Source organism: Microcoleus sp. D2_18a_B4 (assembly GCF_036702475.1).
Lineage (GTDB): Bacteria > Cyanobacteriota > Cyanobacteriia > Cyanobacteriales > Microcoleaceae > Microcoleus.
Genome location: NZ_JAUBTL010000024.1, coordinates 1 through 52,667 on the forward strand (window position 1 = coordinate 1; position 52,667 = coordinate 52,667).

At 46.7% G+C, this 52,667-nt stretch carries 30 protein-coding genes and 1 pseudogene; 11 read left to right on the forward strand and 20 right to left on the reverse strand.

Annotated elements, in window-relative coordinates; all coding sequences use genetic code 11:
* Positions 1-573 precede the first annotated feature (573 nt).
* Positions 574-717 carry a hypothetical protein gene (locus QUB04_RS15625; RefSeq protein WP_333285614.1) on the forward strand — a complete coding sequence of 48 codons (144 nt, stop codon included), beginning with the start codon at positions 574-576 and terminating at the stop codon, positions 715-717.
* Between the two features lie 24 nt (positions 718-741).
* On the opposite strand, the gene QUB04_RS15630 is transcribed toward QUB04_RS15625, so the two are convergent.
* The 3 genes from QUB04_RS15630 to QUB04_RS15640 are packed head-to-tail and all read right to left on the reverse strand — an operon-like array spanning position 742 to position 11,651.
* The gene (locus tag QUB04_RS15630; protein WP_333285616.1) at positions 742-1,875 is read right to left on the reverse strand and encodes a hybrid sensor histidine kinase/response regulator; all 1,134 of its coding nucleotides are present in this window, start codon (positions 1,873-1,875) and stop codon (positions 742-744) included.
* A gap of 56 nt (positions 1,876-1,931) precedes the next feature.
* Entirely contained in the window at positions 1,932-3,008 is a 1,077-nt protein-coding gene (locus QUB04_RS15635) for a response regulator (RefSeq protein WP_333203212.1), read from the reverse strand.
* Between the two features lie 3 nt (positions 3,009-3,011).
* Entirely contained in the window at positions 3,012-11,651 is an 8,640-nt protein-coding gene (locus QUB04_RS15640) for a PAS domain S-box protein (RefSeq protein WP_333285619.1), read from the reverse strand.
* Positions 11,652-11,936: 285 nt separating this feature from the next.
* Here QUB04_RS15640 and QUB04_RS15645 point away from each other — a divergent pair, with 285 nt between their 5' ends.
* Together QUB04_RS15645 and QUB04_RS15650 are read left to right on the forward strand one after the other, a co-directional pair.
* Positions 11,937-12,113, forward strand: coding sequence for a hypothetical protein (locus QUB04_RS15645; protein ID WP_333285621.1), 177 nt, complete (start codon positions 11,937-11,939; stop codon positions 12,111-12,113).
* A gap of 34 nt (positions 12,114-12,147) precedes the next feature.
* Positions 12,148-12,289: pseudogene (locus QUB04_RS15650) on the forward strand (IS701 family transposase); the annotation flags it as partial.
* A gap of 256 nt (positions 12,290-12,545) precedes the next feature.
* Here QUB04_RS15650 and QUB04_RS15655 read toward each other — a convergent pair.
* Complete coding sequence (locus QUB04_RS15655; RefSeq protein WP_333285623.1) at positions 12,546-12,698, reverse strand: hypothetical protein; 153 nt, start codon at positions 12,696-12,698, stop codon at positions 12,546-12,548.
* Positions 12,699-12,877: 179 nt separating this feature from the next.
* On the opposite strand from QUB04_RS15655, the gene QUB04_RS15660 reads away from it, so the two are divergent.
* Both QUB04_RS15660 and QUB04_RS15665 read left to right on the forward strand, forming a co-directional pair.
* Complete coding sequence (locus QUB04_RS15660) at positions 12,878-14,806, forward strand: ATP-binding protein (protein WP_333285625.1); 1,929 nt, start codon at positions 12,878-12,880, stop codon at positions 14,804-14,806.
* Between the two features lie 368 nt (positions 14,807-15,174).
* Positions 15,175-15,705 carry a hypothetical protein gene (locus QUB04_RS15665; RefSeq protein ID WP_333285627.1) on the forward strand — a complete coding sequence of 177 codons (531 nt, stop codon included), beginning with the start codon at positions 15,175-15,177 and terminating at the stop codon, positions 15,703-15,705.
* A 253-nt stretch (positions 15,706-15,958) separates the two neighbouring features.
* On the opposite strand, the gene ilvD is transcribed toward QUB04_RS15665, so the two are convergent.
* Entirely contained in the window at positions 15,959-17,644 is a 1,686-nt protein-coding gene (ilvD, locus tag QUB04_RS15670; RefSeq protein ID WP_333285629.1) for a dihydroxy-acid dehydratase, read from the reverse strand.
* Between the two features lie 240 nt (positions 17,645-17,884).
* A complete protein-coding gene (locus QUB04_RS15675; RefSeq protein ID WP_333285631.1) occupies positions 17,885-19,210 on the reverse strand; it encodes a transposase in 1,326 nt (441 codons plus the stop codon).
* 392 nt (positions 19,211-19,602) lie between these two features.
* Here QUB04_RS15675 and QUB04_RS15680 point away from each other — a divergent pair, with 392 nt between their 5' ends.
* On the forward strand, positions 19,603-20,445 hold the full coding sequence (locus tag QUB04_RS15680; protein WP_333285719.1) for a pentapeptide repeat-containing protein: 843 nt from the start codon (positions 19,603-19,605) through the stop codon (positions 20,443-20,445).
* Positions 20,446-20,602: 157 nt separating this feature from the next.
* Positions 20,603-21,466, forward strand: coding sequence for a sulfite exporter TauE/SafE family protein (locus QUB04_RS15685; RefSeq protein WP_333285633.1), 864 nt, complete (start codon positions 20,603-20,605; stop codon positions 21,464-21,466).
* 156 nt (positions 21,467-21,622) lie between these two features.
* Here QUB04_RS15685 and QUB04_RS15690 read toward each other — a convergent pair whose 3' ends face one another.
* Positions 21,623-22,420: a hypothetical protein gene (locus QUB04_RS15690; protein ID WP_333285635.1), complete on the reverse strand. Its 798-nt coding sequence runs from the start codon at positions 22,418-22,420 to the stop codon at positions 21,623-21,625.
* A gap of 321 nt (positions 22,421-22,741) precedes the next feature.
* On the opposite strand from QUB04_RS15690, the gene QUB04_RS15695 reads away from it, so the two are divergent.
* Positions 22,742-23,068, forward strand: coding sequence for a hypothetical protein (locus tag QUB04_RS15695; RefSeq protein ID WP_333285637.1), 327 nt, complete (start codon positions 22,742-22,744; stop codon positions 23,066-23,068).
* A 59-nt stretch (positions 23,069-23,127) separates the two neighbouring features.
* Entirely contained in the window at positions 23,128-23,667 is a 540-nt protein-coding gene (locus tag QUB04_RS15700) for a GIY-YIG nuclease family protein (RefSeq protein WP_333285639.1), read from the forward strand.
* 451 nt (positions 23,668-24,118) lie between these two features.
* Here the strand turns inward: QUB04_RS15700 and QUB04_RS15705 are convergent, their stop codons facing one another.
* From QUB04_RS15705 to QUB04_RS15725, 6 genes are all read right to left on the reverse strand, one after another.
* The gene (locus QUB04_RS15705) at positions 24,119-25,441 is read right to left on the reverse strand and encodes a response regulator (protein ID WP_333285722.1); all 1,323 of its coding nucleotides are present in this window, start codon (positions 25,439-25,441) and stop codon (positions 24,119-24,121) included.
* A gap of 201 nt (positions 25,442-25,642) precedes the next feature.
* Entirely contained in the window at positions 25,643-29,779 is a 4,137-nt protein-coding gene (locus QUB04_RS15710; protein WP_333285641.1) for an ATP-binding protein, read from the reverse strand.
* Between the two features lie 75 nt (positions 29,780-29,854).
* A complete protein-coding gene (locus tag QUB04_RS15715) occupies positions 29,855-30,340 on the reverse strand; it encodes a DUF6887 family protein (RefSeq protein ID WP_333138291.1) in 486 nt (161 codons plus the stop codon).
* Positions 30,327-30,434 carry a DUF6888 family protein gene (locus QUB04_RS32540; RefSeq protein WP_445301062.1) on the reverse strand — a complete coding sequence of 36 codons (108 nt, stop codon included), beginning with the start codon at positions 30,432-30,434 and terminating at the stop codon, positions 30,327-30,329. The genes QUB04_RS15715 and QUB04_RS32540 overlap by 14 nt, the downstream gene beginning before the upstream one ends.
* A gap of 309 nt (positions 30,435-30,743) precedes the next feature.
* On the reverse strand, positions 30,744-31,148 hold the full coding sequence (locus QUB04_RS15720) for a hypothetical protein (RefSeq protein WP_333285643.1): 405 nt from the start codon (positions 31,146-31,148) through the stop codon (positions 30,744-30,746).
* 34 nt (positions 31,149-31,182) lie between these two features.
* The gene (locus QUB04_RS15725; protein ID WP_333285645.1) at positions 31,183-36,273 is read right to left on the reverse strand and encodes a PAS domain S-box protein; all 5,091 of its coding nucleotides are present in this window, start codon (positions 36,271-36,273) and stop codon (positions 31,183-31,185) included.
* A 229-nt stretch (positions 36,274-36,502) separates the two neighbouring features.
* On the opposite strand from QUB04_RS15725, the gene QUB04_RS15730 reads away from it, so the two are divergent.
* The gene (locus tag QUB04_RS15730) at positions 36,503-40,315 is read left to right on the forward strand and encodes a glycoside hydrolase family 2 TIM barrel-domain containing protein (protein WP_333285647.1); all 3,813 of its coding nucleotides are present in this window, start codon (positions 36,503-36,505) and stop codon (positions 40,313-40,315) included.
* Positions 40,316-40,502: 187 nt separating this feature from the next.
* Here QUB04_RS15730 and QUB04_RS15735 read toward each other — a convergent pair whose 3' ends face one another.
* The 7 genes from QUB04_RS15735 to QUB04_RS15765 all read right to left on the reverse strand — a co-directional run bounded on the left by QUB04_RS15735 (position 40,503) and on the right by QUB04_RS15765 (position 48,769).
* Positions 40,503-40,748 (reverse strand): HNH endonuclease, encoded by a 246-nt coding sequence (locus QUB04_RS15735; RefSeq protein ID WP_333138299.1) that lies wholly within the window; start codon positions 40,746-40,748, stop codon positions 40,503-40,505.
* 9 nt (positions 40,749-40,757) lie between these two features.
* Positions 40,758-41,114, reverse strand: a complete 357-nt coding sequence (locus QUB04_RS15740; RefSeq protein ID WP_333138301.1) for a KGK domain-containing protein — start codon at positions 41,112-41,114, stop codon at positions 40,758-40,760.
* Positions 41,115-41,267: 153 nt separating this feature from the next.
* On the reverse strand, positions 41,268-43,724 hold the full coding sequence (locus QUB04_RS15745) for a dynamin-like GTPase family protein (RefSeq protein ID WP_333285649.1): 2,457 nt from the start codon (positions 43,722-43,724) through the stop codon (positions 41,268-41,270).
* A gap of 140 nt (positions 43,725-43,864) precedes the next feature.
* Positions 43,865-44,824 (reverse strand): Rpn family recombination-promoting nuclease/putative transposase, encoded by a 960-nt coding sequence (locus QUB04_RS15750; RefSeq protein ID WP_445301063.1) that lies wholly within the window; start codon positions 44,822-44,824, stop codon positions 43,865-43,867.
* Positions 44,825-45,033: 209 nt separating this feature from the next.
* The gene (locus QUB04_RS15755) at positions 45,034-46,221 is read right to left on the reverse strand and encodes a J domain-containing protein (protein WP_333285653.1); all 1,188 of its coding nucleotides are present in this window, start codon (positions 46,219-46,221) and stop codon (positions 45,034-45,036) included.
* Between the two features lie 124 nt (positions 46,222-46,345).
* The gene (gene dnaK, locus QUB04_RS15760) at positions 46,346-48,490 is read right to left on the reverse strand and encodes a molecular chaperone DnaK (protein ID WP_333285655.1); all 2,145 of its coding nucleotides are present in this window, start codon (positions 48,488-48,490) and stop codon (positions 46,346-46,348) included.
* A gap of 108 nt (positions 48,491-48,598) precedes the next feature.
* Positions 48,599-48,769: a hypothetical protein gene (locus QUB04_RS15765; protein ID WP_333285657.1), complete on the reverse strand. Its 171-nt coding sequence runs from the start codon at positions 48,767-48,769 to the stop codon at positions 48,599-48,601.
* 405 nt (positions 48,770-49,174) lie between these two features.
* Between QUB04_RS15765 and QUB04_RS15770 the strand changes: the two genes are divergently transcribed.
* A complete protein-coding gene (locus tag QUB04_RS15770; protein WP_333285659.1) occupies positions 49,175-52,600 on the forward strand; it encodes a helicase-related protein in 3,426 nt (1,141 codons plus the stop codon).
* Positions 52,601-52,667: the final 67 nt, after the last annotated feature.

A 52,667-nucleotide genomic window follows, 5' to 3' on the forward strand; every position in this document is an offset into this window, starting at 1 on the left:
AACTGGCGTTTATTTTCTGGTGTCATGACCCTCCCAACGTAGGCTTCGGAAAGCCTTAACCTGCACGTTCGTTACTCGGGGTAGAAGTTTCTACTTCTGTCCAGATTTGGGTAGGTTTTTACGAACGGTTTTAGTGGTAGCGGGTGCAGATAAAGTGCGATCGCCCTCTTGCTGCAATTGTAGCTTGCACCAGAACTAAGTAAGTCGCTGGGAAAATTCGCCCGTATGTAACAAAAGATTAAGTAGGGTGATTCGAGTTAAATTTAATAGGTTGTGTAAGGTTGTGTACGGTTTTTTCTTTACCTTCCACCCCATGAATTACCGCAGAAGCAAGCTCTAATTCCGAGTCAAATATTTGTCCTGCTCGTTCATCTTTTTTGATGTGTTGCCATTCCCAGGCAAAGCAAATTTATTCCTTCTCATATCAATTCCGGCTGCGCCGGAATGATATCAAATCCGGTTGATCGACCGCGATTTTCGTAGGGGCGGGTTCACCAACAATACTTGCCAAGAATTGACAATCTCAAAAACCCGCCCCGACCGGGATATTATGGTTAATCAATCGGACATGATATGATATCAAATCCGCCCTTCATCGTCGGGCGTAAAGTCGAATCCCGATGCCAACAAATAATTCGCGCAATTTTCATTTTTTTGACTCACCGTCAACAGTCAACCGTCAACAGTCAACCGTCAACAGTCAACAGTCAACAATGATTCCGGTTGCACCGGAATCGATTGCTATTTGCCGACAATCGGCAGAGTGAGATGTACCGTTGTTTCCTTTTTATAGATGCTGGTAATTGAGAACTCTCCTCCTGCCAGTTCGACAATTTTCTGGACAATTTTTAAGCCGATACCGGTACCCTGCTGCTCATACTTCTTGCGCTCAAACTGCATGAAGGCACCAATTTTAGCAATTTGCTCCTCTGTCATGCCCTGCCCCGAGTCATGTACAGATAAATGTAGCATCTCCCCTAGGACTTGACTACTAACTTTAATGGTTGTCTCTGGTAAGGAGAATTTCAGTGCATTATCAATTAATTCATAGAGCAGCGTTGATAGATATCGCTCTGATAGAACGATCTCCGCTTCCTCAAGCGTTAACAACAGATCGTTGCTACGGTTGACCTTCAGAGCCTGGTATTTCAACTCGGCTTCAATGGCGGAAGCTGAAAATTGAGCTTGGCCAGATTCGATCTTATGCTGTTGACTTGCGGATAGTTCTAATCCTAAATAAATCAGGAATTTTTTCGCTAATGTTTCTAGGCGACGGGCAGAGTCATGCGCCCAGCCTAATATCTCACGGATTTGGGCGATATCCATGTTTTCGATATCGTCCTTGAGCAACCCGATCGTGCCTAAGATGCCATTGAGGGGCGTATTCAGTTCGTGGGATAGAGTAGAAGCTAAGTTGCCACGCAGCTCATTGAGGGTGCTTTCCAAGACACTGATGGTATTTTCTTGGATGTGGTATAAGTTCTGGATATTATCATACTGTTGCTTGATTCTGAGCATTGAATGCACGCGAGCACGCAGTTCAATAGCATTTACAGGTTTACTGATGAAGTCGTCGGCTCCGGCAGTTAGACAATAGGCAAGGTCGGATTTTGAGTTTAATGCTGTCACCATAATGATGGGAACGGCTTGCCATTTTGACATGGCTTTGATTTGCCGACAAATCTCGATGCCGTCTATTCCCGGCATCATCACATCCAGCAAAATAAGATCGGGATCAAATATGTCGAGGGATGCGATCGCTTCTTGCCCGCTGGCAGCATAATGCAATTGATAATCCTGCTCTGATAACAGGGTTTCAATCACATCAAAGTTATCCGGCTCATCATCAACAACTAAGATAGAAAATTGAGACATAATTGCCACCCTTTCAATAATGTAAGATTTTTATAATTTCATCTGATCCTCGTCAGCTATGCTGCCAAAGTGATTTCAAAAATGGCACCTTGTGGTTGGTTGTTTTTGACACAAATTTCGCCCCGATGTGCCTCAACGACCATTTTGCAGAAAGCTAAACCCAACCCTATTTGAGAGACATCCGACATCAGATTTCCAATCTCGTATTTCTCAAAAATTTTGTGCCTCAATGTATCAGAAACACCGGGTCCAGAGTCTATAACCTGGATTTTTGCCTTGCCCGATGTGAGGAATTCTACATTCACTATGATTTGACTATTGGGTGGGGAAAACTTAATGGCATTCGAGAGGAGATTATCCAGCATTCGATGTATCATGGTGGCATCAACCGAGACTTTTTTACTGTTTTTTTCTGGTAATTGAGCGACCAGCGACTGATTTTTTTGAGCAGCGATCGCTTCAAAATTTGATAGAGCAGACTTTACGAGATCGCACAGATAAACCTCTGTGTAATTGAGACGACTTTTACCGGATTCTAGTAAAGCAATTTGCAATAAATCATCAATTAATAGCTGTATTGCTTGTGCTGACGAGTAAATTATATCCAGTTGCCTTTGTTGTTGTTCTCTAGGATACTCTACGCTTTTTAGGATTTCCAAGCCAAGCAAGATACCAGCCAGGGGATTGCGTAAATCGTGGACTACCATTTTAACCATATCTTCCCGCAATTTGAGTAAGCTTTGCAGGTCGTCATACTGGTGCTTAATTCGCAGCATACAGTGAACTCTGGCACGTAGTTCAATAGCATTTACAGGTTTACTAATGAAATCGTCAGCGCCGGCAGTGAGACAATGGGCAAGGTCGGATTTTGAGTTTAATGCTGTCACCATAATGATGGGAACGGCTTGCCATTTTGGCATGGCTTTGATTTGCCGACAAACTTCGATGCCATCTATTCCTGGCATCATCACATCCAGCAAAATAAGATCCGGATCAAATATGTTGAGGGATGCGATCGCTTCTTGGCCGGTGGCCGCGTAATGCAATTGATAATCCTGCTCGTTCAAGAGAGTTTCAATCACATCAAAATTATTGGGATCGTCGTCAACGATCAAAACAGATGGTACATTCATGAATTATCTTGCCAGGGAAGTTAAAAGGTGTTGAATAGTGCTTGCCAATTGCTTCAGCTTAACGGGTTTGGTGAGGTAATCATTGGCTCCGGCGGCAAGACAACGATCGCGATCGGCAGTCATGGCTAAGGCAGTTAAGGCAACGATCGGCACATCGACTAACCTAGGATCGAGGCGAATCTGCTGCATAGCTTCTAGGCCATCCATACCAGGCATTTGAATGTCCATCAAAATTAGATTGGGGTTTTCCGACTTGGCCAGGGCGATCGCCTCCACTCCATTCTTAGCCAAGAGAATGCGATAGCCTTTAGCTCTCAGGTAGCTCGACACCGTACTGATATTGGCTTCGTTGTCTTCCGCCACCAAGATTAAGGGAGAGCCTTCCTGCTGTTCGGTCTGACTGGGTTCGATGCGGGCTTCGGTCTGAGATTCCAGGTCAACAGAGGATGGCGCACCAGTAGGGGCAGTGCCCCCGTGCCTGCCCTCGAATTCGATCGTGAAGCAACTTCCTACACCCACAGTGCTGGTGAGCAACACCTGCCCGCCGTGGAGTTCGACAATGCGTTTCACCAAGGCAAGCCCCAAGCCAGTGCCTGCATATTGACGATTCAGGGCGCCATCGATTTGGATAAAGGGCTGAAACAGTTTGTTAATATGTTTTGGGGCAATACCAATACCTGTATCGATGACGGCAATTCGCAGAGTCTCTTTGACCCAAAAATGGGGTGGGGAATCGGCAGAATCTGGGTCTGCCCGGCGCGGCCCGGCGCTCACTTCTAGGGTGATGCGTCCTCCGTTAGGAGTGAATTTTACCGCGTTATTGAGCAGGTTGATCAATACTTGGCGCATCCGCCGCTCATCAATCAATATGTCGGGCAGATTGAGTGGCACTTTAATCTCTAGCTGGATGCGTTTTTGTAGGGCTTGTTGTTTGATAAATGCCAGACTGGATTGACAGAGATGATTGATGGAAACTGGGGTGCAATCGAGATCCATTTGACCCGATTCAATTTTGGCGACATCCAAAATGTCGTTGATTAACTCTAGCAAGTGAGAGCTACTGCGATCGATGGTTTGTAAAGCTTTGATTTGTTGTTCATTGACGATGCCAAAGACTTGCTCTTGTAGCCCCTCGCTCATGCCCAGAATGGCGTTGAGGGGGGTGCGGAGTTCGTGGCTCATGTTGGCGAGGAATTCGTCTTTGAGGCGGGTAGCACGGGCCAGTTCTTGGTTAGAGACTGCCAGTTGTTCGTTGCGCTCGGTGAGTTGCTGCTGGGCTTGTTGCCGTTCGGTGAGTTCTTCCTGCAACTGCTCAAATAGGCTAGCTTGTTGAACCGCGATCGCCAACTGGTTAGCAATTTGTTGCAGGAGTTGCGCTTCAGACTCTTGCCATACTCGTTTTTCTCGGCAAGCATGGACGACTAAAGCCCCCCAGAGCTTGTTGGTTGGGCCAGGGGCAACCCCTCTATGGCTTTCGCTGCTTCGGACTTCTTGCAGGATAGGTGCAACCATTTTGGACTTGACTTGACCAACGCTTGCATATTCCACCAAGCAATTAGTCCCCATATCGGTCATTATATCCGGGACGATACGGGGCTTGCCCTGGGAATAGTGGTTGAGGATTTCTTGAGACCACAGTTGGTCGTCCCAGTGAAGGTTTTTGAGCGCGGGAAACTCGGTCAACACAGATTCTTCAACTATTTGACTTCTGCCATTGCCAAATAGCCGGATTACGATGATTCGATCGCCTTGCAAGATTTCTTTGACTTGCTGTGTCACAGTCGCCAAAATTTCCTTAATATCCAACGATTCGCGAATTTGCTGGGCGATCGCTCCCAAAGTTCGCTGCCGTTGCAGTTGTAAAGCGATCGCCTTTTCTGTTTGCTTGCGGATAGCCAGTTCTGATTGTACCTGTTCGTAGAGGTAAGATTGCTGAATGGCGATCGCTAATTGGTTAGCAATTTGTTTAAGTAAATTGATTTCCCACTCTTGCCATTGGCGCGGACGATCGCATTGATGAACAATCAGCAACCCCCAGAGGGTTTGATTCTGAATAATTGGAACTACGAGTTTGGCTCTGACCTGGATTTCTGCGAGGAATTCAACCAAGCAGGGTAAGATTGACTCGTTTTCATCTTGGCTATCGCTGAGGGCATAAACTCTTCCTTGGATATAGCGATCGTAGTTCTCTTCGGGGAAAACCTCTTCAGGGAAGAGGATATCTAGGAGCTTAGACGTATTTGGCGAAACTGATTCAGCAATGGCAGCCCCCGTCCCTTCAGGAAAAACCCGATAAACCAGCGTTCTGTCTGATTGCAAGAGCTGATGGATTTCCTCAACAGTGCTATTGAGAATCTCGTCCAGATTCAGAGACGATCGCATCCGTTTAGTAATCGCTCCGAGCAAACGTTCCTGTTTTGCTTGTTGTTGCAATCTCAGTTCGGCTTCTTTGCGATGGGTGATATCCTGAAACGTGCCTACCAGACCAATAATATTACCTGAGCAGTCTCGCAGGGGAGCCTTGTGGGTTTCGAGAAATATTGGTTTACCATTGGGTAGGGTTAGCGTTTCTTCGATCCCTAATATAGCTTCACCCGTTTCGATTAACCGCCGATCCATCGCACAATACTCGTTCGCCTCGACTTCTTTCTGGCAAATATCTAAATCTCTTTTACCTATACTTTCGGTCGTAGATGGCAAGCCTAGAGTTTTGGCAAACTGCTGATTGCATCCTAAAAAAACCGACTCTCGATTCTTCCAAAACACCGAAAGCGGGATGGTATCGAGTACCGTTTGCAGAAACTGCTGAGATTCTTGCAAAGCCTTCTGGGCCTGTTTGCGATCGGTGATGTCTACTAATACACAAATAGTTTGATCCTCTGAGCCTGGAAGAAGTGCGGCTCCCATCAGGACAGAAATCCGGCTGCCATCCTTACGGTAGTATTCCTTTTCCAAGGACTCGATCGCGCCATCCTGCATCAGGCGCTCCATCGCTACAACATCAGCGGGGAGATATTCGGGCGGGGTCATGGCATCCCAATGAATCATCCCAGCATTTAGTTCCTCCCTAGTGTAGCCAATCATCTGTAAGAAGCGATCGTTGGCATCGGTAATCTTCCCCTGAAAATCGGCAAACATCATGCCGCTCACACTGGACTCAAACACCCGGCGGAAGCGCATTTCGCTGCTTTCCCGGGCGAGTTCAGCTTGTTTGCGATCGCTGATATCCGATAAAATTCCCTGGATGCTAATCAATTCCCCTTCAGCATTTATAACGGGTGTGGGACTGCTTCTCACCCAGACATAATTGCCATCTCGGTGGCGAACTCGGAACTCATAATCACTTGACTTTTTACCACGTTTGAGATTCTCCCGATAATATGTAACCAGCAAAGAGCGATCGTCTGGATGCACCAGATGTAGAAACGACTCACCAATCCATGCACGCTCATCCCAGCCAAACATGGTCGTGAATTGCGGTGACACATAAGTGAGTATGCCATCGGGTTCACATGACCAGATCAAATCATTAGCCCCTTCTACCAGCCGCCGGAATTTAGCTTCACTCTCTGCTAATTGGGCTTCGATCTGTTTGCGATCGCTGATATCGCGGCATACACAAATCAATAATCCATCCTCTGTGAGGGTGAGGGATAGCCCTTCGGCAAAGGTAGAGCCATCTTTGCGGGTGGCGATCGCCTCTCCCTCCCAAGCGCGCTCGCGCCCCAGCACCGGCAAGACTTCCCGCTCAAACCGTTCTAACTCGTGTTGGGAATACAAAAGTTTCCAGGTTTTGCCCAGCAGTTCTTGGGGATGTTCGTAGCCAAACAGTGTTAGATGGGCTTGATTCACATAGAGGTAGGTCTCTCCTTGCATAATCGCAATGCCGTCGATCGCCGCCTCAATTGCCGCCAGTTGTCTTTTTAGGGTTTCTTGGGTTTGTTTGATATCGCTAATATCTGCAAAATAGCCAATAATCTCAATTGGCTGGCCTTCTTCATCTCGCAGCAGACGCAGCTCATCCCGTAGCCAAACGTAGTGACCAGCGCGATGCAAAAATCGATATTCATGCTGATGAGTGTTGTGTTCAAAGAGAGCGGATATATGTGCAAAAACCCTAGGGGCATCTTCTGGGTGAATATGGTTAGCCCAGAAGCCAGATTCCGATAAAAATTCTTCTGGTGTGTAGCCCAAAATGGCTTCGATATTTTTGCTCATGAAGGTTGCGTCATAGTCGCCATAGGGCTTACAGCTATAGATCATGGCGGGACTGGATGCTAGAAGAAATTCGAGGCGTTCTTTCAACAGGCGATTTTCTCGCTCTGTCTGTTGACGCTCAGTAATGTCTTGGATCAGGCCAAGCACATAGAGATGTTCATCATCCATCGATAGGATAGAGGTGGAAATGGAGATAGTGCGCCGCTTTCCATCTTGACGCTGGATTTCCCTTTCCAGAGCGATTAAGTTGCCCCTTTGTCGCATCTTTTTCAGGTCGGCAATCGTCTGTTTTTGAGATTCTTGATTATCCAGGTAAAAGCTGTGATACCACCCCAGACGGTTAATTTCTTCTAAGGTGTAACCCGTAATCGCTTGCATTTGCTGATTCCAGACTGTGAAGCACAGAAAGGGAAACTCCTCAACTTCATAGAAAACGCACAGCCCTTCTGTCATGTTTTCTACAATTTGTTGACGGAAAGTATTTTCCTGCCGAAGCGTTGCTTCGGCCAACTTGCGATCGGTAATGTCGAAGCGAATGGCTAGATACTGAAAAGGTCGCCCGCCTTCGTCCAAAAAGGGGACAATGGTGCTGGCAACCCAGTACAGGCTACCGTTTTTTGCCTGGTTGCAAATTTCACCGCGCCAAACATTACCGCTAGCAATGGTCTGCCACAGGTCTTGGAAAAACGCAGGGGGATGATAGCCAGAGTTGACTAGGCGATGGGTTTTGCCCATGAGTTCATCGCGGGAGTAGCCAGAGATCGCACAGAAGCGATCGTTGACGTAGGATATCACCCCGATCGCATCGGTGATGACCACAATGGCAGACTGATCCAAGGCCTGCTTAAAGGCTGATAATTCTTGAATTAACTGCTGTCGTTCGAGTTCAGCTTGTTTGCGATCGCTAATATCAAAGTTGAGGCCAATCATGCTCTGGGGATTGCCTTGGGCATCTCGCACGACGACAGCATAGGCTTTAATAAAGTGGAGGCTGCCATCGGGATGCAACACTCGAAACTCAGTATCAAATTCTGCCTCTCCTAAGACGGCTTGCTGGAGCAATGTTTCGGTGGCGGTGCGGTCTTCGGGATGTAGCAGGTTTGCCCAAAGGTCGTAAACCACAAGGGAATCAGATTGTTTTGTGAGACCGTACAGTTCGTACATCCGCTCATCCCACAAGACGGTGTTCTGTACAAGATCGAAGTCCCAACAGCCGAGCGCCCCTGATTTGAGCGCCAAACCGAGGCGATCCGATACTTTCTGTAGTTCTGCTTCTGCACGTTTGCGATCGCTAATATCTTTGGCGATGCCTAAAAAGCCGATAATTTGCTGATTGACATCCTTGAGGGCGCTGATGGATAGCGACACAGGAAATCGAGAGCCATCTTTGCGGATATAGCTCCACTCTTCTTCGCTGAGAAGACCTTGGCGTGCTTTGGCAACAAAAACCTCAAAGCCGGGGGGAATATTTTGCCCTAGTTCGGCAGAGAGTGATGGTGCGCGGTCAATAACCTCATTTGCATCGTGGATGAGTTCGGGCGTACCTTTGCCGACCACTTCTGCTGCACTGTAACCGAGCATCCTTTCGGCTCCAGCATTAAAGGTCTGGATGATGCCTGTTGGGTCAGTGGAGATGATGGAGTAATCAGCACCATCGAGGATGGCGCGTTGCAGGCTGTTGACTTGCCAAAGCTCTTGGGTGCGTTCTTCGACTTTTGCTTCTAGCTGTTGGTTTAGTTGGTACAGTTGTTGTTCGGCTTGTTTGCGATCCGTAACGTCTCGAATCATAAACAAGGCTTCATCTTCGCCGCTCTTGACAACTCTGACCTCTTCATATTGCAGGCGCGGGCCAACGTGCACCTGCTGTTCATAAACTTGCAGTTCTCCTGTGCTTAAGGCTTGCTCTAGGTGGTATAGATGTCGGGTCGCAATTTCTCCTGAAATAAGATCCACCATCGCCACACCAGGCCTATCGAAATCTGTACCGAGAAAGTCGAGCTGACGATTGGCTGTCACCCTCCCCCGATAAATACCATCGGCACCCATGCGAAACATGAAGTCTGGAACTGCTGCTAATATGGCTCGGCTCTGGGCTTCGCTCTGGATCAGGGCGGTTTCGGCAAGTTTGCGATCGCTAATGTCTGTAATAGCGCCTACATAGCCGACTACTTGCCCGTCTGCATCCAGTTCGGCAACGGACTGCCCATATACCCACGCCACAGCACCGTCGAGACGTTGAAAGCGATATTCGAGCCGGAAATGGCGATTTTCTTGGACAGATTTTTGCCATTCGACCGCGATCGAGTCGCGATCTTCGGGGTGCAGCCCTTGTCGCCATCCTTCCCCGATGGCGGCCTTTGGGCTGAGTCCGCTGATCTGACACCAGCGATCGTTAACATAGATGCAGTTGCCCACTGGATCGGTGCGGAAAATCCCCACTGGTGCGACTTCCACTAGGGTGGCGTAGCGTTCTTCGCTCTCTTGCAAAAAGGCTTCTGTTCGTTTGCGATCGCTAATGTCGGTAATGGTGCCTATAGAGCCGCTCCGATGTCCATTGGCATCGAGTTCGGCGACGCACTGCCCATAAACCCACGTTACTTCACCGTCGGGACGTTGAAAGCGATATTCGAGTTCAAAAGAGTCGTTACCTTGGATGAATTGCTCCCATTGGGCAATGACCCAATCGCGATCGTCGGGGTGCAGTCCTTCTTGCCATCCCTGTCCGATATTGGCTCCTGGTGTGAGTCCGCTGATCTGAAAGTAGCGATCGTTGACATAGGTGCATAGTCCCTCCGCATCGGTGCGAAAAATCCCCACCGGAGCGGCTGCCGCAAGGGCGGCGTAGCGTTGTTCGCTCTCGATCAGGGTGGCTTCGATCCGCTGTCGCTTTACCAGTTCCTTCTGCAATTTTTGGTGGATCGTGGCTTGTCCAATGGCGATCGCCAGATGCACTGATAAGGCTTGTACCAGTTCGACTTCTTCCGGTTGCCAGTCGCGGGCGTGCTGGCTTTCGCTGGCATTGAGCAAGCCCCATAACTCATCGCCACAGAGTAGCGGCACCAAAAGTTTGGCTTTTGTCTGGAGGCGGCTCAGCATCTGCCGATGACAGTCTGATATTTTGGCTGTGGAGATATCTGGTACGACGCGAACATATCCCTGACGATAAATCTCAGGATTGTCTTGGTTAAAGCAGGTCTCATTGACCCGTTCGCCCAACAGAGACAGGGACGAGTCGGTGGATTCTGCCACGACAATGATTTCTCGATCGGCTTCAAACCGCCAAATATTGACGCGAGCGCAGCCCAGCACTTGCCGCACCTGCTGCACAGTCGTATCCAAAATCGTTTGCAGGCTTAGGGACGAGCGAATTTGGGAGGCCAAGTCTGCGAGTAATTTCTCTCGTTTTACCTTGGTGTTGAGAGCGGCTGTCCGAGTTTCCACCTGTTGCTCGAGCTCAAGGTTGCGATTTGCCAGCAGGACCACCTTTTCCGCCTCTAGGCGCACCACCTTCTCTTCCCACTTCTGGACCAGCTTGTATAGCTCCAGCGGGTTGAGGGCTTGCAGCAAACTGGTCTGGGTGACAATACCCAGTAACTCCCCTTGTTCCCCTGTCACCGCCAACCGACGGATCGATCGCTGCTCCATGATCTGCTGCACAGTCAAGAGCGACTCTTCTGGCTTGACCTTAAAAATCGGTGTACTCATCACCGCTTCAGCCCGACAGGTTTCCATATTCAAGCCCAAGGCCTGAAATTGCACAATATCCCGCTCGGTGAGAATCCCCACTGGCATTTGTAGCGGTTCAGTAGAGATTCCGCCTGGGTGTACAATCATCACGGAACTGACGCGATGCTCTGCCATAAGTTGGGCGATCGCCAGTAGGGAAGAATCTGGCGCAGTACAAATCACTTCGCGGGTCATCACTTCTGCTACCATACGCAACCGCAGCAGGTCGAGCGGTCGAGATATTTGGCGCAGACTTTCGTGAGTCACTAGGCCCACTAGGCGATCGAGCTCGTCCAGGATGGGCAAATGGCGAATGTGGTGCTGCTGGAGCAGATTAATCGCAAAAAATAAATCGGTGAAGGCGGACTCGCGGAGGGTGACGACGCCGTGTGCCATCACCTCCCGGAGCGCTAAATTCTCCAAGGAACGCTGCTGGGCACTCAGCCGCACCACGTCTCGCTCGGTCAGTAAGCCGACCAATTGCTCGTTTTCCACTACCAACACGCAGCTCGATCGCGCCTCTATGTGGAGGTGTTCGAGTTGACCATCCGCCGTTCTAGCGGTGTTGCAGAGCGATCGCACGCCGCTCATTTGGGCGATCGCATCCATCACCGTCGTATCGGGCGAAACCACCAAGGGCTCCCGGATGATGGCAGTCCTGAGTTCTATTGGAGTGAGAGCCGTAGTACGACTGAACATGGGTTTATAGGGTTTTATTGCTGATTATTTTGTTAAACTCTTCGCCTTAAACACGTGAGCTGATAGCGTAGCGTGGGGCGAGCCCTACTACGGAGAAGAGTTACTTAGCTGCACGACATTATTTAAATATTATATTTACTTACAGTTCGCTTTTATCGGAAATGACTTAGGGAAATTCTGTAACTCTCAGGTAACGCTCTTTCATCACTTTCTTGAGATCATAAAAAGAGAAAGTGTCGTAAACCCTTTAGTGGACTAAGTGAAAACTCGGAGGGGAGCATCTCAATGAAAGCAGCAAAGCTCGAAATTGGAATTAGGAGTCAGGAGTCAGGAGTCAGGAGGAAAGAAGAAGAAGGAAGAAGGAAGGAGGAAGAAGGAAGGAGCCATAATAAGTGTTTTTACAAATATGAGATGCTCCCACTCGGAGAACACGCCGTAACGATAAAATTTGTTGACAATTGACGATTACTGTGAATTATACTGAGCATACAGAATACTATTCCCCGAAGTGAGAATTTGTGAGGCGTTTAATTACTTTCCTATGGGGATTTTCTGATATTAAGCGTAAAATACTACCAGCAATATCTCGTGTGGTGGGATTAAGCAATGAACAAAAACTCTTGCATTTTCTAAGCGAATTACTTGACAAGTATAACGATTGAGAGAGGCTAGGTTAAACCTTATTCTACCAGAACTACCCGAACGATATTTTTTTATAATTATTGTTGAAAAACTAGCTGATTAAAATAAATGGAATACAAGCGATTATCTCAAACCCTGTCACAAATCAAATAGAGTTTAAGTAAGTCGGCGTGAAGAAAACGAACTCTGTTAAAAAAATAAGTGAATACAGAGAATGTTTCTACTGAGGCAATTCAATATATGGGCGCTATATTAACAGAAACCCGGTTTTTTGACACCAGTGCCTCCTGGAAGCGGGAGCATCTCATATTTGCAAAAACACTTCTTTCTTCTTCCTTCTGACTCTTTTCTCCTGGCTCCTGACTCCTGACTCCTAATTCCAATTTCGAGCTTTGCTGCTTTCATTGAGATGATCCCCTGGAATCTCCGAAAGTAGAAACGAGAAACCGGGTTTCTTAGGCAAGGTAAGAGCGTCCTAATTTACAAAAATTATTACATTAAATATCAATGCGGTACTCTCAAATCAGCCGCGAGTTAAGTTAGACTGAATTGTCAGTGCGTGAATTATTCACAGGTTAGCATCTATGCAGATCAAACATCTAAATCAGCCTTCACAAGAACTCTCTACCTCTTGCGAGCATAACATCAAAGACACCCAGCCACCAAAGCCCAATTATTTCGCTGACATAGCCCGTTCCTTCCGCAACCTCAGTATTCACGACAAAATCTGCCGTGGGTACGCACTGGCTCTTTGTGTTGCGATTGGGGGAACGGCTGTCGGGATGTTGGTGGGCACTTATTACTATCGAATAACTAATAATCAAGTACACATCGAGCGAGAAAGTCAGCTTTTAAATAAGTTGCAGGTGGCTTTACTGCGGACGCAAAATAGCCAAGAATGGCTGATTTACGGGCTAGATAATCCCCAAAAATTTGACCGTAAATACCAACAGTTACAAAACAATATTTCCACTTTAAAACTGTTGTTTTCCGAATTTAAAAAGCGTAACAATTTAGAACAAATTGAAGGGATAGAAAAAATTAGAAAAACTGGCGATTCGCTACTAGCAAATTATATTTCTCCCCTAGAAATAGTAAACAAAAAAATTAGTAAGTTGCCAAACAACCCCGCTCAACAAAGTATTAAACGTAAGTTGCTGTTGAATTTCGAGCGAGATAAAATTGGGTTGCAACTAGATAGGGCGGTTAATGATATAGCAGCAATTATCGATCGCGCCCAAGTGCAAGAAGATGCAGGGCGGAAGGAACTGCTGCGAGCGCAGGCGCTGCGGGTGCAAATAATTTTGGGTAGCATGGGACTGTCGATCGTCGTTGCAGCAGTGCTGGCGGGCTTCACCAGTCGGGCGATCGCCAAACCCCTCGCCGCTGTAACTAAAATCGCTCAGCAAGTGACTGAAGAATCTAATTTTCAGTTGCAAGTACCAGTTACCAGCACCGATGAAGTGGGAGTATTAGCAGCTTCGCTGAATCAACTGATTCAGAAAGTAAATCAGTTGCTAGAAGAATTGAAATCTGAACAACAAAGCAAGATACTTCAAAATGAGAAAATGGCAACTTTAGGGCGGATGTTAGCCGGCGTTGCTCACGAAGTTAACAACCCTATCAATTTTATCTATGCCAATATCGATCCTGCCAGAAATTATGTTGAAGATATTTTAGATTTGCTCAAAACTTACGAAACCGAAATTTCCAACCCCCCTGCCGCTGTGCTGGCGAAAGGCGAAGAAATAGACATCGATTTTCTCAAAGAAGATTTGATCAAAATATTGGACTCAATGCAAGTAGGCGCTGAAAGAGCCAAAGCTATTATCTTAAGTTTGAAAGATTTTTCTCGCCTCGATGAGGCAGCCCCTCATCCCGTCGATTTGCACGCCTGCATAGACAGCAGTTTGCTGATTCTCAACAGCCGCATCAAACAAGGCATTGAAGTGGTGCGACATTACGGCAATATTCCGACTGTGGAAGGCTATATGGGTTTGCTTTACCAGGTATTTGTGAATCTTCTCAACAATGCACTAGATGCTGTGGAAGAGAAAGCAAAAATTGAGAAATCCAGCTCTGAGAAGGCGAAAAAACGATCGGCTTCGGAGTCACTCCAGGAAGCACCGAGTTTTTCGCCGAGGATTGTGATTGCTACAGAATACTTGGACGACGACTCAGTGGTAGTGCGAATTTCTGATAACGGTACGGGAATCGCACCAGAGAGCCAAGAAAAAATGTTTGAAACATTCTTTACTACTAAACCGAGAGGTGTAGGTACTGGTTTGGGATTGGCAATTGGTCGCGAAATTATCGTTAAAAAACATGGGGGGACAATTAACTTTTGGTCGGAGGTGGGAAAGGGGACGGAATTTTCGATCGCCCTGCCGATTAAGCATGAGGATTTAATGCAAAATACGCTCTTACAACCTCCAGTTGCTCGTGAATATAATTCCCAAGGCAACGAGAACGTGCCAACCAATCCCAAAAAAAGAGGAACTGTAAAAACTTAAAAATTATATCATTTCCGGTTACACCGGAATGATGTTGACTGTTGACGCCGTGAACAGTCAACCGTCAACAGTGAACAGTGAACTCGAATTTACTATTCCGATGCTAACGGATTTGATATTATTCGTTTTTATCCCTGTTTCAAAAAAGAATGCAACTGCAAGCAAGCTCCGCAATCTGAGGTCAGAATTCATTCCCCATCTAAAATCTAAAATCTAAAATCTCAAATGGTATGAGATTGCTTACTGAGTGGCTGTGGCTACCCCATCCCCTGAGTGATAATACCAAAATAAAAACTATTTTCCATAATATTGAAAAACAGGAGTTGCTATAATTTTAAGTTGAGCAATCACTGTACGGAGCGAAAATTATGGGACTATTTGACCAAATTTTGAGCGCGATCGACAATCCCAACCAACAAGCAAACCCCAATCAGTTGGGCAACATTCTCGGTGCGGTAGAGCAGTTGAGCAGCAACCAGGGCGTCAATACAGGCACGACTCAGCTAGCAATGTCGGTTTTGGGCGGATACGTGCGATCGGCATTGCAAAACGTGCGATCGCAGTCAGGAGACGCACAAGCTCAACAAGTTGTCAACCAATTTAGCGGCACAAATCCCAATCCGCAAGCGGTACAGAGTTTGTTCGGCGCAGGCCAACTGACGCAGATAGTGAACGATATCGCCCACAGAACCGGTTTGAATAACGCCACAGTGCAGGCGATGATACCTGTTTTGGTGCCGCTCATACTGAATTTGCTACAAACCGGCGGCAACGCCCAAAACCCAGCCCAAGGCAGCAATCCCGTTTTGAATACGTTTTTAGATTCAGATGGAGACGGTGATGTAGATATTACTGACGCCATGTCGATGGCAGGCCGCTTTTTGAATCAGCGCAGTTAATATCATTTCCGGTTACACCGGAATGATGTTGACGGTTGACGGTTGACTGTTGACTGTTGACGCCGTGAACAGTGAACAGTGAACAGTGAACAGTGAACTCGGATTTACTATTCCGATGCTAACGGATTTGATATAATTGGGGAATTTTTTAACCGCAGATATCAGGGGATGGACACAGATGAACGCAGATAGGATTTTATCTGCGTTCATCTGCGTTTGTCTGGCTTCATCTGCGGCTACAAAAACTCCTACTTTAACCCAATCCCAAATCAGTCACAGCACCGATACTGCTAGAAGAAACCAACTTAGCATATTTAGCCAAAACGCCCCTAGTATAGCGAGGTTTAGGAGGCTGCCAAAGAGCGCGCCGCTGCTCCAATTCTGCATCAGAAACATTGAGCTGCAACAAGCGATTTTGAGCATCAATTGTAATTGAATCGCCCTCTTTTACCAAAGCAATTGTGCCTCCTACTTGCGCTTCTGGTGCAACGTGACCGACAACCATGCCGTAAGTTCCGCCAGAGAAGCGACCGTCAGTAATTAACCCGACAGAATCGCCTAAACCAGCGCCAATAATTGCCGAAGTTGGTGCTAACATTTCGCGCATTCCCGGCCCGCCTTTGGGCCCTTCGTAGCGGATGATAATCACATCTCCGGCTTGAATTTTGCCCGCTAAAATTGCATCCAAACAATTTTCTTCAGATTCAAATACGCGCGCTGGGCCGGTAATTTGCGGTTTTTTAACGCCAGTAATTTTAGCAACGGCTCCTTCTGTTGCCAGATTTCCTCTGAGAATGGCTAAATGTCCTTGGGCGTAAAGGGGGTTGTTCCAAGGGCGGATGACATCTTGGTCGGTGCGGGGTTCGGCTGGAATATCTGCTAACACTTCGGCAACAGTTTGACCGGTAATTGTCAGCGCGTCTCCGTGCAGCAAACCCTGTTCTAGCAGCATTTTCATTACTTGAGGAATGCCGCCGGCTTTGTGCAAATCGGTTGCTACATATTTGCCGCTGGGCTTGAGGTCGCACAGCACTGGTACTTTTGCTCGAATAGTTTCAAAATCGTCGAGGGACAACTCAACGCCGATCGCATTGGAAATGGCTAATAAATGCAGCACAGCGTTGGTTGAACCGCCCACTGCCATGATGACCGCGATCGCATTTTCAAAGGCCGCTCGTGTCAAAATTTGGCTCGGTAACAACTGTTTGCGGACAGCTTCCACCAGCACTTTTGCTGATTCGGCAGCGCTGTCAGCTTTTTCGGCATCCTCAGCAGCCATTGTCGAAGAATAAGGCAAACTCATGCCCATCACTTCAAAAGCGCTAGACATCGTATTTGCTGTGAACATTCCGCCACAGGAACCCGCACCCGGACAAGCTTTTTGTTCGACTGCATTGAGTTCTGTTTCGTCAATTTTGCCCGCGCTGAATTGGCCGACGGCTTCAAAAGCGCTGACAACGGTTAAATCCTGTCCGTTGTGGTGTCCGGGTTTGATCGTGCCGCCGTAAACAAAAATAGCAGGAATGTTCATGCGGGCGATCGCAATCATCGCCCCCGGCATATTTTTATCGCAACCGCCGACTGCCAGCACCCCGTCCATACTTTGGCCGTTGCAAACAGTTTCTATCGAATCGGCAATCACATCTCTCGACACCAGAGAATATTTCATCCCTTGAGTTCCCATCGAGATCCCGTCGCTGATAGTAATCGTACCGAACATCTGCGGCATGGCGCCGGCTTCCCTTGCACCCGCAATAGCCCGCAAAGCGAGCTCGTTCAATCCCATATTGCAGGGCGTAATCGTGCTGTACCCGTTGGCAATCCCCACAATCGGCTTAGTGAAATCGCCGTCACCAAAACCGACTGCCCGCAGCATTGCTCGGTTGGGCGCGCGCTGCACGCCTCCAGTCACAGCTTGGCTTCTCAAATTGTCAGGCATTTTAAAATTTCCTTTCTCTGTTGACAGTTGACAGTTGACAGTTGACAGTTGACAGTTGTCAGTTGTCAACTGCCAGCTCGCCCAAAAACGAATACAAGTTTCCGATAATCGTCGTGGTGAGCCCATAATTTTAGACCAAAGTTCCGGCTCCCAGATGAATCTGTAGAGCAAATCTAAAATCTAAAATCTAAAATCGACTGACTCAGTGCCGAGCGCCGAGAGTTTTACCCTATTGGTCAACTACCCACCATCAAGCGGAGTACCGCTATGATGTGGGCTTGTATCTGAACTCCACCGCAATTCCGAGAACCTAGATAGGATTTCAGCTTTGGTTTCAACGCTCGACACATTAGGGGATGCTGACAAGCTCCCCGTGCTAGTCCAGTCTTGCCGGACTAGCAGCGTTCTCATTGTAATATTTCGCGCACCAACCAAATCAGCGTGTAACACATGACCGCAACATTCACAGCGAAACAAGAGTCCTTTGTTAGGTCTATTAGCATCTGAGGTATGTCCACATTTAGGACAACTTTTCGATGTATAATGCGCGGGAACTTTAGTAGCCAGAGAGCCGTTTAGATTAGCCTTGTAGTCGATATAACCGTGCAATTCTGCAAATGACCATTTAGCCTTATTTCTATTAGCTCTACGCTGTTTCTTACTAGCCTTTTTCCCGGACTTAGATTTAGTTCTATCTCGTATTCCGGTCAAGTTCTCTAGTCCTATCAGGCTGTTAGGTTTTGCAATTTCCTTGCTGATTTGGTGATTCACATCAGCGATAAACCGTCTTTCTCTTCCAGATAACGCGATTAGTCTTCGCTTTGCCGAACGAGTGCCTTGACGCTGAAGAGTCTGTCTAGCTTTGTGATAGCGGTTAGCTTTGTGTCTAGCTTCTTTTCCTGAGTAGAATTTAGACTTGTTTTGTAAGTCTGTTTCTACCGCTAAGTAGCGCATACCCACATCGACGCCAGAAACTCTGGTTATTTTTAGTGGATCGATTTCAGGTACTTCTACTTCAAGGCTTACCATTAAGTAGTAGACCTTAGAAGAGCGCTGGTAGACAATTTTAGCAGCTCCAATTTTAGCGCCATTGGCAATTAAATCTAGATGCTTATTGTAGCCAGCATACGGAACTACTATTCTACCTTGCAGCGTGATAATGCTCACTTGCCGATCGGTTTTAAAAGAGTAGTCCCGCTGGTAGTTTAGGGTACAAGTTCGAGAAATGTATTTAGGAGGTTTGTCCAGCCCTTTATACCGTCTCTTTGTGTAACCTTTGGCAATAGCATCATTAGATTGTTTTACTTTAGACCAAAGGGTCTTATAGGTAGCAGATACTTGTCTGGGTACATTGCAAGCCATTTGTGCTCCTAGCCCAAATCGAACTCGCAATTCGTTGTAGACAGCTTTTTGCAGCTTAGCGCCATTACTGGTTTTACCCGCTTCAAAAGCGACTCGTGAAGTATAGTTCAAGGCATCCCGGTAAGCTAAAGCCGTCTGAGACACCAAGCATTTTTGCTCGGCGGTCAGGTTTAGTTTCAGCTTGGCGGTGATTACTTGGGGCATTGTGTTCACGAACTCTGATATTATTGTATCTCGTGAAAGCGACGAGGGCGAGTGGCAGAACAATATTTGTTTGTTCATCGACGGCCCCCTCACTTTCGGATATCTAAAGATTGTCGGTTTTGTTCGGGGGCGGATCTCTTCACTCACGCGCATTCCTCCCGCCACTCACTCCTTGTACAGGTAGAGTGCGGGACTCCTGCTGTTTTAGTTGATTTTCTCAGAAGCTTTGATCTTTGTCAGGCCCTTGAGGAGCGAATAGCACCGCATTGCCAAGAAAACAGTGCAAAGATTCTACAGATACTACAGCGTGCAGAGTGAATACCGTGGTTATCTGGGATGATGTGGTAACACCCATCACTCTAACGTTTAAAAAAAATTGCGAGGCGAATGACATGGAGGCCGATCGAATTCTGAGGCAATATGCGGCCGGAGAAAGAAATTTTCGAGAAATTAACCTCGTCGGGGCCGACTTAAAAGGGGTAAACCTCAGCGAGGCTAACTTTACCCGATCGAATTTCCAAGACGCAAACCTCAAAGGCGCTAACCTGACGGGAGCGAACCTGCGCGAGGTGAAATTGGCAGGGGTGGACTTGACGGAAGCCAACCTCAGCGAAGCAAATCTCATCGGTACCGATTTGAGCCGTGCCAATCTCAGCGGGGCTAACCTGATGGGAGCCAACCTGCGCGGCTCAATGGCCAGAGAAGTCAACATGACTAAGGCTAATTTGACGGAAGCTAATTTGACCGAAGCCAACTTTACCGAAGCGAATTTGTTTGCGGCCAACTTAACGGACGCTAGCATGATTCGCATTAATTTGATGAAGGCAAATTTGAGTTGGTCAACTCTCAAAGCGGTAAACCTGACAAATGCCATCCTCAGCGAGTCGCTTTTAGAAAGAGCTAACCTAAATCAGGCAATTCTCAGCGGGGCGATGGTGAGCGGGGCAAACTTGGCTGGTGCAGACTTGCGCCAAGTAACGATGGTTGGAGCTAATCTCACCGACGCTAATCTGAGCAATGCTAATTTGAGAGTTGCTAATGTGAGTTGGTCAACGCTGGCAAGAGCTAATTTGAGCGGTGCTAATTTGTACCGGGCAAAGCTGTGCTGGTCTAATTTTAGCGGGGCGGTTTTGGTGGAAGCGGTTTTGATTGATGCTAATCTCAATCGAACTAACTTCCGCGATGCAGATTTGAGGCGGGCAATTATGCCGGACGGCACAACTAATGATTCTTAAAATTTGATTGTTGATTGTTGATTGTTGATTGTTGACTGTTGACTGTTAACTGTTGACTGTTGACTACTGACTACTGACTACTGACTAATGACTAATGACTAATGACTACTGACTACTGACTACTGACTACTGACTACTGACTACTGACTAATGACTAATGACTATCACTGAATTATTGATGTTGGGTGCGGCGGGAATTTTTGCGGGAATTCTAGCTGGATTTTTGGGTATCGGCGGCGGTACGGTGCTCGTGCCTTTGTTGGTGGCTCTCAATTACGCTCCCGTGGAAGCGGTTGCTACTAGCGGTTTGTCGATCGTCATTACAGCTATTTCTGGCAGCATCCAGAATTGGCGCATGGGCTACCTCAGCTTGAGCCAAGTCGCAGGCATCGGATTTCCCGCCGTCATTACAGCACAAATCGGTGTTTATTTGGCGACGATATTTCCGCCTTACTTGGTGCTAGTTACTTTTGGGCTGTTGCTGTGGCTGAATATTTATTTGATTGAAGTTCGCAAGCGCCTGACAGCTAAGAAGAAAGCGGAAGTAGAACAAGGGGAACTGGGAGGACAAGCGGGACAAGAAGAAAATGCTCAATTACCAATTACCAATCACGAATTACCCAATAATTCAAATATTATATTCCATCCAACTTTTGCTAAAATTGCTACCGGCAGTGCGGCGGGTTTATTAGCGGGTTTGTTCGGCGTAGGTGGCGGCGTAATTATGGTTCCCCTGCAAATTTTGCTGTTAGGAGAAAGCATTAAAACCGCAATTCAAACCAGCTTGGGCGTCATCGTCATCACGGCAATTTCGGCGACGGCGGGACACGCGGCGCGCGGGAATGTTTTGTGGGTTGTGGGGTTAATTCTTGGCGGCGGCGGTTTGTTGGGCGCGCAGGTGAGCACGCGGTTTTTGCCGAGATTGCCCGATCGTATTGTTAGTTTAGCTTTTCGATCGCTCTTGGCAGTGTTATCGATTTATGTTTTCTGGCAAGCTTGGCAAAAATTTATTAACGGGTAATTGGTAATTGAGGCAGAGCCTCCGGGTATGTATTCCCAGGCAGAGCCTGGGAACAAGGTTAAGGCTACAATGACAGTTGACAGTTGAAGTTGACAGTTGACAGTTGACTACTAACTAATGACTACTGACTACTGACTACTGACTACTGACTACTGACTACTGACTCAGTTTCTTCACGGCGCGAGTCAGACGCTGTAAATAAGGCTTGACAATTTCTTGATTTTGCCTCTGCAACTCGGACACTTGCTGCTGCAAATGCTGAATCTCGGTTTGCAGCATCCCTGTGTCTATTGTGGGTCGATCGAGCAAGTCCTGCAATTGCTTGAGAGAACCTTGGATTTGATCCAAGTCTACTTCGTTCGATCGCTCCTGTAACTGAGCCGTAATAGTTTTAACTTCAGTTAACTGTTCGCCCATCAATAAAAATCGGACGTTGACATTTTCCCAATCATGCTCTCTGAGGGCGCTATTTTCCAAAATGCGGAGTTTTTGCTGCAAATCTGACAGTTGCGTGTGGAAATCCTGAGAATCTGCAGGCAGCGCCTGGGCTTGGCGTTCGAGGGAGGCTACGGCAGCTTGTACCTCGGCGATGACGCCGGATTCCAAGCCCAGGAGTTTTTGCTGCAAGTCGGAGACAGCGGTGTAGAGTTCCGCAGGTTCTCCAGGTAGTATCTGAACTTGCTGCGAGCGAGGTTCTACGGAGGCCTGTACCTCCGCGATCGCAGAATTTGCCTTTTGTTGCATTTGTTGCTCGAAACGCTGGCGATTGGCGAGATTTATGGAGAGTGCTGCGGTTAAGGGGGCGGCAGCGTAGACAATTTGGCCCGACAATCCTGCAGCAATTGTGCCAATAGCTGAACCAGCAACAGAGGCGTATTCTACCAATTCTAGCCAGTCCGGCTGGTTCGGGGTACTTCTGGAAGCTGGGAATGATGCTTTTTCAATCTTCTGCATAGCCTTTTAATCGTAGTCGGATAGATGGCGATACCGACATGATAAAAGCGATCGGCAAATAAATCAGGGCTAGTGGTCAAAATTTCCTGATTGTGGTATTTTTATTGACCGAAAGCATCCAGGATACAAGCCCCCGACTTGATCCGTGGGGTCAATGCTTCAATTCTTTAATCTAAAATCTAAAATCTAAAATCGATTGACCTCCTGCCGGATACCTTGTGCGTTTAAAACGCTCAGTCTCAGGTAAAATTCAGGATTAAGTCGATCGCTCAACATTTAACCAATAAGCGTTCACCGCCGTCTGTCAGGAGTATACAGAAAATGGGTCTTAAGATTATTGAAAGCTACGATAGCAGTTTTGTGCTCGAACCCGATGCTAAAACTGCACTGTTCGGTTTATTAACCGGTGAAAGCTTTGTCAAACAAGTAGCGCTACAATTGCAATGCTCGCGCATTGAGTTTGCCGAGTTACTTTTTCAGCCAGTCCCTTACAGCAGCGAGACGCCGAAGGGAATGCCTGCGGAATTTGAAAAGTATCATCAATCGAGCGATTTTGCGATCGTCAACGTCCCGCCTAATTTCATGTTCCAAGCCAAAATATTTAAACCCAGCCGCCTCTGTGCAATTTATCGAGTTTTCAAGAGTTAGGTAAAGGCTGGTTAATCTGTGGTTTAATCTAAAATCTAAAATCTAAAATCTAAAATCGGATGACAGAAGACATTCAATCTCTCGCTAGCTTAGAATTCATTCCCTACATAGACTCCGAGGGGAAATTGCCCGATTTTCTCCAGGGAAAAATCGGCGTTTACGCGATTTTTGACAGCGATAAAGTGCTGCAATTTGTCGGCTATTCTCGCGACATTTACCTCAGTCTCAAACAGCATTTGGTACGCCAAACCCAATATTGCTACTGGCTGAAAGTCCAAACTATTGACAAGCCCAGCCGCACTATTCTAGAAAGCATCCGATCAAGTTGGATTGCCGAAAACGGTTCCCAACCCCAGGGTAACGGTGCTGATGCTGCCAAGTGGAACGATCCCATCGACACCAAAACTGTAATGACTGCCCAAGAAACGGCAAATTATGAAGGTATCTTCGCCGATGAAATTGCCAAAGATAAATTGTTGAAAAATGTCGCGCGGCGCGTGGAAAATGAAATTTTCGCGCTGCTGAAAGCTCGCGGCGTAACTGAAGAAATCCGGTTTAATCCCAAGCTCAAAACGAGCGGATTGTTGGATTTAAAGTAAATATGCTCTCTGGTCAATTCCCCACAATCAGCTTAAGCTTTTAGTCCGCCAGTCCTCCCGCTTACCCGGCACTCCGCCAGGGAATGAATTCCCTGTCTAATAGCAAAAGTCCTCTAAAAGAGGACTAATAAATTATTCAGTCCTCTTTTAGAGGACTTTCGCTTTGAGGCAGGGGTTTCAACCCCTGACGGACTGACGGAATATCGGTTTTACCTTAAGTGGACACCAAAAGCCCTTGCCCTGTCCATAATTTCCGTGCCGGTAACGGTAATGCCGTTTCCCTACAGATGCTCGCGTACAATCTATGTGATATATAGCGGTTCTCAAGCGTGGTGAGGTATGGGGTGAGTCCTATGCCCGATGCCCGATGCCCGATGCCCGATGAGCACCTCATGTTAGTGAGAAAGGCTATATCCTCTGGGTATGTTAAAGTTTAAAATGTAGAAATTTATTAAAATTTTACAGATATCGGAATCTGCACAATTAACTTGGTTCCTCGAGCCGGAGCAGAAATACAACTGATTTGACCTCGATGTTTTTCCACTACAATATCGTGACTGATTGCCAACCCTAATCCAATACCACGGCCTACAGGCTTCGTTGTAAAAAATGGGTCAAATATCTGGTGGCGCACTTCCTCACTCATCCCACAACCGTTATCGGCAATGTGAATAACAACGGATTTATAATGGTGAGTGGCTAATTTTGAATCTTGATTGTGCAGGGCCGATTCTGACACACAACTTACTGAAGTGCTGATGGTAATTTTTCGGGGAGATGGTTGAGTTTCCAGGGCATCAATAGCATTACTTAGCAGGTTCATGAACACCTGATTTAATTCACTGGCGTAACAGGTGACTCTGGGCAGTTGGCTGTAGTCTTTAATCACCTCTATCTCACCAGCTTTGTTTGTTCCCTTCAGCCGGTGCTGCAAAATAACTAAAGTATTGTCTATGCTTTCATGAATATCCACTGGCTTGTACTTTTGTTCGCCAAGGCGGGAGAATTTCCGCAAAGACATCACTATTTCGCTAATCCGAGAAGCACCCTCTGTCATCGAATTCAGCAGTTTTGGATAATCCTCTGCGATGAATTCGGGTTGAATCTCGTTCAATTGGCCGATAATTTCTGCAACGGGCTGCGGGTAGTAATGTCGGTACAATTCGACGAGGCGAAGCAAATCTCGTGCATAGTCCGCCGCTAGAGCAATATTGCCGTAGATAAAGCTGACGGGATTGTTGATTTCGTGAGCAATTCCTGCCGCTAGCTGACCTAAAGAAGCCATTTTTTCCTTCTGTATTAACTGAGCTTGAGTTTTCTTTAGTTCAGTTACGGTTTGTTCGAGTTGCTGGGCGTAGGATTGTGTTTGCTGGAATAACTGGCGCTGCACGAGTTGATTTGAGACGCGAGCCAAAACTTCTTGTTCGTGAAACGGTTTTGTGATATAATCTATACCACCAACTTCAAAGGCTTTGACTTTATCTAATACTTCATTCAAAGCACTGATAAAAATAATTGGAATGTCCTTGGTTCTGGGAGAAGCTTTCAATGCTTGGCAGACTTGGTAGCCGTCCATACCGGGCATCATGATGTCGAGCAAAATTAAGTCAGGAGGAGTTAACTCGATCGACCGCAGCGCTAGTTTGCCGTCGGGTGCGGTGCGTGTTTTGTACCCTTGGTGCGAGAGTATTTGAGCTAAAAGTTGCAAATTAGCCGGAATATCATCAACAATTAAAATATTCCCTTTTAAGACGGGAGTTGGTTCGTAATTCATATCTCGTTCGCTAAAATAACCTTTATAGGTTTGTAGTGAGTACGATCGTCCTAAGCTGTTGTGCATTTAATTTGTATGTTGATGGCGGGCAGGATGCCCACCCCACAAGAGGAAAAACTTATTTTACTATGCAATTTAAATGCGGATTAGCTTAGCGGGTTTTATGAGGACGATCGTACTCACTACGAACCGGGTATAATATCATTTCTCTTTCGTTTCGGGATGGATGAAAGCTAGTATTTGATTGAACTGAAACTCGTTAGCCAATGTGGCTAGGGCGCTAGCTAAAGCGTCATTGCGATCGCGAATTTGCTCAATTTGCACCAGCATTAACTCTAAATCGCACTCAATTGTGGCTTTCTCTAAAGCTGCCAGCCAATCTGCGGGTAAAGCTGCAAGAGTCTCTGGAGTCGGAGCCTCGATTTGAGTTGACTCGGGAACACTCTCCGGTTCACCGTAAATGTAACGCACTCCCAGATGTTTGTGGAGGGTGGCAAAAATTTCTGTATCTCGAAAGGGTTTGTGGATCAAGTCATCGCAATCATCTGAGACAGTAACGGTTTGCCCTTCCTCAGCGTTATCGGCACTCACGGCAATAATTGCCGTAGCTTGACCTTTAAGGGTGGCTTTAATGCGTTTCGTCGCTTCATGTCCATCCATCACGGGCATCCACATATTCATAAAAATTAAGTGTGGCTCAAAACTCGACCACTTTTCAATAGCTTCTATGCCGTTGGTGGCTTCTTGGAGTTCAAAGTTAAAGGCAGCCAGGAGTTTGATCAGCAGTTGGCGGTTGTCGGATCGATCGTCCACAATCAAAATACGATAGCGCGGCTGGTTGCGTTGCAGTGCTATCACCCGACGCGGTGGCTGTACGGGTTGAGTCGCCGGGGCATCAACGGCGCTGACGGGGATATCAAACGCGAAGGTGGTGCCGCGTCCTACTTCACTGCGTACAGTAATCACGCCGCCCATCAGGTTGACAAACTGTTGGCTGATAGCCAGCCCCAAGCCTGTTCCTTGCTGAGATTTTGTTCCTGTTTTGGTTTGCACAAAGGCTTGAAAAAGCTTATCTAACTCATCAGCAGCTATGCCGGCACCCGTGTCTTCTATTTCAAAATGTAATTGGTAATTACTGATTGGTAAATCCTGATTTTCACTGTCTAAAAATGCACTTACTCTTAACCTAATTACTCCTTGTTTAGTAAATTTAATGGCGTTAGAAAGCAGATTAATTAAAACTTGGCGCAACTTCATTTGATCGGTTTGCACGTATTCGGGAGTTTCGCTAGAGCAGTCAAATATTAACTGCAATTGTCGCTCCTTTGCCTGGAGCTGAAACATCTCTGCTAGATCGTTCAACAGGTTGCTTAATTGAAATTTTGTTGGGTTGATTGTAATGCGTCCCGCCTCTATTTTGGCTAAATCTAATATTTGATTGATCAGAGCTAGCAAGTGTTCTCCGCTGCGGTTGATGATACGGATATTTTCCTGTTGTTCGCGAGTGAGGTTGGTAGAGCGCTGCATCAATTGGGAGAATCCCAGAATTGCGTTTAGCGGGGTGCGGAGTTCGTGGCTCATATTTGCCAGGAAAGTGCTTTTGGCAAGGTTGGCGGCTTCTGCGGCCCAGGCGGCTTGTTGAAGCTGTACTGCTTGCTGTTGAGTGGCTTCGAGCAATTGAGCTTGTTGTAAGGCAACTCCTAGTTGAGTGCTAATTTGCAGCCCAATATTGATTTCTGCTTCGCGCCAAGTGCGGGGTGCAGAATTTTGATAGCTGGCGAGCAAACCCCAAAGTTGATTGCCGCAAAATATGGGGAAAATAACGTAGGCTCTAGCTTGAAATTGCTCTAACAGTTCTAGGTAACAAGGACTCAACCCAGCGGTGTATATGTCTTCAATTATGCGGTAAGGAACGCCTCTAGCATACATACCACCTTGATTTCTTTGTAGATAGGTATCCAGCACTGGTTGACCGGAGGCTTGCATAGTTTTCACGGTACAGCGAGAGTCTTCGACGAGAGTGTTTGGCACATTAAAATCGTCGGGTTGTTGCATCAGAGATATCCAGCCCGCAGCCATTGACTCGGCAACAAATTCCCCACTCCAATCAGGATTAAAGCGATAGATACCCACACGATCGCATTTTAGGGTTTGTCGCAGTTCAGAGGTTGTGGTTTTGAATATTGTGTCAATATCTAAGGATTGACGGATGCGATCGATCGATCGGGCGATGGCTTGTTCTCCCTGGGCGCTTTCTCGCAAAGCTGACTCGGCTTGTTTGCGATCGCTAATATCCAAAACAGTGCCCAACAAACGGAGCAACTGCCCTTTTTCATCATAAACCGGTTTCCCTCGAACTTCAATGTAACCGATCGAGCCATCTCTTCGGATTAGCCGCAGATCAATTTCAAAGCTTTGCCCCGACATAGCTCGATCGCGCACCATTGTCAGATAGCGCGATCGATCTTCTGGATGAAAACGCTCGATTAATTGTTCGTTTGGCAGCGGTTTTTGAGTCGGATCGAGCTCATAAATGCGATAGACTTCTTCACTCCAAGTGGTTGTTGCTGTGGCGATATCGTATTCCCAACTGCCAATACGGGCAATTTTTTGGGCTTCCAGCAATCGGGATTCCGCCAACTGGCGATCGCTAATGTCGCGCGCTACCCAAACAGCAGAGCTATCCGACAGTGGCGAAATTTTAGCAGCAAACCAAACTTCTTGGTTATTAATCGGCAGACTGTAATCAAAACTAATAGTTTGTTGGGTTGCCAATGCCTGTCGAACTCGAGCAAAATAAATCTCCTGGCTTTCCTCCTGAAAAAATTGTTCCATGAGGGAGTCGATCTGATTCGTCTGATAGTTGTATTGAAAAATTCCCTTGGTGGGTATAATTTGGATAGTTTCTTCTTGAACATCAAAAATCAATACAATATCTGTAATCGACTCAAATATTTTCACAACTTGCTCAGTAGAAGTGGAAAGTTTTTGTTCTAGCAATTTGCGCTCGGCAATTTCAGATTGTAATAGTTCGTTGGCACGAGCTAAGGCGCAGGTACGTTCGACCACTTCGGCTTCTAAAGTGCGATTGTAGTCAGTTAAGATTTTTTCAGCTTGTTTGCGCTGTAGAATGTTAGAAAAAGCAGTGATGGCATAAATAATGTTTCCGCCTTCGTCGAAAATTGGTGTGGCGCGCACCTCAAAAGGAATAAATTTCCCATCTCGATTAAGTTCTAAATCTTCAAGGAATACCGTTGCGCCGCGCAGTGCTCGGAATGCGGGAAGTTCTTCAGTTGGATACGGCTGGTTTTGGCGATAGATTTGATAAACTTCTACTGCTTCTTCTAAAGTCGAATCGGGGATAGTTTCTACGCCGAGCCAATACTTGGCAGTTTCGTTGAAGTACACGACTTTACCCGACGCATCGTGGATAGATACTCCTGCAGGTATGGCTTCGATAAATTGCTTGAGTTGGCTCTCTCTTTGCGCTAAAGCTTCATTTAAAGATTTTTGGTCTGCAAAAGCCTGTTGCAGTTGCGCGGCCATAAAATTGAAGGAATTGGCGAGTTCTCCGACTTCATCCAAGCGTTTATTTTCTAAAGGTTGCTCCCATTTTCCTTTGGCAACATTTTTGGCTGCCGTATTCAAACGCATAATTGGCTTTGTTACCCAACGGGAAGTCAAAAATCCGATCGCGATCGCCAGCGGCAGTGTACCCGTCAATAACCACAATGTATTGCGCGTATTTGCTTGAATCGGAGCCATGAAATCCGACTCTGGCACCACCACCACAATCAACCAATCCAAGCCACGGAAATCTCGATAGGGAGTGACACGGACAAACTGCCTATCGCCCTTGCTCGCCAAGGTAAATCGCTGGGTTGTTTGCAGCGTGCGGAAGTTGCCAAATCTGTTGGCGAGTTGTCGAGCAATATCTCGCGTGCGGGCATCCTTGCTGTTGGTGGCTAGCAATGGCGTCGGTTGCTTTGTTGTTGGCGTCACCAAGGGTGTTTCTAGTGTGGATGTGGCAATCAGATTGCCCGATCGATCCATAATAAAAGTTTGTCCTGAAGCCGAGAATTGCAGCCTAGCCAGAAAGGTATTGATGGCCGAGGGCCCATTATTATCCGTGAGGCGATCGCGGGTACGTTCTCCTACTTGTTCAATTAACTGATGCGCTACATCCTCGACTGCTTCCTGACCACTTTTGAAAGAAAGAAAGCTCACTAGCCCGACGGCGCTGACTGTTTGCAAAACAAAGGGAACAATCAGAACCATTCGCAGGGGAAGCTTGCTGAAAAGTTTGACTGCTGGGCGGTTGAGGGGATAAAGGGGCATGGGTGTGAACCAATTGCGCTGATAATCGTATTTTAACTGCTATAGTCTGCCTTTACCCCCGGCAATTGGCGTACCCTACAGGCTCTGAAATGTTCCTCCGGGTTCAATATAGCCAACTACCAGCGAAGATTGGGCCCTGCTGTCAAAATTTGCTTCTGTCAGTTCTGTTTCTAGCTGTTTGGCATTTGATTCATTTTTACTTACAAAAACTGTGATAACTTTTCTAATTTCTTTGTGTCTCTCGGCAATCATGTCGTTAATTAAAAGCTCTATAAATGGCTTATTGGTTGGCAGAGAACTGCCCATATTTTGAATTTTAACTTCTGTTTGATTTCCCTCTGAATCTGTCAAAGCCCAGCTAGAGTAGCTTTCGGGAAGTTTATTAATAGTTTGATTCGGGTGCTGGAAGTGCAACCATTTAACAACTGCTGCCTCTGTTACGGCTACAGATTCATGCAGCCGATCGACAAAAGCATAGAAAGCCTCATTATCTTCTCGGTGAGCAAGTACGTAAGCTCGCAATTCCTTTCTGCTCATAGTTTGAAAATTAGGTCGGTTCATCAGAGTATCTCCATTGCCCGTTAGAATAAATCTCTATTTCGATAGTTTCACCAGCCAAAATGTAGACGTTATTTGTGCGTTCATCGAGCCGCACTATAGCCTTTATCAAAAAAGTTGGTTGGGTTGGGCGGGTTTTTGAGATTTTTTGTTTTGGGCGATTATTGTTGGTTAACCCGCCCCAACGAAACCGTATTTTGTAGGGGCGGGTTCCACCAATAATATCTAACAATTACCAACCATCTATATAAACCCGCCCCCACACCACCGATAACCCACGTCAACCTGAAATTTGCATCGCATCGCCAAAATGTACATGATGATTGTTGGTTGGGTTGGGCGGGTTTATGAGATTGTAGATTATGGGCAATTATTATTGGTGAACCCGCCCCTACAAAATTTAACATCATACAAATCCGAATCTCTCCGGAAATGATATTATTTGTGCGTTCATCGAACCCGATCGCCCTAATGCAAATTTGTTAACTTGGCTAAAACGGTGGCGAAGAGAACGGGTTCGATCGGCTTTGTTAAGTGTTCGTTGTAACTCACATCTTGCACCATTCTCAATTACTTGTTTAGGAACAGGCAAGATGCCTGTTCCACAAAGAGTGAATTTTATTGTGGAACAGGCATCTTGCCTGTTAAGCGAGAATGGTGCAAGATGTGAGTTGTAACCAGCGGCGATCGCCCGATCGCGATCTTCTTCGCTAGCATAAACTGTCAGCGCCACGGCCGGCAAGCGCTTGATTTTGTCGGATGCGGACGATCGCACTTTGCGGATCAGCGAGTAGCCGTCCTCAACGGGCATAGCGATATCACGGACTAAAATATCCGGTGGCGACTCATCTCAACTGCCCCTTCTTACTCCGAGGCTGTTTGAAAGGCAGTGTCACCGTAAATGTCGCACCCTGGTCTTTACCGGGACTTTCCGCAGTCACAGTGCCCCCGTGGAGTTGCACCAAGTGCTCGACGATCGCCAATCCCAGTCCCAAACCGCTCTCAGCCTTAGTTTTCGAGGCGTCTGCTTGTCGGAAGCGATCGAACACAAAGGGCAAAAACTCAGCAGAAATGCCCTTTCCGGTATCGCTGACAGTAATTTGCACGTAATTGGGTGATGAGGAATCGCTAACAGCTACCGCAGACAAGCGCACTTGCACATTTCCCCCCGAAGGCGTAAACTTGACGGCGTTAGTCAGCAAATTCCACACTACCTGCTGCAACCTCTGAGCATCGCCCCACATCAAGCTGACTGAGGGGTCAAGTTCTAACGAAACGGTGACAGACTTGGCCTCGGCTGCCAAACGAACTGAATTATGAGCCGCCTCGATCGTCCTTACCATATAGAACCAGCCGGGTTTCAGGGCCAGCTTGCCTTGAATAATCCGGGAAACGTCAAGCAAATCTTCCACTAGCTGGATCTGCACCTTCGACTGACGCTCAATGGCTTCCACACCCGAAACTAATTTATCTTGGTTGTAGGGGTGGGCGCGCAGGATCTGTGCCCACCCCAGAATCACATTTAAAGGCGTTCGCAATTCGTGGGAAAGAGAGTCTAGAAACTCGTCTTTCCGGCGGCTGATGGCTTCTGCTTCCGCCCGCGCGACTTGTTCGCGATCGAGCAACTGAGCGCGTTGGGCCTCGATTTGCTTGCGATCGCTGATGTCGGCGATGATCGACATACAGTTGATATTGCCGTTGCTGTCGCGGACTGGAGTTGCCCACAAACTGATGTCGATCGAGCTGCCGTCTTTCCTTTGGCGCTGGGTTTCCATGCCGGCGATCGCCTTTCCTTCGCGAATTTTTTTCAAATTAGCCGTGAATTCCTCCCGCTTGTCTGCGGGAATGCAGGGCACAAATTGACCTACCGCTTCTGATTCAGGCCAGCCAAAAATCCTCTCGGCGGCTGGGTTCCACATTTTCACAGTGCCGTCGTCGCAGTCCAAAACGGTAATTGCTAGGGGACAAGCCTGAATCAAGGCTTCTAAAGTTTGATGGAGGTGCGATCGCGCTGCTTCTGCTTCTTTGCGATCACTGATATCGACGTTCACCCCGATCATCCGCAAAGGCAAACCCCGATCGTCGGGAAACATCTTAGCCCTGCAAGCAATCCAGCCCACACTTTTGTCCGGGCGGCAAATGCGGAACTCAATGTTTAATTCCTCCCCGGAAGCCCTCGCAGCTTGCACCTGCAGTTCGGTAACAGCGCGATCGTCTGGATGCACCATTTCCACCCAAGTTTCATAGCTGTCGATACCGCCTGCAGGCAGCCCGTACAAAGCCTCTAATTCCGGCGTCCCCGCGATCTCATTGGTTTGGACGTTCCATTCAAAAGTTCCGATTTTGCCTGCTTGCTGAGCGATTTGCAGCCGTTCTTGATTGTGTTTGAGTTCTGCTTCCACCCGCGATATCTCGGTCAAGTCGATGTAGAATGCGACGATCGTCTCTGGTTCGCGATCGTCCTGGCCCAGAGTGGTTCCGCCCATCAGAATCGGCACGCGGCTGCCATCTTTACGGATGTACTCTTTCTTGAAAGGAGTTGCGACTCCCTTAGCCCGCAGTTCTTGGGCTGCTAAGGCGTCGAGGTGCAGGTATTCGGGGGGGGTCATTCTGTCCCACCGCATTTGACCGGAGAGCCAGTCTGAGCGGGTGTAGCCGACCATGTTGAGCAGGGATTGGTTGGCGTAGGCGATGCGGCCGCTAAAATCACCGATCGCGACTCCGAAAATATTTGACTCGAACAGCCGCCGGAATATGCTTTCGCTTTGCTGTATTACTCGTTTTGCTTGGTTGCGATCGGTGATTTCGGCTACCACGGTGCTGACTCCCAGCAGTGTTCCTGATTCATCGATCACTGGGTAAAAGCTGATTTGCCAATCCCGCAAAACTCCCGGCTGTTGCTTGGTTTCAGCCTTAACTTCCAAGTCGAGCACGGGGGTTTGCGTCGCCAGCACTTGGCGGTAAATCCGCTCTACCATATCGGCCATTTCGGGAATTACTTCTCTAGCGGTGCGCCCGATGTGCTCTGCGATCGATCGGCCGTTGATCGCAGCGAGGCATTCGTTCAGGCGGATGTAGCGCAAATTGGTATCGACAAAGCACAGCCCGACTGGTGTGGTTTTGTAAACTAAGTCGAGTTCTGCTAGTTGGCGGCGAAGGCGTATTTCGTTTTCTCGAAGTTGGTTTTGGGCTTGTTTGCGATCGGTGATATCTAGTACGAAGAATGCTCCTTTGTCTGTGCATCCTTGGAAGTTTCCGCCGCCGACTAAAACTGGCAAGCGCGTGCCGTCTTTGCGGAGGTATTCTTTTTCAAAAGGCGCGCAACTTCCTTCGGCTTCGACTTGCGCCAGGGCGATGCGATCGAGTTCTAGATATTCCGGCGCGGTGAGATCCAGCCATCGGATATTTCCCGAAACTAAGTCTTCCCTCGTATATCCAATCATTTCCAGCAAGGCGTCGTTAGCGTCCGTAACTTCGCCGTTGACATCCCAGAAACCGATGCCGATCATGTTAGATTCTACCACGCTGCGGAAGCGCATTTCGCTTTCCCGCAAAGCTAATTCTGTTTGTTTGGCTGCGGTAATATCTGTGATAATTAGGCCGACTCCGATTATTTCTCCTCTTTCATTTTTTACTGGGTAGTAGTTGGCTAGCCAGTAACCGAAATATCCCGGTTTCCCATCAGGTTCGCCACTCATTTCTAAGTTTAAAACAGGCTCGCCGGTTTCTAAAACTTGCTGAATTATCGGCGCAAATTTGGCTGCATGTTCGGGCAACAATTGGCGGAAGTCTTGGCCGAGATGCTGTTCTATCGGCAAACCGTTGAGTTCTGCTAATACTTGATTGATACGAATGAAGCGCATTTCGCGATCCATAAAGCAAATCGCTAGGGGAGATGCTTCTAACAGCGAGTCAATTAAGGCGAAGGATTCGGATGTTTGAGATAGTGCTTGCTGCGCTTCTGCGTAAAGTCTGGCGTTGTCTAGGGCGATCGCCACGCGATATGCTAAATCTTCTAGCATTGCCATGTCTTCTGCACTGTAGCGGCGGCCCAACTTCGAGGTAAAGCAAGTGATGGAACCCATTACCCGCCCGCGAGCTCTCAGCGGTACGCAAGCGTGAGATCCGATATTGAGCGAGCGCAATTTTTCCTTTTCTGCTGAATTTTCGGCGAGTGCTGCTAAAATTTCCTCATCCACTTCGGCAATTAATTCGGATTTTCCGCTGCGGATTACCAGCGGATAGCCGTTAACAGCATTGTCGGCGATCGAACTTCGGATGCTGAAGTTATTAATAGTCTCAACCATAGAGGGTTCTGCGTGAGCCACAGCGACTAAACGCACTTTTGACCCCGTTTCGGTCAAATGAATGCAGCACCCGTCTGCGATCGAATTTACTGCTAATTCTGCTACCTTTTGCAGCACCGTTTCCCCGTCAAACGCATCAGCCAGCATTTTGCTGACTTCTGCTAAAAATGCCGAGCGCTGCTGTTCTATTTCCGCTTTTTCCCTTGCTGTTTGCTCGATTGTTAACTGCAATCTTTGAGTTTCGGCAAGTTTTATTTCTGTGATATCGCGGGCGACAATTAAGGCTGATTCTGGTACGCCATTTTTGTCAAATTCTGGAACTACGCGGGATTGATAACTTCGGATGCCGTTGATTGATAAAGCCTGAAATTCGATAATTTCTTCTTGACCGGTTTCTAACACTTTGTGCAGGGTTTCATCCCACATCTGGCACTGTTCCGGCGGTATTCCTATTTCTTGACTGGTTTTACCGAGGAAGAATGAAATTGGTTTTCCTTGGCTTCTTTCAACTGCTTGATTGACATAAATATAACGCAGCTCTTTGTCAGTGCGGATAATGATATCTGGCGTATTTTCTAGCAGCGTTCTCAGTTGTTGTTCGCTGTTTGCCAAAGCTGCTTGCGCTTGTTGTCTTTCCGTGACATCTCTCACCGTGCCCACATATCCGATGAGTTCGCCGGAGTCCGAGAACATCGGCGAGGAACAAACGTTAATCCAGCGCACAATCCCTTCTGGTGTTTGCAGGCGATACTCGATCGCATATTCCCCACCTTGCCGAGTATAATCTAGCCATCGGCTCAATACGCGATCGCAGTCTTCCGGGTGAATGCACTTCTCCCAACCGTCTCCTAAAAGTTCTGTCAAACTCAAGCCGCAAATAGCCTGACAGCGTGGGTTTGCATAGGTGTAGCGCCCCTCAAAATCTGCCATAAAAATGCCAACCGGCGAACAGGAACTTAAACAGCGAAATCGTTCTTCTTGAGCTTGCAGCGCTTCTTTAGCTACTGTCAGTTCTGCTGTCCGCTGTTTGACGCGGCTTTCTAGTTTGGTGTAGGATAAAGCCAGGGCTATTTCTGCTTTGTGGCGGTCAGTAATATCTATACCAGTTCCTATCACATATTCTACCAAACCATCGCTATTGGTCGTCACAGTATTCGACCAAGAAATTAAGCGCTTAGAGCCGTTTTTAGTGCGCCAATAGTTTTGATATTCGCTGTTAAAATGTTCGACTTTTAGCTGGGTGAAAATTGTTTTAACTGGCTCTATTTCTTCGGGAATTAAGAACAAATCCCAAACATATTTATTAACAACTTCTGCTGCCGAGTAGCCTGTAGTTTTTTCGCAAGCTTGGTTAAACCGGAGAATCCGTCCTTGGCTGTCGAGAACTACAATCAAGCAAGCTGTCGTGTCAATTACTTTTGAAATAATATTACGTTCTATTTCTAGTTCTTGTTGTGCAGACTTTAAGCCAGCATACCAAGCGATAACGGCAGCGGCCAACAGTAAGATTGCAGGAGTTGCCTGGAAGGAAAACAGTAACAGAGTTGTCAGCAGTAAAGCCGTGCCGGCACTAAATGTAGCAATACTGTAAGATTTAAGGGGTAAGGGCAAGACCTCAAACTGGCTCATTTTTGTTGACCTGTAGCGATGGCGCGATCGCACTATTGCTTATGTCGATGAAACAACCTTTTTAAAACTTAGTTAAAACTAAGTATTTATTTTTTCTATACAAAACCACATTTGTCGGCTCTGTGCCATCTTCCCAGAGGCAGATTGGGAGGGGGATTTCTGCTGAATCAACTGCTATCATAGAGCCAGGGACAAATTAGATTATCTAATTTCTGGGAGAAATAAGCGAGTGAATCACAAGCTGGCCAAAATTATCGGATTATTTTTCGCAGCCGCCACCCTCTTTGGATTCGTCGGTTACGCGCTTCAAAATCCCGACTTCGCCAGCAGCTCAGCGATATCGATCGGCTTCCCCAATCTTACCACCGCGGCCGTCGGGGCGATCGACAACAAACGATCCCAAATCTATCTCAACGGAACTTGGCAATTTGTCCCCGCAGTTGGCAACCCCCAAAACCCCCCCGTCTCCCCAAATTGGGGTTCCATCTCGGTGCCGGGAGACTGGCAAAAAGAAAACAACCAATCCGTACCCGGAATCATCACTCGCGGCAGCGGCAAAGATTGGGAAAACTTCAACAGTAAACAACTATCAAAAGCTTGGTATCAGAGAAATATAGACATTCCCGGCGACTGGACAAACCGCCGAATTTTTCTCGACTTAGCCAGAGTCAGCACCGATGCAGTCATCTTTGTCAACGGCATTAACTGCGGTCAAATCCCCTGGCCCTACGGCACTATTGAAATTACCAAAGCAGCCAAACCCGGTCAAAACACCCTATCTATTTTAGTGATAGCAGTATCCGATGAAAAGGAAAAAGCCGTCATCATGGGTCCCACAGAAATCTACACAGAAAAATCCAAGTTGCAATCGCGGGGAATCATCGGCGAGGTAAGGCTTCTGAGCCTTCCCCCAGGCCCGTTAATTAGGGACGTATTCGTCCAAACTTCCACCCGAAAAAAGCAAGTTAAATTAGATGTAGAACTCAAAGACGTTGCCCAAAGCGGTCAAGTAGAAATAATCGCGCAAATGCTCGACGAAAAAGGCAAAGTAGAACAAAAATTTACAGGCACTGCCAACGTTAAAGCTAAACCAATTCAAACCGTAGAATTCCAGTGGAATTGGTCAAATCCCCGTCTTTGGGATGTCGGGCAACCAAACCTTTACACCCTGCACTTAGAAGTAAAAGGCAGCGGCATTGACACGCAATACTACCAACCTTTTGGCTTTCGCGAATTTTGGATAGAAGGGCGCAAATTTTTCTTAAACGGAACTGAATTTCGGCTGCGACCAAACTTGCACTCCGAGTCTTGGCAAAGCGGGACAGTTGAAGTTGCTGACAGGCTAATTGACAGCTACGTAAAAGCAGGTTTTAACATAACAGAAATGTGGCCTTGGAATCACGACGAACGGGGAAAATGGCACTTCCGAGAGTTATTTTCCGAAAGAGCAGACCTCAAAGGTTTTCCCATTATGGCTCCCGCTTTAGACATTAGTCCTATCGCTTGGAACGGCAAGTGGAGAAACCCCCTGTGGAAAAACCGCTGGAAAGACCGAATGGTGACAGAAATGCGCCGGTACCGCAATCATCCATCAGTATTAATGTGGGCGACAAGTCCTAATTTTTTCGGCAACGCTGACGATTTAAATCCCCGTCGCATCGGCAAAAGCAAAGTAGAAGGAACTCTCAGTCCCTCGGAAAACCAGCGTTTGCGGGTCAACACTCCCCTAGGAAATGACGCTATAGCTGCGATTAAATCGGCTGACCCAACCAGACCTGTGATGGTACACCAAGGTGCACACTTCGGCGATGTTTATGCGCTGAATTCTTATTTAAATATGATTCCCTTGCAAGAACGGGAAGAGTGGATTTCTGAGTGGAGCAAAACCGGGGAAAGGCCCTACATGGCAGTCGAGTTTGGGACTCCTCTGCACGCAACGATGATGCGGGCCCGCAAAGGTTTTGGTCAGGCGATTCTCAGCGAACCTTGGATGACTGAGTTTGCGGCAATTTATTTTGGCAAGCAGGCTTACGAGTTGGAAACGGCCGCTTATAAATCTAAAATTCGCGAGCAGTTTGTCAAGGGTCAGGAGTATCTAAACTGGCATTTTAAAAATGAGTTGGATTTTGCACCAGCTTTTCAAAAGTTGCAGCATTTATTCAGTACAAATACTTGGCGGAGTTGGCGGACTTTTGGAATTTCTGGGGGGATGATTCCTTGGAATGACGGACATGGTTGGGAAGTTTCTGAAGCTGGCAGAAAAAAGGTGGATATTGGGGCATTTCAACCTGGTAGCCGGGGAGTTTATTTGAAGCAAGTCTCGAATAATCTTTTGAATTATTTCCAGCCCGAAGCTTACACTGTTCATCCTGGGGGCGAGGCAATTATGAATAATAATAGCTCGACTTTGGCTTGGATTGCTGGTGCTAGCCCGGTTTTTACTGCGAAAGAACACAATTTGTTTGTGGGCGGAAAACTGGCAAAGCAAGTAGTGTTAATTAACGATACGCGGACGGCGCAAGAATTTTCGTTTAAATGGCGGGTTTTGGTGGGGGGGAAAGAAGTAAAAAAAGGCGAGAGAAAAGGCCTGAGTGAGGCGGCAGCAACGCTGTTTTTTCCAATTGACGTAAAATTGCAAAATACCATTTCTAGCAAGGCTGACGGCGAAATTCGCTTGACTGCGCGAGTGGGCGAGCGATCGCATTCTGATACATTTGCTTTCCGCGTTTTTCCCAAGCAAGCCAAAAGCAAGGATACGCTGACAATCTTCGATCCAGCGGGCAAAACATCGGCCATGTTAAAACAATTAGGTTATCAGCTTGTACCGTGGAATGGTTCGCAAGTTTCATCGCTATTAGTTATCGGTAGGGAAGCATTTTCTAGCGGGGAAAATTTGCCGGGAAGTGTAGAAAATTTTGTGCAAAACGGCGGCAAAGCAATTGTGTTTCCTCAACGCAGGGAATGGCTGGAAAATACGGGTTTCCGAGTTGCTGCCCACGTCAGCCGCCGCGCTTTTCCAGTTGACAGCAACCATCCCGCAATTAGCGGTTTAGACAGTGAAGATTTGCGGGATTGGGCGGGGGAAAGCACGCTGCTTGAAGCTTATCCAGATACAATCCAAACTGGCCCTAATTTGAGTCCGGCAAATAAACCTTGGTACGGCTGGCGTTGGGGAAATCGCGGCGGTGTCAGTAGCGCTTCAATTGAGAAGCCACACCGCAGCGGTTGGCGCCCAATTTTGGAATCTGAGTTTGATTTAGCTTATTCGCCACTGATGGAATTGGATTACGGAAAAGGGCGGCTGATTTTAAACGAGTTGGATTTGGAAGACCATTATTCTGTAGATGCTGGGGCGGCGCTGTTATTGCAAAAAATTGTGAGTTACGGCATGAATTCTCCGGTACTTGGAAAGCCGGATAAAGTGGTTTTAATTGGGGGAGATGGAGATGCCCAAAAGTTGGACAGTTTGGGGGTAATTTATCAGCGCGCTAGTTCGCTTTCTAATGATGTTGGTTTGGTGATTGTGGGGAGAGAAGCGAATCTGAAAGATGCCGATTTGCGCGGTTATTTGAATGCGGGCGGGAAGGCGTTTTTCTTGCCGCGTCAAGTGCCTGCTGCGGGTTTGGGCGTGGGTTTGCAGCAAGCGCAGGATTTTGGGGGTTCGCTGGCGGTTCCGAGTTGGGATGAGGTGAAGGGGGTTAGCGCTTCAGATTTGCGATCGCGCTCTTTTTATGATACTTGGTTGATTAAGTCTGGGGGAGAAATCGGTGCTGACGGTTTGTTAAGTCGGGTCAAAGTTGGCAAGGGTGTGGCGATTTTTTCTCAGATTGAACCGGACAGTTTGAATGCTGATACTAAGACTTATTTGCGTTTTACTCGCTGGCGGCAAACCCGGGCAAATGCTCAGATTTTGGCTAATTTAGGGGCAAGTTTTAAGGCGGATGGATCTGTGTTTAACGGTTCGAGTCGGGAGTTTTATCACTGGGATTACAGAACGGATTTTGAGAAGGGGGACGATCCTTATAGGTATTATCGATGGTAGAATTTTTTAACCGCAGAGGGCACAGAGGACGCAGAGGAAGAGAAGAGAGAGATGAATAATTTAGTCCGGGACGCATTTCGATCGAAGAAACCGGGTTTTTTACTAAATCTGTGATTTGCAACGAAGTATTTTCGTAAAAAAACCCGGTTTCTGGAGTCCGGTGCGTAAGTCCTAATACTGTTAAATATCACAGGTCAAAGTGTCGCCTGAAGCGGGGGTCTAGTTTGTCGGTTTTCTTTTGGTTGCAGGCGCTGCAGAGGGTTTGCAAGTTGCTGATGTCGTTGCTGCCGCCGCGCGCTAGGGGGATGATATGATCGATCGTCAGTTGGGTTTCTAGTTTGGTTTGGCCGCAGCTTTGGCATTGGTATTTATTGCGAGTAAATACATATTTTCTGACTTCTGGGGGAATGGGAATTCTAGGGGTTTTAGTCATCTTGTTTTGCTAACTCTCTTTAGGCATTTTTTGACGCAAATCTTCCAGAGGAGAAACAACTTTAGTATCTGCTGATTTTCCAGTTTCGGCAATTTCTCCAACTTCAAGCTCTTCAGGCTGAAACTCTAAAGTAATTCTCACTTTTCCTCTTTGCCAACTCTTCGCACCAGGCTTAAGTATTTTACAATCTATTCCTTCTCTAAACCAAGTTTCTTTTAATTCTGTCCATCCCGCTTGAGCTTTTATTAGAGTCATCATCGCTGCAATAAACTCACTTATTGTAAAGGTGCGGTTGGTGACTAAAATGTGATCCGAATATACAGACACCACATCGTCACGTTTCAGTGAATCAAAGTTATCATTCATTTTTATTTCCGGTTTTGGCTATTGTAATTATAATGGTTTTTGGTGAAAATTGTACAAGTATTATTTAGTTTGAATAGATACCGGGCGAGGAAAATCGCGTCTACACAAACCAAGCAAAAATACCGGGCGAATTACATTCGCCCGGTATTTCAATTACCCCCATTCCGATTCCAATTGTTCACCATCCACCGACACGCTATCATTTTGTGCAATTACAGGCAACAAATGCTCGTGCAACTTCATCGCCTGCAAACAACTATTAATCCCAGAAACTGCCCGATCGTACTCTTGAATCTTTTGCTCATTCTCAGCTTGCCGCCGCAGATTGCCAGCAATCTTTTCCTCCGCCTCCTGTGCCAAAGTTTGCTCTAAATAATCGCGGGCTTGACTGTATTTCTGCAAAATATCATCAGCTTGCTTTTGGGCCAGCGGCAACAAATGCTCTTTCAGGGTTTGGTTGACAGTTTGGCGGAAAGTTTGCCGAATAGTTCTAGATACTTTTGGCTCGAAATCTAGCCGCAATAATTGCCGAATTGCTGGTTGGGCGTCCACCATGTTCTCGCAGTCGAAACCTTGAGAAGTTTGCTGCAATGTTTCCCGGAATTGATAAATCGAAAATGTCCCTTCGTCGTAAAAACGGGGACTTTCTCGCACGTAGCGATCGCACTCAACGCCAGCCGCATTTACCAAAGCATCAGAAACCCGCTTTGATAACTCCTCTAACTGCTGTTCAATTCCTCCGTCGTTCCCCAACAACCGATAGAGTAATCGATAGTATTCCGACTTGCGAACGCTATCTTTCAAATACTGGAAATAATTATCAACCAGTGACTTAGTAGCCTCTACTAAAATATCTTCCAACTGATTCGCTAAATAATAAAGCGCTTCAACTAAAACAGCAATTAAAGGTGCTGTAGCATTGCGCGGATGATTCCGCAAAGTGCGTCCGTAAGCCGCCTCAACAGAAAATCCATCTAACAATTCATCCAAGCGGCGGATCATCCGAGATTGCAGTTGCCGAAAGTCTATATCGAAAATATCGCATCTGTTCATAATCATTTCATTGACTTCTTCGGCGATATGTTCCCGAAAATCCTGTCCGACTTGCTGCAATTCTTGATTGAGCCGCAAAAGTTCCTGTGCTTTCATCGCTTCAATTTCGCGGGGCTGGCTGTCCAAATTCCGCTGAATTGTTTGGTAATGTTTCCGCAGTTGAATGCACAAGTCTTCCAAGTCGTCAGCGAGATTTTTGAACAGTTGCGGGCGTTTTTCTTCTGTGAGGTAACGGGTGATGGCTGTGCGAAAATCTTCGATGCCGCTATCTTGAATTAATTGAGCAATTAATGGTTGTCCTTGCTCTGCAAGAATCCGCACGTAGTTTTCATTGGGTGTTTCGTAGCTGTTAACTGAAATGCGAAATCTGCTAGGAGACAGTTTGCCGGAATTCGCACAATAGCGATTAAATTCACTAACAAATTGCGGAGTTTCTTCACTAATACCGATAAATTCTGAATCTAATTTATCATCTACAGAAACTCGCCCTTGACTGGTGGCAAAGATTGTATTTAAACCAAAGCGATCGCGCCCTGTTGTCCCTCGAATCAAACTCCCGTAAAATCCCAACAATCCGCTAGTTTTGTAAACTCTCGCAGTATCGCGAAAGTCGGAATTAATCAGATTTTCTAAGCGCTGTCGCAGTTGCGTGTTGTACCAAGTTTCGTCAATGCGGTTAAAAATGTAAAACAGTCGATCGCGAATTCCCGGATTTCCCCGTGTTTTTTCCATCAACTCGGTTTCTTCCGTCGTCATTTCCCCAGATGAAGCCGCTTTCAAAACGCACACAACCGCCGAAGTATCGGGGCTTTCAATCTTATCATAAGTCAATTCTGCATCCCGCTGCACCGGCGCATCAATTCCCGGCGTATCGATAATAATATTGCCATCTTGTAGTAAGGGATGATAACAATAATATTCCACTCGCTTGAGTACAGCACTGTTACTACCGCGACGGGCATAACTAGCAGCTTCCTTGAGATTGGAAAAGTTAAACTGTTCCATCGAGTAGGTAGCGTTTTCGAGAGTTTGGATGCGATCGCGATTTGCCTCAAAACCTTCTAACAGCAGCATCAAAGCCTTAGCTTTTTTGGCGAGTTCGGATTTATTTTCGCCGCCTTCCGTTTCAATAATTATGTTACATCCCTGAGACAACAGCGACACTACATCTGTTTGATTAATATTAAGTTCAGTAGTTAAACCTAACTGATGGCAAAGCACAGAAGCTTGCTGGCTAATCTCAAACTCGCTCAAAAAAGTGAGAACAACGCGCTCTTTTTCCGGCTCAGCAAAGGCGATATAACATTCCGTACCTGTCGCGTGTCCTTCTGCACTGTAGAGCAATTCTCGCTCCAGCAAAGCATTAATTAGCATTGATTTTCCCGCACTGAAAGCGCCGGCAAACACAATCTCAAACTCAGGAGAAATTGCCTTTTTCAGAGAAGCTTGTACCGCCGTGATATCTTGTTGTCGCAAAGAGGATTCCTGACGCAGCAGTTGCAGTAAAGAGTCAACTTGCTCTTGCAGATTGTTGCATTGAGGGGGCATTTGAGTCATCGCGGCAGACTGCTCCTGATTGTGGGAAAATTACCTTAGTCTTAATTCTCTGCTAGTTCAGGAAGAATCACAACAGTAATTTTACTTATGCGAGCCAGGATTGCGGAAAGTGCGATCCTCTTCGAGGGCTCCGCTAACGGCTATTCTGCGGGTAAATCTTGTGTTTGCAGCCAAGCTGTTAAATCTGATATGTCGTTAAAATTTAACAAGGCTTCTCCTAAGTTTTCCAATTGGTCGATCGACAATTCTTGAATTTGACTGTCAACTTCGGAATCTACAGCACCTATACGGCGTTCCAATAAACGAATAATTAGTGCTAATTGTCCTACTTTGATTCCTTCTTGTCTTCCTTCTTGTCTTCCTTCTTGTCTTCCTTGTTCTCTTCCTTGTTTGACTGCTTTAGATATTGCCCCACGCCGATCTTGGATATAAATTTCCTCGTTTTCCAATTCTGCTAACTCCTCGCGACTCAGAGCGCTTCGATTGGCTATTGTAAATGCTTTCTGAATTTCCGGGACGCTTTGCATTGTTTCAGGGACTATTGATAAATCCTTAGCACTTTTGAGGAAATAAATCCATTTATCGGTCAAGGTTTCTAACTCATTTAGCGTTTTTTTGAATTTTGGTAGCTCAACAAACGCTAATTCAATATCATAAACAGGATAATCAATCAAAAAGTCTTTTTCCTTAAGGACAAACCGCGAAGTTACTTTGGTAAAATCCTCAAACATCTCAAAATCAGTGATAGTCAAGGCAATTACTGGATTCAGTAGCGCATATTTGTCTGCTGTTTCTAATTGCGTGGAATAAGCTTTAGCTGCATTGTACAAAATCCGCTTTTCAAAGGCCTCTACGTTCAAAACCTGCATCTCGATAATTACTGTTGTGTCATCATCTAACTGAGCTTTAATATCTAAGTAAGTCTCCTTAAGACCGCGAATTCTCGGTGCTGCATAAGGAGGGAAGATTTTTAAACTTTGGATGGTGGGCTGACCGTCATACAGCAAAGCATTCAAAAAACTAATTAGAATGTCTTTGCTATTTTCAGAGCCGAAAATTTTTTTGAAAGCAAAATCCGTTTTAGGATTGATGAATGTCATCATAATGGTAATAGGTAATGCGTAATTGGTGGTTAACTGGTTCCCTGGCTCTGCCTGGGAATCAATGTAAGCGAGGCTCTGCCTCGCTCTTCTATGAGGAAAGTTGGAGGCAGAGCCTCTGGATATGCGTTACCAGGCAGAGCTTAGTAACGGGTAGAAGTGTCTAAATAAGGAACATCTTGACAGGGCTAGCAGTGAACACCCTACAATTATACAGACAAATCCTGGCGGGGTTTAAAAGACTCAACCTCTCGCAACTTCTGGTATAATTCTCTTTCTTCGTCACTAATTTCTTGGGGAATTAACACCTGAATTTCTACCAATTGATCGCCCCGATCGCCATTTCCTGTCGGATAGCCTTTGTTAGCCAGCCGCAACCGCTTTCCAGAGGTTACTCCCGGCGGCAATTTCATCTTTACCAAGCCGTCTAGCGTCGGTACTTCAATATCTCCCCCCAACACCGCTTCGCTGGGAGTCAGTGGCAATTCGCAGCAAATATCCGACATTTCCAAGCGAAAAAATGGATGGGGAGAAACCGTGATTTTCAAATATAAATCTCCGCCGCCCATACCTTGATTTCGCAAGCGAATCCGCTGGCCTGATACCATAGCAGGAGGCAGATTTACCTCGATCGCTCGCCCATCTTCCAGACGAATTCGCTCAGTACCGCCCGAATAAGCCCTTTCCAAAGGCAGAGTTAGTCTGGCCTCAATGTCTCTTCTGGGTTCGCGATCGACTGCTTCCCGTCGCATTTCGCGCTCTTCCGCATCCCTTCTGGTTTCGCGATCGACTGTTTCCCGTCGCATTTCGCGATCGACTGTTTCCCGTCGCATTTCGCGATCGACTGTTTCTCGTCGCATTTCGCGATCGACTGTTTCCCGTCGCATTTCGCGATCGTCGAAATCCCTTCTAGGTGGGCGAGAATTAGCAACATAACTCGTTTTCTTAGAAGCCGTACTCCACGGTTCAGAGGAGGCTACTCCCGGTGCATCATTCGCTGTCGCCATCCTCACTTCCCGGCGTCTTCCGAGCACTTGGTCGAGAAATTTATTAAAATCCGAGTAATCACTAAAATCGACATCTTCGGCCGGTTTTTTGCGGGTAGCTTTACCGTTTCCCCAAGTTTTGAAATTGGGAAGTCGCACCCCTTGCTTGCCTTGAAATCCCTTTTGTTTCCAGAATTTACTAAACTGATCGTATTGAGCTCGCTTGTCAATATCGGAAAGAATATCGTAAGCTTCATTAATATCCTTAAACCTATCTTCAGCCGATTTATCCCCCGGATTTACGTCAGGGTGCAACTGTCTGGCCAGCCGTCGATAGGCTTTTTTTATCTCATCAGCCGTGGCATCTTTGGGGACTCCCAAAATTAGATAGTAATTGCGAAAATTCTGCATATTTAGTCATTAGTTATTAGTCATTAGTCATTAGTCATTAATTATTAGTCATTAGTCATTAGTCATCCTGCTTCCCTGCTTCAAACTAGGGACTAATGACTAGGGACTAATGACTAACCACTAATTAGAGCCAATCGTCGTCATCATCCCAATCGTCGCTTTGATTTTGATAAGGGCGAGTGGGGCGATTAGCACTGCTTCTACGATCGCCCATACGATCGCCCATGCGATCGCCCATACGATCGCCCATTCGATCGCCCATTCGATCGCCCATTCGATCATTCATACGATCGCCGGTGCGATCATAGGGGCGATCGGGAATTGGATCGACAGTCGATCGCCTGTACGGTTTAGCATTGGTATAATAGCTGTTGTCATCGCTGCGCCGCTTGGTACCGTCGCCCGTAAAAGTCCGCTTCACAGACTCAAAGAAATCATCATCATCGTCATCATCAGCAAAAGCTGAAACTTCCCGGCTCAAATCGTAAAGAGCATCCTGCAAATCCGAACCAACTTGGTCAACTCCCCGCTCATCATTGCGTTCCAAACTGTCTCGCAATTCCCGAATTAAAGTTTCAATTCGCTGGCGACTTCTTTGAGCAAACTGCATTCCGCGATCGAGCGCAACTTCTCGCAACTGCCGCTCAGCTTGATAAGCTAAAGCTTCAGCGCGATTGCGTTTTTCTACCCTTTCCCGCTGCAACTTATCAGCTTGAGCAAACTGTTCCGCATCGCGAATCATTTGATTCACTTCCTGCTGACTCAGCGTCGAAGCACCTTGTACAGTAATGCTTTGTTCCCTGCCGGTAGTTTTGTCCAAAGCTGTCACCAACAGCATCCCGTTAGCATCAATATCAAAAGCTACTTGCACCTGCGGAATCCCTCGTGGTGCCGGCGGAATTCCAGTTAGTTTAAACCGTCCCAAAGACTTATTATCTCTGCCTAATTCGCGTTCCCCTTGGATCACGTGAATTTCTACCACAGTTTGGTTGTTTTCAGCAGTCGAAAAAATGTCCGATCGCCTGACTGGAATAGTAGTATTCCGAGGAATCAGTTTTTTCATCACCCCGCCGATAGTTTCCAAACCCAGCGACAGCGGCGTCACATCCAACAGCAGCACATCGCGGACATCGCCACCCAAAATACCCGCTTGAATTGCCGCACCCACCGCCACAACTTCATCGGGATTGACATTTTGATTCGGTTCTCGATCAATCAAACTGCGAACAACTTCCTGCACCAAAGGAATGCGAGTCGAACCGCCGACTAGCACAACTTCATCAATGCGAGAAGGACTCAAACTTGCATCAGCCAAAGCTTGTTTGACCGGCCGCCGCAACCGCTGCACCAAATCTGTGCACAGCCCCTCAAATTGACCGCGAGTTAGTCGCGTTTCCAGATGCAAAGGCCCGTCTTCGTTCGCATCGATAAACGGCAAATTAATCTCAGTAACACCGACTCCCGACAGCTCAATCTTGGCTTTTTCTGCCGCTTCGATCAAGCGCTGCAAAGCTTGCCGGTTGCGACGCAAATCAATTCCTTCTTTTTCTAAGAATTGTTCTGCCAACCAATCCACAATTTTGGAGTCAAAATCATTGCCGCCCAATTGAGTGTCGCCGCTAGTTGCTTTGACTTCAAATACTCCGTCTCCCACGTCTAAAATCGACACATCAAAAGTACCGCCGCCCAAATCAAACACTAAAATAGTTTGACTTTCTCGCCTCTCCAAACCGTAAGCCAAAGAAGCCGCCGTCGGCTCATTTAAAATCCGCTTAACCTCAAGTCCGGCAATTCGTCCAGCATCCCGCGTCGCCTGTCGCTGCGAGTCGTTGAAATAAGCGGGAACAGTAATTACAGCCCCCGTCACCTCTTGTCCCAGATAGCGGCTGGCTTCATCGGCCAGTTTCCGCAAAACCATCGCCGAAATTTCCTCTGGGGCAAAATCTTTTTTCAGGCGGGGACACTTGATTTTGATGTTCCCGTTTTCGTCGCGGCGAGTTGTGTAAGGGACGCGCTTTGATTCTGGAGTCAGTTCGGTATATTTGCGTCCGATGTACCGCTTGACGGCGTAAAAGGTGTTTTGCGGGTTGAGAACAGTCTGGCGTCTCGCCATCTGTCCGACAAGGCGTTCTCCTTCCTTTGTGAAAGCGACTACCGAGGGAGTTGTCCGCATCCCTTCTGCATTGGCAATCACAACCGGTTTGCCGCCTTCCATGACGGCTACTACTGAGTTTGTTGTTCCGAGGTCAATGCCAACTACTTTACCCATGCGTCTGTTGTCTCCTGTGGCGTTGTGTGTAACTTTTTCAATATAAGCGTTAAGTATGATTGCACTTATTGTACCGCGTCGAGAAGCGGGGGCTGCAGGGGGATTGCCTCACCTGCGGTTCAGGTTGCTGGGGTTGGCTGGGTACGATCGACCTTTTTTCCATACGGTTTGGCGCAGCAACCGAGGAGCAAATTGATTAGAACTCATATCTTGCACCATTCTCAAGAACAGGCATCTTGCCTGTTCCACAAGAACATTGAATTTTTGTGGAACAGGCATCTTGCCTGTTCATAAAGGGCTACTTGAGAATGGTGCAAGATATCAGTTAGAATGGAGCTCAAAAGTTATCCTATCATTAACATAGAGGTAGCCTGAGTGACCGGATTAGAAGTATTGTAGTCAGTTGAAGTTTTCCATATAAAAGGCAAACAAGTTGCTGTCTTAGATGTCGAAACTTGGCAAGCACTCATCGAATGCTTAGAGACTTTATAGTAATGCTCGCATCATTTGTGAATTTCTTACTCCTTCCCCTTGATCAGGGGAGGGTTGGGGTGGGGTAAAAAGTTTACGACTCCTGCAATGATTGCTATAGTGAGGACTTTAGTCCTTCCATGTGATTTTTTAAGGACTAAAGTCCTTACTACAAACTTGTGTATGCACCACTAATATAACAGAGGAAACCCAGTGCCACGCATTTTTGACAACATTGAACTGCCGCTGCTACAAGCATTGCGAGACACCATTAAACTCTCCTACCGTGCCGATTTTTGCGTGGGCTATTTCAATCTCAGGGGATGGCGGAGAATTGGCGATTTAATAGAAGCATATGTCGGAAACCAAGGAGCGTGCTGCCGCCTTTTGGTGGGAATGCAAAGTTTGCCTTCTGATGAATTGAATGCTAGTTTTAGCCTGATTTCCCATCACGGGGGGATTGACAATAATGCCATTATTCGGCTCAAAAAACGGATGGCTGAGGAATTTCGCCACCAGTTGACGATCGGCGCTCCCAACGATCGCGACGAGCAGGGCTTACGCAGGTTAAGCTATCAGATTAAAAGCGGAAAAGTTATTGTTAAATTATTCTTAGCTTACCCACTGCACGCTAAACTATATCTCGTTCACCGTCAAGACCCAAACAGCCCAATTGTAGGTTTTTTGGGCAGCAGCAATCTGACTTTATCGGGACTATCGAAACAAGGGGAATTGAATATTGATATTTTAGATTTTGATGCTTGTAATAAGTTGCAAAAATGGTTTGACGATCGCTGGGAAGAATACGGCTGTGTTGATATTTCCAAAGAACTTGCAGAAATTATCGATCGCAGTTGGGCGAGATCCGAACTAATTCCACCTTATCACATCTATCTCAACATAGTCTATCATTTGTCCCGCGAGGCGATCGCAGGTATTGCTGAGTTTCAGATTCCCCGCGCTTTTAAGGGTTTATTTAAATTTCAAGAAGAAGCCGTTAAGTTAGCCGCCCGTCACATTACCAGACGGGGAGGCGTGATTATTGGCGACGTTGTAGGGTTGGGTAAAACTTTAGTCGGAACTGCGATCGCCAAAATTTTACAAGAAGACTGTTTCTTGGAAACCCTGATAATTTGTCCCAAAAACTTAGTCAAAATGTGGGAGGAGTATAATTGTAAATATCTCCTGGGTGCCAAAGTCTTATCCATCAGTCTGGTACAGCAAGAATTGCCAGAATTGCGCCGCTATCGAGTTGTGTTAATTGATGAAAGTCACAACCTCAGAAACCGCGAAGGCAAGCGATATCGAGCGATTCAAGAATATATTGCCATCAACGAAAGTAAATGTATTTTGCTTTCAGCAACTCCCTACAACAAAACCTATTTAGATTTATCTTCTCAGTTGCGGCTGTTTATTCCTGAAGACCAAAATTTAGGACTGCGGCCCGAAGCTTTGCTGAACCAATTGGGCGGAGGCAGTCAAGGAGAGTTAGAATTTATTAAGCGGCATCAATGTTCCGTGCGCTCTTTGGCTGCTTTTGAAAAAAGCGAACATCCTGATGATTGGCGAGATTTGATGAAGCACTACATGGTGAGGCGCACTCGCTCTTTTATTAAAGAAAATTATGCGGAAACTGACGCAGAGAAGAAGCGCAAATATCTAGAATTTGCCGATCGCACTCGTTCCTATTTTCCCGATCGCCTTCCCAAAACCATTAAGTTTTCCTCGGAAACTTCCGCAACTAGCTCCCAGCTTGACTTTGAGGAAATTGTCGAAGTCATCAATGCACTAAATCTGCCGCGTTACGGGCTGGGAAATTACATCGCCAAAAAACCCAAACAACAGCCGACTGAAGCAGAACAGCGGCAGTTAAATGCCTTATTCCGTGGGGGTCGGCGGTTAATGGGATTTTCGCGGACAAACCTGTTTAAACGGCTAGAAAGCAGCGGCAGTGCCTTTATCCAGTCGATCGAGCGCCACATCCTGCGGAATTTTATCTATTTATATGCGATCGACCAAAACTCCGATATTCCGATCGGCACCCAGGATGCAGACTTGTTGGATACCCGCAACAGCGATGAAGATGCTGATTCTGTGGTGGTTAGCAGTTTTGAAAGCGAAGAAATCGAAGATGATGCGGGCGAAACTTTAGATAGTGAAGCAGAATTGCTGTTAAGCGAAAAGAGTTTTAAACAGCGGGCAGAAGTTGTTTATCGAGAATATCAAACGCGCTACCAGCGCAGGTTTAAATGGCTCAAATCTGACTTTTTTGATACCAAGAAGTTAAAACGCGATTTGCTAGCCGATGCCCGCTGTTTGATTGAAGTCTTGCAAACTTGCAGTGTATGGCATTCTCAACCAGATCAAAAATTAGCTGCTTTGGTGACATTGCTCACAGAAACTCATCCCCGCGAGAAGGTACTAATTTTCACTCAATTTGCCGATACAGTCCGCTATCTAACTGATAATTTAACCAAGCTCAAAATTGCAGGCGTTGCATCGGTGACAGGCAAATCAAAAGACCCCACAGAAGTCACATTCCGGTTTAGTCCGACTAGCAACGGTAAGCGTGACAAAATCTCACCAGAACGAGAATTGCGAATCTTAATTGCCACCGACATTCTGAGTGAAGGTCACAACTTACAAGACAGTGCGATTATCGTTAATTATGACTTACCTTGGGCAATTATTCGGTTAATTCAGCGGGCGGGAAGGGTGGATAGAATCGGTCAAAAAGCCGATCGCATTTTGTGCTATTCGTTTTTGCCAGACGAAGGAGTCGATCGCATTATCAACCTGCGCGAAAGACTGCGCCGACGCTTGCAAGAAAATGCCGAAGTCGTCGGAACTGATGAGACATTTTTTGAGGATGACTCACCTCAAGTAATTCTCGATATTTACAATGAAAAATCAGGAATTTTAGATGGCGAAGAAGATGCCGAAGTTGACTTAACATCGGAAGCTTTTCAAATTTGGAAAAATGCCACGGACAACAACCCAATTTTGAAAAAAACCATTGAGTCAATGCCAAATGTAGTTTATTCAACTCGCAATCATACTCCCGCACCCTTGCAACCAGAAGGAGTTTTATTGTACATGAAAACCGCCGAGGGAAATGATTCGTTGATTTGGGTCGATCGCGATGGCAATAGCGTTAGTCAATCGCAACTCGGAATCCTCAGAATTGCAGCCTGCGAGGAAGCGACACCAGCAATTCCCAGAGACAAACAGCATCACGAATTAGTCACAAAAGGTGCAGAGTTGATAGCAGAAGAAGAGTTAACTGCGGGCGGACAATTGGGCAGGCCTTCCGGGGCCCGGTTCCGAACATACGAACGTTTGAAGAGTTACTTTAAGGAAATGAATGGTACAATATTTGCATCCGATGAATTGTCAAAAGCGATTGATGAAATTTACCGCTATCCCCTGCGCCAGTCGGCAATTGACACGTTAAATCGGCAGTTAAAAAGCGGAATTGGCGATCGACAATTAGCAGAATTAGTCGTGGGTTTGCGGATGGATGACCGTTTGTGTATAGTCAATGAAGACGAAGACAAACGGGAACCGATGATTATTTGTTCTTTAGGCTTGTTTCAGGAGAAAGCTGTCAGTCCGCCATTCCTCTCACCATCCAGCTAGTCCGCCAGGGAATGAATTCCCTGTCTAATAGCGAAAGTCGTCTAAAGACGACTCATGAATTGAAAAT

Excerpts from the sequence above, each read along its gene's own strand:
- dnaK (WP_333285655.1), bottom strand. The coding sequence starts at position 48,490 with ATGGGTAAAGTAGTTGGCATTGACCTCGGAACAACAAACTCAGTAGTA.
- QUB04_RS15625 (WP_333285614.1), top strand. The coding sequence starts at position 574 with ATGATATCAAATCCGCCCTTCATCGTCGGGCGTAAAGTCGAATCCCGA.
- QUB04_RS15720 (WP_333285643.1), bottom strand. The coding sequence starts at position 31,148 with ATGCCCGTTGAGGACGGCTACTCGCTGATCCGCAAAGTGCGATCGTCC.
- QUB04_RS15765 (WP_333285657.1), bottom strand. The coding sequence starts at position 48,769 with ATGCCTGTTCCACAAAAATTCAATGTTCTTGTGGAACAGGCAAGATGC.
- QUB04_RS15715 (WP_333138291.1), bottom strand. The coding sequence starts at position 30,340 with ATGAACCGACCTAATTTTCAAACTATGAGCAGAAAGGAATTGCGAGCT.
- QUB04_RS15680 (WP_333285719.1), top strand. The coding sequence starts at position 19,603 with ATGGAGGCCGATCGAATTCTGAGGCAATATGCGGCCGGAGAAAGAAAT.
- QUB04_RS15645 (WP_333285621.1), top strand. The coding sequence starts at position 11,937 with ATGAAAGCAGCAAAGCTCGAAATTGGAATTAGGAGTCAGGAGTCAGGA.
- QUB04_RS15705 (WP_333285722.1), bottom strand. The coding sequence starts at position 25,441 with ATGAATTACGAACCAACTCCCGTCTTAAAAGGGAATATTTTAATTGTT.
- QUB04_RS15735 (WP_333138299.1), bottom strand. The coding sequence starts at position 40,748 with ATGACTAAAACCCCTAGAATTCCCATTCCCCCAGAAGTCAGAAAATAT.
- QUB04_RS15745 (WP_333285649.1), bottom strand. The coding sequence starts at position 43,724 with ATGACTCAAATGCCCCCTCAATGCAACAATCTGCAAGAGCAAGTTGAC.
- QUB04_RS15655 (WP_333285623.1), bottom strand. The coding sequence starts at position 12,698 with ATGAAAGCAGCAAAGCTCGAAATTGGAATTAGGAGTCAGGAGTCAGGA.
- QUB04_RS15710 (WP_333285641.1), bottom strand. The coding sequence starts at position 29,779 with ATGCCCCTTTATCCCCTCAACCGCCCAGCAGTCAAACTTTTCAGCAAG.
- QUB04_RS15750 (WP_445301063.1), bottom strand. The coding sequence starts at position 44,824 with ATGACATTCATCAATCCTAAAACGGATTTTGCTTTCAAAAAAATTTTC.
- QUB04_RS15675 (WP_333285631.1), bottom strand. The coding sequence starts at position 19,210 with ATGCCCCAAGTAATCACCGCCAAGCTGAAACTAAACCTGACCGCCGAG.
- QUB04_RS15755 (WP_333285653.1), bottom strand. The coding sequence starts at position 46,221 with ATGCAGAATTTTCGCAATTACTATCTAATTTTGGGAGTCCCCAAAGAT.
- QUB04_RS15660 (WP_333285625.1), top strand. The coding sequence starts at position 12,878 with ATGCAGATCAAACATCTAAATCAGCCTTCACAAGAACTCTCTACCTCT.
- QUB04_RS15630 (WP_333285616.1), bottom strand. The coding sequence starts at position 1,875 with ATGTCTCAATTTTCTATCTTAGTTGTTGATGATGAGCCGGATAACTTT.
- QUB04_RS15725 (WP_333285645.1), bottom strand. The coding sequence starts at position 36,273 with ATGAGCCAGTTTGAGGTCTTGCCCTTACCCCTTAAATCTTACAGTATT.
- ilvD (WP_333285629.1), bottom strand. The coding sequence starts at position 17,644 with ATGCCTGACAATTTGAGAAGCCAAGCTGTGACTGGAGGCGTGCAGCGC.
- QUB04_RS15740 (WP_333138301.1), bottom strand. The coding sequence starts at position 41,114 with ATGAATGATAACTTTGATTCACTGAAACGTGACGATGTGGTGTCTGTA.
- QUB04_RS15700 (WP_333285639.1), top strand. The coding sequence starts at position 23,128 with ATGACAGAAGACATTCAATCTCTCGCTAGCTTAGAATTCATTCCCTAC.
- QUB04_RS15690 (WP_333285635.1), bottom strand. The coding sequence starts at position 22,420 with ATGCAGAAGATTGAAAAAGCATCATTCCCAGCTTCCAGAAGTACCCCG.
- QUB04_RS15640 (WP_333285619.1), bottom strand. The coding sequence starts at position 11,651 with ATGTTCAGTCGTACTACGGCTCTCACTCCAATAGAACTCAGGACTGCC.
- QUB04_RS15685 (WP_333285633.1), top strand. The coding sequence starts at position 20,603 with ATGACTATCACTGAATTATTGATGTTGGGTGCGGCGGGAATTTTTGCG.
- QUB04_RS15695 (WP_333285637.1), top strand. The coding sequence starts at position 22,742 with ATGGGTCTTAAGATTATTGAAAGCTACGATAGCAGTTTTGTGCTCGAA.
- QUB04_RS15635 (WP_333203212.1), bottom strand. The coding sequence starts at position 3,008 with ATGAATGTACCATCTGTTTTGATCGTTGACGACGATCCCAATAATTTT.
- QUB04_RS15665 (WP_333285627.1), top strand. The coding sequence starts at position 15,175 with ATGGGACTATTTGACCAAATTTTGAGCGCGATCGACAATCCCAACCAA.